Annotated in this window: 46 protein-coding genes, 8 pseudogenes and 1 riboswitch (1 of these 55 running past the window's edge); of the genes and pseudogenes, 19 read left to right on the top strand and 35 right to left on the bottom strand. The window is 59.6% G+C overall.

All coding sequences use genetic code 11. The features are described 5' to 3' along the window. Positions 1 to 81: 81 nt before the first annotated feature. Positions 82 to 198, bottom strand: a riboswitch (TPP riboswitch). A 281-nt stretch (positions 199 to 479) separates the two neighbouring features. The 5 genes from queE to JN280_RS40185 form a co-directional block, all read right to left on the bottom strand. Next, positions 480 to 1217, bottom strand: coding sequence for a 7-carboxy-7-deazaguanine synthase QueE (gene queE / locus JN280_RS35170; protein ID WP_202296411.1), 738 nt, complete (start codon positions 1215 to 1217; stop codon positions 480 to 482). Further along, positions 1214 to 1570 (bottom strand): 6-carboxytetrahydropterin synthase QueD, encoded by a 357-nt coding sequence (gene queD / locus JN280_RS35165; protein WP_044548957.1) that lies wholly within the window; start codon positions 1568 to 1570, stop codon positions 1214 to 1216. The genes queE and queD overlap by 4 nt, the downstream gene beginning before the upstream one ends. Then, complete coding sequence (gene queC, locus JN280_RS35160; protein ID WP_096453546.1) at positions 1570 to 2268, bottom strand: 7-cyano-7-deazaguanine synthase QueC; 699 nt, start codon at positions 2266 to 2268, stop codon at positions 1570 to 1572. The genes queD and queC overlap by 1 nt, the downstream gene beginning before the upstream one ends. A gap of 413 nt (positions 2269 to 2681) precedes the next feature. Beyond that, on the bottom strand, positions 2682 to 3014 hold the full coding sequence (locus tag JN280_RS40190; RefSeq protein WP_342216000.1) for a hypothetical protein: 333 nt from the start codon (positions 3012 to 3014) through the stop codon (positions 2682 to 2684). Then, complete coding sequence (locus JN280_RS40185; RefSeq protein WP_342216142.1) at positions 2936 to 3307, bottom strand: Fic family protein; 372 nt, start codon at positions 3305 to 3307, stop codon at positions 2936 to 2938. The genes JN280_RS40190 and JN280_RS40185 overlap by 79 nt, the downstream gene beginning before the upstream one ends. A 461-nt stretch (positions 3308 to 3768) precedes the next feature. Here JN280_RS40185 and JN280_RS35150 point away from each other — a divergent pair, with 461 nt between their 5' ends. Both JN280_RS35150 and JN280_RS35145 read left to right on the top strand, forming a co-directional pair. Beyond that, positions 3769 to 5202, top strand: a complete 1434-nt coding sequence (locus JN280_RS35150; RefSeq protein ID WP_202308808.1) for a phosphomannomutase — start codon at positions 3769 to 3771, stop codon at positions 5200 to 5202. Further along, the gene (locus JN280_RS35145; protein WP_202308807.1) at positions 5202 to 6617 is read left to right on the top strand and encodes a mannose-1-phosphate guanylyltransferase/mannose-6-phosphate isomerase; all 1416 of its coding nucleotides are present in this window, start codon (positions 5202 to 5204) and stop codon (positions 6615 to 6617) included. Before JN280_RS35150 ends, JN280_RS35145 begins: the two co-directional genes overlap by 1 nt. A gap of 1021 nt (positions 6618 to 7638) precedes the next feature. On the opposite strand, the gene JN280_RS35135 is transcribed toward JN280_RS35145, so the two are convergent. Continuing rightward, the gene (locus JN280_RS35135; RefSeq protein ID WP_006333988.1) at positions 7639 to 7899 is read right to left on the bottom strand and encodes a transcriptional regulator; all 261 of its coding nucleotides are present in this window, start codon (positions 7897 to 7899) and stop codon (positions 7639 to 7641) included. Positions 7900 to 8687: 788 nt separating this feature from the next. Between JN280_RS35135 and JN280_RS35130 the strand changes: the two genes are divergently transcribed. Beyond that, positions 8688 to 9773: a cytochrome-c peroxidase gene (locus JN280_RS35130; RefSeq protein ID WP_096453556.1), complete on the top strand. Its 1086-nt coding sequence runs from the start codon at positions 8688 to 8690 to the stop codon at positions 9771 to 9773. 625 nt (positions 9774 to 10398) lie between these two features. Beyond that, entirely contained in the window at positions 10399 to 11082 is a 684-nt protein-coding gene (locus tag JN280_RS35125; protein ID WP_244742543.1) for a transposase, read from the top strand. Between the two features lie 307 nt (positions 11083 to 11389). On the opposite strand, the gene JN280_RS35120 is transcribed toward JN280_RS35125, so the two are convergent. The 7 genes and pseudogenes from JN280_RS35120 to JN280_RS39825 all read right to left on the bottom strand — a co-directional run bounded on the left by JN280_RS35120 (position 11390) and on the right by JN280_RS39825 (position 19773). Then, positions 11390 to 12883 (bottom strand): NAD-dependent succinate-semialdehyde dehydrogenase, encoded by a 1494-nt coding sequence (locus tag JN280_RS35120; protein WP_010913527.1) that lies wholly within the window; start codon positions 12881 to 12883, stop codon positions 11390 to 11392. Positions 12884 to 13434: 551 nt separating this feature from the next. Continuing rightward, positions 13435 to 15093: a chaperonin GroEL gene (groL, locus tag JN280_RS35110; protein ID WP_202308805.1), complete on the bottom strand. Its 1659-nt coding sequence runs from the start codon at positions 15091 to 15093 to the stop codon at positions 13435 to 13437. Positions 15094 to 15158: 65 nt separating this feature from the next. Then, positions 15159 to 15455, bottom strand: coding sequence for a co-chaperone GroES (groES, locus tag JN280_RS35105; protein ID WP_010913529.1), 297 nt, complete (start codon positions 15453 to 15455; stop codon positions 15159 to 15161). 364 nt (positions 15456 to 15819) lie between these two features. Further along, a pseudogene (locus JN280_RS35100) lies at positions 15820 to 16311 on the bottom strand (Tn3 family transposase); the annotation flags it as partial. 268 nt (positions 16312 to 16579) lie between these two features. After that, complete coding sequence (locus tag JN280_RS35095; RefSeq protein WP_010913531.1) at positions 16580 to 17392, bottom strand: arylamine N-acetyltransferase family protein; 813 nt, start codon at positions 17390 to 17392, stop codon at positions 16580 to 16582. Between the two features lie 325 nt (positions 17393 to 17717). Next, complete coding sequence (hemN, locus tag JN280_RS35090; RefSeq protein WP_010913532.1) at positions 17718 to 19037, bottom strand: oxygen-independent coproporphyrinogen III oxidase; 1320 nt, start codon at positions 19035 to 19037, stop codon at positions 17718 to 17720. Positions 19038 to 19311: 274 nt separating this feature from the next. Next, the gene (locus tag JN280_RS39825) at positions 19312 to 19773 is read right to left on the bottom strand and encodes a hypothetical protein (RefSeq protein ID WP_244743673.1); all 462 of its coding nucleotides are present in this window, start codon (positions 19771 to 19773) and stop codon (positions 19312 to 19314) included. Between JN280_RS39825 and JN280_RS39820 the strand changes: the two genes are divergently transcribed. Beyond that, a complete protein-coding gene (locus tag JN280_RS39820) occupies positions 19742 to 19927 on the top strand; it encodes a hypothetical protein (protein WP_202362419.1) in 186 nt (61 codons plus the stop codon). The genes JN280_RS39825 and JN280_RS39820 overlap by 32 nt on opposite strands. 65 nt (positions 19928 to 19992) lie before the next feature. On the opposite strand, the pseudogene JN280_RS35080 reads toward JN280_RS39820, so the two are convergent. Further along, a pseudogene (locus JN280_RS35080) lies at positions 19993 to 20252 on the bottom strand (MFS transporter); the annotation flags it as partial. Between the two features lie 104 nt (positions 20253 to 20356). Between JN280_RS35080 and JN280_RS35075 the strand changes: the two are divergent. The 5 genes and pseudogenes from JN280_RS35075 to JN280_RS35055 form a co-directional block, all read left to right on the top strand. Beyond that, the gene (locus JN280_RS35075; protein ID WP_202308804.1) at positions 20357 to 20734 is read left to right on the top strand and encodes a hypothetical protein; all 378 of its coding nucleotides are present in this window, start codon (positions 20357 to 20359) and stop codon (positions 20732 to 20734) included. A gap of 41 nt (positions 20735 to 20775) precedes the next feature. Beyond that, positions 20776 to 22293 (top strand): radical SAM family RiPP maturation amino acid epimerase, encoded by a 1518-nt coding sequence (locus tag JN280_RS35070; RefSeq protein WP_244742538.1) that lies wholly within the window; start codon positions 20776 to 20778, stop codon positions 22291 to 22293. A 290-nt stretch (positions 22294 to 22583) separates the two neighbouring features. Next, positions 22584 to 22879, top strand: a pseudogene (locus JN280_RS35065) (acyl carrier protein). Then, positions 22880 to 24087 (top strand): annotated as a pseudogene (locus JN280_RS35060) (beta-ketoacyl-[acyl-carrier-protein] synthase family protein). Positions 24088 to 24379: 292 nt separating this feature from the next. Continuing rightward, positions 24380 to 24544 (top strand): annotated as a pseudogene (locus JN280_RS35055) (SDR family NAD(P)-dependent oxidoreductase); the annotation flags it as partial. Between the two features lie 941 nt (positions 24545 to 25485). Here the strand turns inward: JN280_RS35055 and panD are convergent. The 13 genes from panD to JN280_RS34990 all read right to left on the bottom strand — a co-directional run bounded on the left by panD (position 25486) and on the right by JN280_RS34990 (position 41658). Continuing rightward, the gene (gene panD / locus JN280_RS35050; protein WP_010913542.1) at positions 25486 to 25938 is read right to left on the bottom strand and encodes an aspartate 1-decarboxylase; all 453 of its coding nucleotides are present in this window, start codon (positions 25936 to 25938) and stop codon (positions 25486 to 25488) included. 58 nt (positions 25939 to 25996) lie between these two features. Continuing rightward, positions 25997 to 26980, bottom strand: a complete 984-nt coding sequence (locus JN280_RS35045) for a beta-ketoacyl-ACP synthase III (protein WP_202308803.1) — start codon at positions 26978 to 26980, stop codon at positions 25997 to 25999. Beyond that, positions 26977 to 28242: an adenosylmethionine--8-amino-7-oxononanoate transaminase gene (locus tag JN280_RS35040; RefSeq protein WP_202308802.1), complete on the bottom strand. Its 1266-nt coding sequence runs from the start codon at positions 28240 to 28242 to the stop codon at positions 26977 to 26979. Before JN280_RS35040 ends, JN280_RS35045 begins: the two co-directional genes overlap by 4 nt. Further along, a complete protein-coding gene (gene bioD / locus JN280_RS35035; protein ID WP_202308801.1) occupies positions 28242 to 28877 on the bottom strand; it encodes a dethiobiotin synthase in 636 nt (211 codons plus the stop codon). The genes JN280_RS35040 and bioD overlap by 1 nt, the downstream gene beginning before the upstream one ends. Further along, positions 28874 to 30013, bottom strand: coding sequence for an 8-amino-7-oxononanoate synthase (locus JN280_RS35030; protein ID WP_202308800.1), 1140 nt, complete (start codon positions 30011 to 30013; stop codon positions 28874 to 28876). The genes bioD and JN280_RS35030 overlap by 4 nt, the downstream gene beginning before the upstream one ends. Then, on the bottom strand, positions 30010 to 31005 hold the full coding sequence (gene bioB, locus JN280_RS35025; RefSeq protein ID WP_096453571.1) for a biotin synthase BioB: 996 nt from the start codon (positions 31003 to 31005) through the stop codon (positions 30010 to 30012). The genes JN280_RS35030 and bioB overlap by 4 nt, the downstream gene beginning before the upstream one ends. 503 nt (positions 31006 to 31508) lie before the next feature. Further along, positions 31509 to 32390, bottom strand: a complete 882-nt coding sequence (nadC, locus tag JN280_RS35020; RefSeq protein ID WP_202308799.1) for a carboxylating nicotinate-nucleotide diphosphorylase — start codon at positions 32388 to 32390, stop codon at positions 31509 to 31511. 1 nt (position 32391) lies between these two features. Further along, positions 32392 to 33933, bottom strand: a complete 1542-nt coding sequence (locus JN280_RS35015; protein ID WP_199201480.1) for an L-aspartate oxidase — start codon at positions 33931 to 33933, stop codon at positions 32392 to 32394. Then, positions 33930 to 34904, bottom strand: a complete 975-nt coding sequence (nadA, locus tag JN280_RS35010) for a quinolinate synthase NadA (protein ID WP_006333927.1) — start codon at positions 34902 to 34904, stop codon at positions 33930 to 33932. Before nadA ends, JN280_RS35015 begins: the two co-directional genes overlap by 4 nt. 64 nt (positions 34905 to 34968) lie before the next feature. Then, positions 34969 to 35928 carry an NUDIX hydrolase gene (locus JN280_RS35005; protein WP_010913550.1) on the bottom strand — a complete coding sequence of 320 codons (960 nt, stop codon included), beginning with the start codon at positions 35926 to 35928 and terminating at the stop codon, positions 34969 to 34971. A gap of 576 nt (positions 35929 to 36504) precedes the next feature. Further along, positions 36505 to 38220, bottom strand: a complete 1716-nt coding sequence (gene nifA, locus JN280_RS35000; RefSeq protein WP_199201481.1) for a nif-specific transcriptional activator NifA — start codon at positions 38218 to 38220, stop codon at positions 36505 to 36507. A 654-nt stretch (positions 38221 to 38874) separates the two neighbouring features. Beyond that, the gene (locus JN280_RS34995) at positions 38875 to 39906 is read right to left on the bottom strand and encodes a LacI family DNA-binding transcriptional regulator (RefSeq protein ID WP_010913552.1); all 1032 of its coding nucleotides are present in this window, start codon (positions 39904 to 39906) and stop codon (positions 38875 to 38877) included. 318 nt (positions 39907 to 40224) lie between these two features. Next, on the bottom strand, positions 40225 to 41658 hold the full coding sequence (locus JN280_RS34990) for a dicarboxylate/amino acid:cation symporter (RefSeq protein ID WP_202315236.1): 1434 nt from the start codon (positions 41656 to 41658) through the stop codon (positions 40225 to 40227). A gap of 274 nt (positions 41659 to 41932) precedes the next feature. Between JN280_RS34990 and JN280_RS34985 the strand changes: the two are divergent. From JN280_RS34985 to JN280_RS34975, 3 genes and pseudogenes are all read left to right on the top strand, one after another. Next, positions 41933 to 43785 (top strand): annotated as a pseudogene (locus JN280_RS34985) (sensor histidine kinase). After that, complete coding sequence (locus JN280_RS34980; protein ID WP_096453581.1) at positions 43782 to 45149, top strand: sigma-54-dependent transcriptional regulator; 1368 nt, start codon at positions 43782 to 43784, stop codon at positions 45147 to 45149. Before JN280_RS34985 ends, JN280_RS34980 begins: the two are co-directional and overlap by 4 nt. A gap of 77 nt (positions 45150 to 45226) precedes the next feature. After that, a pseudogene (locus JN280_RS34975) lies at positions 45227 to 45757 on the top strand (IS3 family transposase); the annotation flags it as partial. Positions 45758 to 46023: 266 nt separating this feature from the next. On the opposite strand, the gene JN280_RS34970 reads toward JN280_RS34975, so the two are convergent. Then, on the bottom strand, positions 46024 to 47064 hold the full coding sequence (locus JN280_RS34970) for an IS110 family transposase (RefSeq protein WP_202308798.1): 1041 nt from the start codon (positions 47062 to 47064) through the stop codon (positions 46024 to 46026). A gap of 353 nt (positions 47065 to 47417) precedes the next feature. Continuing rightward, positions 47418 to 47687 (bottom strand): hypothetical protein, encoded by a 270-nt coding sequence (locus JN280_RS39810; RefSeq protein ID WP_167316198.1) that lies wholly within the window; start codon positions 47685 to 47687, stop codon positions 47418 to 47420. Here JN280_RS39810 and JN280_RS40430 point away from each other — a divergent pair. Further along, positions 47578 to 47892, top strand: coding sequence for a methionine adenosyltransferase domain-containing protein (locus JN280_RS40430; RefSeq protein WP_446720859.1), 315 nt, complete (start codon positions 47578 to 47580; stop codon positions 47890 to 47892). The genes JN280_RS39810 and JN280_RS40430 overlap by 110 nt on opposite strands. Positions 47893 to 48019: 127 nt before the next feature. After that, a complete protein-coding gene (locus JN280_RS34960; RefSeq protein ID WP_096458522.1) occupies positions 48020 to 49186 on the top strand; it encodes an NAD(P)/FAD-dependent oxidoreductase in 1167 nt (388 codons plus the stop codon). 73 nt (positions 49187 to 49259) lie between these two features. Here JN280_RS34960 and JN280_RS39800 read toward each other — a convergent pair. Then, a pseudogene (locus JN280_RS39800) lies at positions 49260 to 49683 on the bottom strand (IS481 family transposase); the annotation flags it as partial. 431 nt (positions 49684 to 50114) lie between these two features. On the opposite strand from JN280_RS39800, the gene JN280_RS34955 reads away from it, so the two are divergent. The 4 genes from JN280_RS34955 to JN280_RS34940 all read left to right on the top strand — a co-directional run bounded on the left by JN280_RS34955 (position 50115) and on the right by JN280_RS34940 (position 54166). After that, positions 50115 to 51104 carry a nodulation protein NodZ gene (locus JN280_RS34955; protein ID WP_202308797.1) on the top strand — a complete coding sequence of 330 codons (990 nt, stop codon included), beginning with the start codon at positions 50115 to 50117 and terminating at the stop codon, positions 51102 to 51104. 141 nt (positions 51105 to 51245) lie between these two features. Then, positions 51246 to 52346 carry a GDP-mannose 4,6-dehydratase gene (gene gmd / locus JN280_RS34950; RefSeq protein WP_010913561.1) on the top strand — a complete coding sequence of 367 codons (1101 nt, stop codon included), beginning with the start codon at positions 51246 to 51248 and terminating at the stop codon, positions 52344 to 52346. A gap of 72 nt (positions 52347 to 52418) precedes the next feature. Next, a complete protein-coding gene (locus JN280_RS34945) occupies positions 52419 to 53387 on the top strand; it encodes a GDP-L-fucose synthase family protein (RefSeq protein ID WP_010913562.1) in 969 nt (322 codons plus the stop codon). 395 nt (positions 53388 to 53782) lie between these two features. Further along, positions 53783 to 54166, top strand: coding sequence for a hypothetical protein (locus tag JN280_RS34940; protein WP_069091040.1), 384 nt, complete (start codon positions 53783 to 53785; stop codon positions 54164 to 54166). A 302-nt stretch (positions 54167 to 54468) separates the two neighbouring features. Here JN280_RS34940 and JN280_RS34935 read toward each other — a convergent pair whose 3' ends face one another. From JN280_RS34935 to nifB, 5 genes are all read right to left on the bottom strand, one after another. After that, a complete protein-coding gene (locus JN280_RS34935; protein WP_044548978.1) occupies positions 54469 to 55380 on the bottom strand; it encodes an SIR2 family NAD-dependent protein deacylase in 912 nt (303 codons plus the stop codon). Between the two features lie 41 nt (positions 55381 to 55421). After that, positions 55422 to 55634 carry a putative nitrogen fixation protein NifT gene (nifT, locus tag JN280_RS34930; RefSeq protein WP_010913564.1) on the bottom strand — a complete coding sequence of 71 codons (213 nt, stop codon included), beginning with the start codon at positions 55632 to 55634 and terminating at the stop codon, positions 55422 to 55424. Continuing rightward, entirely contained in the window at positions 55631 to 55957 is a 327-nt protein-coding gene (locus JN280_RS34925) for a nitrogen fixation protein NifZ (RefSeq protein WP_096453587.1), read from the bottom strand. Before JN280_RS34925 ends, nifT begins: the two co-directional genes overlap by 4 nt. Positions 55958 to 56046: 89 nt before the next feature. After that, a complete protein-coding gene (locus JN280_RS34920) occupies positions 56047 to 56241 on the bottom strand; it encodes a 4Fe-4S binding protein (RefSeq protein WP_010913566.1) in 195 nt (64 codons plus the stop codon). Between the two features lie 32 nt (positions 56242 to 56273). After that, a protein-coding gene (gene nifB / locus JN280_RS34915; RefSeq protein WP_202308796.1) for a nitrogenase cofactor biosynthesis protein NifB crosses the window boundary here: on the bottom strand, positions 56274 to 57671 show its 3' portion. Its footprint extends 84 nt past the window's final position; the window shows 1398 of its 1482 coding nt (coding positions 85–1482); the start codon falls outside the window, past its right edge — the gene reads right to left on this strand; the stop codon is at positions 56274 to 56276.

The raw sequence follows: 57671 nt of genomic DNA, 5'->3' as shown, positions 1-57671 counted from the left end.
ATTGGAGACCCAGTTCTGTGCCGGAAGGATGAAAAGACGCTTCTGCCGACCTGCCGAAACAGGACCTCGGGCGTAAACTCCCGCAAAGCGCTTGCACCGTCCCTACGCCAGTATGAACTGGATCAGGTTCAACGGGTCACTGCGCCGCGAAAGCCAGCAGTATCTCAGCCCCTTGCCGGGACTCCCCTGGTGAATGCATCGAATTGAACGGCCCTTCGCTATTTTGTCAAGCGCATTCGTCCCGCAGCGGTGATCGGCGACCAAACAAACCCAGCGGAAAAGCATGGTAGTATCGACAGCAAGTCACGCTCCAGAGGAGCGGTGAAGCGCCCCCAATAAGGCGAGCCCTCATGCGGATTTCGGTGCCTTTTCCAGCACGGTGTTTTCGGGGCTTTCCGGAACGACGCTGCTGCCGCCCAGTTGGGTGAGATTGCTATAGAGGTCTGTCTTGCTCATCGTCGGCAATCCTTCCCCTTCGGCTAGACGCCCCGTTTGTTTCCCCAGAGCAGAACATGAAGCTGCGGCAGTACACGCGCCTCGAACCACATGTCACGGGTCACTTTTTCAACCAGCCATTCCATGCGCCTCATCACACCGGCCATGTCGATGAACGCGTCTTCGTTGCCGGGACGCGGCGGCGTGTGATTGCCGGGCTGCAGATAGACGGGTAATTGCGGGTAGCGCGCCGCGGCGTCTTTGGCATAGGCATAGTCATCTTCGTCGAAGACGACGAGCTTGAGCGCCGTCTGCGGCTTATCCTGCGCCGCCTCTAAGCAGGCGTCGAACGCGGCCCAATCTGTCGTCATTTCACTTGAGGGCGGCTTGGGGCTGAGTACCAGCACGTCGAGATCCGCGAACCATTGCTTAGACACCGAACCTTGGGTTTCCAATGCAAAACGGTACCCCTCACCATGCCCGCGGTCGATCAACTGGCCAAGCGGCTGGATGGCCGGATTGCCGCCCGACAGCGATACCATCACGGGCTGACCGCCGGAAAGTGCAATGACCTTTTGCCAAACCGCGTCGGAAGACATCATCTCCCAATCATGGCGGAAGCGACGGTCCACCGCATGCAGGCTGTCGCACCAGGAACAGCGATAATCGCACCCGCCGGTTCTTACGAACACCGTCGGCAAGCCGATCAGCACGCCTTCGCCCTGAATGGTCGGCCCAAAAATCTCGCTCACCCGGATTCCGGGATGCAACGCGCAAGTCATGGTCGGTATTCCGCCCAGGTTTTCGGCGTCTCGCTCACCCGCACGGCGGAGGTTTCGGGTAGCCGCACCTTGCACCAGTCGTAGAAGTGCCTGGCCAGACATTCCGCTGTGGCATGGTCATGCCCCAGCACGTCGTTAAGATGCCGATGGTCGAACGTCCCATCGATGTAGTGCTTGAACGCCGCCAGATCTTGGTAGTCGCGCACAAAGCCGTGTTCGTCCAGTTCGCCACCTGAAAGCTCCACTACGACGATGTAGTTGTGGCCGTGCAGACGTGCGCACTGATGATCTGGTGGCAAGGAGGTGAGCTGATGCGAGGCCGAGAAGTGGAACTCTTTGGTAATGCGGAACATCACGCGCTCCTTGTCTGGATAGCGTGGAGCCAGAAGTCTGCGTCCTCATAATCTGTCGGGTCGGTGATGCCGGCCAGATCGAATGCTTCGCGCCGTTCGACGCATGTCCCGCAGCGACCGCAATGACGTGCACCGCCCTTGTAGCAGGACCACGTCGCCTCGAACGGTGTGGCGTACTTTGCCCCCTCGCTGACGATGTCGGCCTTCGACATATTCACATACGGAGCGTACAGGCGGATATCGGCGTAGCCTGCGAGGGCATGGTTCTGCATCGTCTGAAAGGCGTCGATAAAAGCGGGCCGGCAATCGGGATAGATGAAATGATCTCCGCCGTGGACGGCAGTGGCCACCGCATCGGCCTTCTGCGCGGCGGCAACCCCGAAGGCGATGGCCAGCATGATGGCGTTCCTATTCGGCACCACCGTGATCCTCATGGAGTCTTCGGCATAGTGCCCGTCGGGCACGTCCACATTATCAGTCAGCGCCGAGCCGCTCAGGTTCCGGCCAACATCGCGGATATCGACGATCTGGTGCGGAACAGCCAGCCGCTTGGCGCAGATAGCGGCAAAGCCGAGTTCCTTTTTGTGCCTCTGGCCGTAATCGAACGAAAGCAGGCCAATGAGTTTCTGCTCGGTCGCCACCTTGTGAGCGAGCGAAACAGAGTCCAATCCGCCGGAGCAGATGACGAGGGCATTCATGGTTTGAATCCTTGTTTTGACCGGGTAAGGCTGCGACCGGAGATTTCTCTGCGTTCCCACTACTCCACGGAGCCGGTTTTGTGAATGGGGTGGACGCGATTGAGCGCACGTACCTTGTTGTCAGCGTCCCCAAGATGACTTGCACGCGACTTGTCGCGTATCTTCGACCGCTGGGGTGCTGACGCCGGCACTGCGTATATAGGCGTATAGATGATGCAGAAATCACTGCCGTGGCGCAGCAGCATTCCCGACACACCTTCGGCTTGTCCGGTTTGCCCCAGAACTTGACGTCCCGAGTTTCGGCGCTAACGCAAGGGTCGACCGGCAGTCCCAGGGAAAGGCTTCTGCCGCGTGCTTTGCCGTTTTCTGGTCTGCGCATAGATCGCCTCGAGCCGCCCGCGCTTCGTCATTGGTCAGAGCCGGGAATTCCTTTCCGAGGGCGCGGCTCGATAGGGGCCACCATTCTGGTTAAGGAAACGGAAGAGCAGATCGATCAGCCGCTTGGGCGTGTCGATAAAGGCATTCACCAGTTGCCGGAATTGATCGTAGCGCTGCAGAAAAGCTGTTTCGTAAGGAAGGTACCGTTCGATCGTCCGCCGAAGGCAGGCATAAAGAAATTCGGCGTGCGGGGTTGCATCGAAGTATCGGTAGAAATCCCCGGTGTCATTCAGCACCCGGACGTTGAATTGCGGCGTCGGTTCCCATTCGACCAATGGCAGAAGGCGCTTCGAATTGCTCTCCAGCACGCGCCTGTACTCGTCGATCTGGTCCAGGATCGCGGCCGAGACGGGAAACACCACTCCCGGCGATTGAAGCGGTGCATGGCAAGGACGTGGTGGATCAGGTAGCGGTGAATGCGGCCGTTTCCGTCCTCGAACGGATGGATGTAGACAAAGCCGAAGGCGAAGATTGCGGCGGCGACGACTGCATCAAGGTTTTGCGCTGGGCCTTGATCGAACGCAATCCAGAAACAACTTTCTGAAGGGCGTCGCAAGGCAAGATTGTCGGCGCTGATCGTCGCCCCAACTGATCCAAGCATCGGTTCCTGCTTGGGTCCAGCGCCCTAGGCGACGCCATGGTCGGCGAGCGCTCTGGCTGACCTTAATCCATTACCCAAGAATCACAGGGTTCCATTGCGCTGATCGAGACGGCTTTCTAGCCCTATCCATGCCATGGATGCGTTCCATCCAAACAACCAAGTTTACGGACCTGTCATGATGCTGCATAGCGAAATACCGGCAGGCACCGATCGATCACTCCACTTCCTTGATCATTAGATGAGCCCGCCAAAAGATTCCATTAGAAGGAGAACCGTGGATGCCCCTGTGCCAGTGGATGCCCTGCTGTTCGGCGGAACTCTGAGGGGTCCTTACGCCACACCGTGTTGTAGAGACCGCATACCTGAACAGCAGGTGCCTGAGAACGATGGCGCTTGCAGTAGAAAGTACTAGCCCATTGCAACATTACCCCACCCTGCCTGTCCACTAGCAAAGCGAAATCATGAAATTCGGGTCAAGCGGCGTTCGAGGTTTGGCTTCGGAATTGGTAGGCAAGGCCAGCGGACTTTATACCGAAGCTTTTGCTTGGCGTTTGATTTCCAGCCGGGTTCAGCCGAATAGTTCAGTCTTCATAGGCCGCGACCTACGTGACAGCAGTCAGGCGATAGCCAACAATTGCATGGCGGCGTTGGCCGCAAATGGTTTCCAGCCGATCGATTGCGGCACCATACCCACGCCTGCCCTGGCACTATATGCATGCAAACACGGCGCGGCGGCTCTTATGGTCACCGGGTCGCACATTCCAGCCGATCGCAATGGCATCAAATTCTATGGCCCGAATGGTGAAATCAGCAAGGCGGATGAGGCCGCGATTACGCGCTTTGTAGCCGAAAGATCAATTGCGTATTGCTTACCAACGGCTTGTCTGGGAACGACGTGGCCTATGCACTGTGAAGAAGCGATCGCCTCTTATCGAGAGCGCGCCCATGACATGCTGGAGCCGGGCTCACTTTCCGGCATGAGACTTGGTGTCTATCAGCACAGTTCGGTCGCGGCGGAACTGTTGGTACAGGTTCTTCGATCGCTCGGTGCCAGCGTGGTCGCCGTCGGGAAAACCGGGACCTTCGTACCTGTCGATACCGAAGCCGTGGACGCAGCAACAATCGCAAAATTGAAGAAGTGGGTCCGCGAATTCGGTCTCGATGCCATCGTGTCGACCGATGCGGACGCTGATCGGCCACTCATCGCTGATGAAAATGGCGATCTTCTTCGCGGCGACCTGGTTGGGCTTGCAACGGCTCTTTTCCTGAAGGCAGACACGATCGTGACGCCAGTGACCTCCAATTCGGGAATTTCGAAGGCCTTGGGTTTCGCGGTCCAGAGGACGAAAGTCGGGTCTCCATTTGTCATTGAAGCAATGGAAGCATTACACGGCGCCGGCGGCGTCATCGTCGGCTTTGAGGCCAATGGTGGTGTTCTGCTGGGCTCGGATTGTGTGGTGAATGGGAAGACATTGACTGCACTGCCGACGCGGGACTCATTCCTCCCGATTTTGGCCGTCCTCAGTACCATGGCGTCGACAAAAAAGAAGCTGTCGCGACTGCGCGGGCTTTGGAATCTTCCTGTGTGCGCCAGTGACCGGCTTCAGAACTTCCCCGCGGAAAGTTCGCGCAGATTGATGGATCATCTCGCAAGCCGGAACGCACTGCAGCACTTTCTTGCCTCGTTCGGGACCGTCGCCGAAATTGACGAAACCGATGGCCTCAGGGCGCGGATGCTTTCAGGTGAGATCATACATCTGCGGCCTTCCGGCAATGCCCCGGAACTGCGCTGCTACTCGGAAGCTTCGACCGAGAGCAGGGCCATGGCGATCGTCGCCTCGACGCTGCAAGGGGCACATGCGTTCGCGCTTACAGACGAGATAGAGGACCTTTGATGAAAGTGGTTCCGGTCATCATCAGCGGTGGAGCTGGTTCGCGGCTCTGGCCCGCCTCAAGGCAATCGCACCCCAAACCTTTTCTCAAGGTGGCGGATGGACTTTCGCTCATCCAGCACACCGTGTTGCGCGCCGCTTCGATGCAGCATGTCGTGGAGCTTGTTACCGTGACGTCCACGGGGCACTTCTTCCTTACGAAAGACGTTTTCGACGAGCTGGATTCCGTTGTTTTGCCACGCACCTTTCTGCTTGAGCCTGAGGGTCGGGATACCGCCGCCGCCGTCGCTGCGGCAACCGTCCATGCCAAGGCAACACAGGGTCCCGATGCTGTTCTGTGTGTTTTTCCCGCCGACCATATGATTGGTGATCTGCCCGCATTTCAAACCGCCATGAACCGGGCAATCGAACAGGCGCTGCAGGGGCGTATCGCAACCTTGGGGATAACCCCGGATAGGCCAGACACCGCATTCGGCTACATCGAGGCCGACGGTGAGAAAGTTGTCCGGTTCGTCGAGAAACCGAACGCCGAGACTGCCAAATCTTATGTCGCGTCCAAACGTTTCTTCTGGAACGCCGGCATCTTCTGCTTCAAGGCGCAGGTCATGCTCGACGAAATGGCTGCGCATTGCCCGCAGGTGATCGATGCCGTTCTCGATAGCTATGATAATGCTCGCGTCAGCCACGGCGAACATGTTGCCAGCGTCGAACTCTCATCTGAGCACTTCGCCATGGCGCCGCGTATTTCACTCGACCATGCGGTGATGGAAAAAACCCACAATCTCGCTGTCGTTCCCTGCGAAATGGGGTGGAACGACATTGGATCTTGGAACGCAATGGCCGAACTGGTCGCCGCTGACGGGAGCGGCAACAGGATTCGCGGCGATGTCCATGTGGTCGACACCGTGGGCAGTTACATAAGCTCGGACAAACGCGTCATCGGCACCGTCGGCATCAGCGACCTGGTGATCGTGGATTCCCCCGATGCATTGCTGGTTGCATCCCGCGATCGCGTCCAGGACGTCAAGAAACTCTTCGAGGGACTCAAGGCTGCGGGACATGAAGCGCATTTGCTTCACAGTACCGTGCACCGGCCCTGGGGCACCTACACGGTTCTGGAGGAAAGCGAGCGCTTCAAGATCAAGCGCATCGAGGTGAAGCCGGGCGGACGCTTGAGCCTGCAGATGCACCATCACCGCTCCGAGCACTGGGTCGTGGTCAGCGGCACTGCGAAAATAGTCAACGGCGACCAGGAGCTACTCCTGACCACTAATCAATCCACCTATATCCCTTGCGGCCACAAACACCGGCTCGAAAACCCCGGCAATATCGGACTGGTGATGATCGAGGTCCAAAGCGGCGAGTATCTCGGCGAAGATGACATCGTGCGGCTTGAGGACGTATACGGTCGAACGTGACAGTCCAACGTCACATGCCCTACGGTGGCTGGCAGACCGAACCTGCGTCGGCATGTGGGCTGTCAGGCGACCGGCGGCTAGGCAAGGCGAGGCAAACCAGAACAGGTTTCATGAGTATGGCTAGTGAGCGATGTCGCAATGACAGGCTGGCCGAATTGTTGAGACGGCAGTTTTCCGGCGAGATTGTCAGACGACACTTGCGCATCCGATGTAACGGCATGCGCTGCTACAGCCGCTCGAGTTGCGGAAGGTGATCGGCAATATCAGTCGATCAGATGCGCGATAAGGTTCGTTGCCATGTACGGCAGGCGCGACATGAGCGGCCTGGCACTCTGACGGGGTAGGCTAGCATGCGCCGGGCCTGACTGGCGGGGGCTCGCAAGAGAAACGCGGCACCGGCTGACGAAGATAATACGCTCCTGCGCGCCGGTGACGGACCGGGGCCATTAGGCGTAGGCGCATCGCTATCGCCATGCCACATGGACAATCCTATTCGGGCTGGGCAGATGGACGGTAATTCCAGCTTTCGACGGCGTTGACTTCGTCGATGCAGACCGGCCCCGATGCACCGCAGTCCTCGCATTTCATCACAACGCGCGCCTCGTCCGTCTCATATGGCCTAACCTCGCAGCTTGTGCAGAACGGGCAAGGGATCGCTTCCATCGTGACGAACCTTCCTGATGGCCTCGGGTGGTTTCGCCGAAATCTTTCGTCTAAGCGCTCGACTTCGCAAGCGCTGATCGTTGTGCCGTAGTTCGGCGCCACCATCGGGTAGGGATATTTTGTCCACATGCCCTCGTACCATCAACCGGCTAGCCGGTTCTCTCTATCCACAGATCTGGCCTCTCGTGCGGGCCAAAGTTACATCCGTGTCGCCCAGCATGAGGCCGATCTTCCGCAGAGCGAATGGATTCCGTAGAAATAAGAATTCTGCCACCGCCCCGCCGCCGTAAGGGTATTGATATACCCTTGGGATTTTGATCCGACCTGGCAGGCGGCGGGTAATCTTCAGAGGCCGACGTCAGGCAGCGTTCGGGATACCCGAGATTTCATCGAAGATACTCTCAGCCAAGCCAAGCGCCCGAGCGATCCGATCGCGATAGCCCTTGTCGAAACAATGGCCAGATTCGATCAGCCCGACCTCCTCGACTGTCAGACCGCTGGTCACGGCAATGTCCTCGGTCGAATAGCCAAGATGTTCCCGATATGCCTGAATTACGGGTTTTCCGTTTGAGATTGCGGTAAGCACTGCCTCGGGCAGCGCGAAAGGCGTTGCGGTCATTTTGCCTCCAAATGCAGAGAACGGCCATTCGATGACTCGAAACAAGCGGCGGCCGATGTTGAAATAGGATGCCGAAACGGCCCGAGCCGGCGGCATCAAAAATGCGATCACTCTCGAACGTGTGAGAGGCGCTACGCTAATATGGCGGCCGCCGCCGTTTAGATCAAGAACCTTGGCTCGCTTTACGAGGATTGCTCCAGTGGCCACAATTCCACGACACAGTGCGCAGCGCCGTCATCACGCTCACATCGATGATTGCGCGGCCGCTTTAACGCGCCGTCGGCTTGCGGCGCGATTGAGGAGCCGCGATCTGGCGGTCGGGCACTAGGCGCACCAGCTCGCGGACCAGCGTCAAAGTATCTGCGGGGACTGTCTAGCGATGCTTGCCGGCGGCGTTCATCTTGAGCTTTAATACCGTGTGGTCCCCTCCCACCCATGCAGGAGGCCGGGTGCCCATCGGACAAGACGCTGAGGGACCAACATCTCTCTGTTTCAGCCCGACTGTTGGCTGTCAGATCCGCGACACCGGAGTAGGGCTGCGCTTTGCTGCGGATTCCTTCAACCTATTGAATGATGACCAGAAAATCCCCGGAGGTTCCTTCTGCTCAGTTGGCACGACTTTTGATGCTTCTCGAGAGGCGACAGGAGATACCGACTGGGCGTTCATCGTGGGTGATATCGCGCAATGCAACGAAGGAAGACAATATGTCAGGTCCGCGTCAGAATCGATTTTATTCAAAGAGGATTGCCGCCTTTAGCGCAAGGCGTTCACGAACCGCATATCAACAATGGCTTCCGTGCAAAACGCAGGGAGATCACTTGTGAAAATCCTATTCACTACGGTGGCTGTCGCGTTGCCGGCCATCGCTTTTGCTGCGCAAACGATCCCCGTATACCTCAGAGAAACAGCACGGGCCACCTTCAAGCCTCTACCATCCATCACGCCGACAGTCGCCAACAACCCGATCACACCGGAGAAGATAGCCCTAGGCAAGGCAATGTTCTTCGATCCACGCGTCTCGGCGTCAGGCGTCTTGTCGTGCAATTCGTGCCACAACTTGGCCACCGGGGGCGACGACAATCAAGAAAGCTCGATCGGCCATGGTTGGCAGAAGGGACCGCGCAACGCGCCGACGGTACTGAACGCTGTCTTCAACATAGCGCAGTTCTGGGATGGTCGTGCTGAAGACCTGAAGGTTCAGGCCAAGGCACCGATCCAAGCCGCTGTCGAAATGGCCAACACACCAGGTCAACTCATCGCCACGCTCAAGTCGATGCCGCAATATGTCGAGTGGTTCAATTCAGCTTTCCCGGGCGAAGCCGATCGCGTCACCTTCGAAAACGTCGCCAAGGCAATCGAAGCCTTTGAGGCGACACTGGTCACACCGGCGCCCTTCGATGCCTTCCTCAACGGCGATGACGCCGCTATGACTTCCGAGCAGAAACAGGGCCTGACGCTTTTCATGGACAAAGGCTGCTCGTCCTGCCACGGCGGTATCAACGTGGGTGGGGAGGGCTATTCCCCATTCGGCCTCGTTGAAAAGCCCAACACCGATGTCCTGCCGGAAAACGACAAAGGCCGATTTGCCGTGACCCATGAAGCCGACGATTCCTATGTTTTCCGCGTGGCGCCGTTGCGCAACGTAGCACTCACCGCGCCATACTTTCATTCGGGCAAGGTTTGGGATCTGAAACAGGCCGTCGCCATTATGGGGACCACCCAGCTCGGCCAAGAATTGACGGAAAAAGAAGTCGACCTGCTCGTTGCCTTCCTTAATTCGCTGACCGGAAAAGTACCGGAGGTCGCCTATCCCGTCTTACCCGCCGAAACGCCGACAACGCCTCGACCTGTATTGCATATCCTCCCGCAATGATTGGCCGGAGCTGGCTAGTGAAGGTCGCAATCACGAATGATTGCGACCTCCACTGGGACGAGACGATCATGACTTCCGGCGAGGCCTATCCAACTGGAAAGCTAGGGGGACTTTCATTTCCGAATTCAATTGAAACGCTAAATGAAAACCTGACCCGTCGACGCCCACTTGCGTCACGACAGCATGACCCGCCTTGCCGGCCACGTCGATCAGACGCACCGACTAGCCGACTGTGTCGTGATGTGTCGTTCCATGTACCCCTACCCCCGCTTTAGATTCGCTGACAAGCTCGCAACCACCTGATCGAGCCATCGCGGACAATATTCCTCGAGCCGCTGGCGTGCGCCCAGCAGAAACCGGATGCCTTCAGATCCACCCCTTCAAAACGTGCTCAATGGCGTTGCGACGCGCGAGCCGCTGTTCCAGCTCTGCAAACGCATCGATATGAAAACAAAGCTGCGGCCAGCCAGCGACGTGGCCCGAGCATTTGTCAATGCACACCGCAAGTGCCGCTTGCTCTCGGGCTATCTCATCCATATAGCTCGGCGCAACAGAGGAAGCGCCAGTTGTTCAGTCATCGTCAGCCGCGACCTCCTGTGCAATTCGTTCTAACAAGGAAGAAACTATGAGGCGGCAGACCCGACCGTTCACTGTGGAGGTCAAACAAAAGCGCAATTATCAAAAACGGGGCCATTCCATCTGGAGCGATGTCGATCTCTCCGCGGCTATAGCCGACACAACAAGGGAGCTCAAAGATATGGATCTGCCAAATCGTCGGCTGATTGACTCTAATGTCATAGCCCTTGATGCTGAACACGCCCACAAACCGCGAGCGGAGTATCTCATGGCAAATCCCCTAGAAGCTGAATCAGTAGAAGCTGCAACCGAACACGCTCCCAAAGGAAGGACGCCGGAAACGAAGAAGAAAACCCAACCTTCGCGGAAGGCCAAGACTGATCCTGGTCGCAAGAATGGCGCCAATGCGGCGTCCCCGGCGGAAGCAACAGCAACAGCAGCGGCCGTGCGGAACGCCCGGAAGGTCTACTCCGGAAAAGAGCGCGCCCAAATGCTCGCTCAGGTCGAGACGTCGATCAGCGGCGGCACCACTCTCAAGAGCGCCGTAAAGCAGGCGGGTATATCGGAACAGACCTATTATCACTGGAAGAAGGCCGCGGCGCCTAGATCCGATGGCGACGATCTGAAGGACCTGGTCGCCCTCGAGAAAGAAAACAAGCGATTGAAGAGCCTGCTCGCGGAACGCCTACGCACAGAGAACGCGGAACTGAAGAGGAAGCTAGGGCTGCAATAAGGCTTCAGAAGATGCCGCCATTCGACCAGACGGTAGAACTGTGATCGAAGGCTCGCCGGCTGTCGGATGGACGGAGATTTTGCGCACCAGCACCCTGATCTGTCGCGGCCGAGACAGGAAAAACCACTCCCGGCGGATTGAAGCGGTACATGGCAAGCACGTGTCAATCAGGGATCGGTGAACGCGGCCGAAGGCAAAGGATGACAGCATCAAGGTTTTACGCTGGGCCTTGATCGAAGGCCACCATTCCATTGATGGCCGCGGCGGATTATCAGGGCGAAGTCAATGGGACGCGGATGCTGTGGGATTATAGCCCACCCATGCACAGGTACTTCATTTCGAGATAATCCTCGAGGCCGTGGCGCGACCCCTCACGACCGATCCCTGATTGCTTCATTCCGCCAAAGGGTGCGGCCTCGGATGACATGCGTCCCGTATTGATGCCGACCATTCCGTATTCGAGGGCTTCAGCCACGCGCCACACGCGCTTTAGATTGGAAGCGTAGAAGTAGGCTGCAAGACCGTAAATCGTGTCATTCGCCTCGCGCACCACCTGGTCGGGATCGTTGAAGCGGATTATGGGAGCCAGCGGTCCGAAGGTTTCTTCCTGAGCGACCCGCATTGTCCTTTCGACGTCGGTGATCACCGTGGGCTCGAAGAAGGTTCCCGATTCGCCGATACGGTTGCCACCGCAACGGATCTTCCCACCCTGCCGCACAGCATCGCGAATATGATCTTCAATCTTTGCAAGCGCGCACTTATCGATCAGGGGACCGATCGCAACTTCTGGCTCGAAACCGTCACCGACGCGCAATGCACTGACGCGCTTGGTGAATTTGTCGCAGAATTCATTATACACGCTGGACTGTACGTAAAGCCGATTGGCTGAAACGCAGGTCTGGCCTGCATTCCGAAACTTTGCCTGTAGCGCACCATCGACGGCAGCGTCGACGTCTGCATCATCAAAAACAATGAAAGGAGCGTTACCACCAAGTTCGAAGCTGGTTCTTTTGATCTGATCCGAACACTCCCTCATGAGTAGCCGCCCGACCTCGGTCGACCCAGTGAAGCTGATCTTGCGGACCTTCGGGTTCGAGCAAAGTTCACGCCCAACCGCATCGCCTTCCGATGCGTAGATCAAGTTTAGAACGCCATCGGGAAAACCTGCCATCCGGGCAAGCGTGAACATAGCACCCGCGACAAGCGGTGTTTGCTCCGCGGGTTTCAGAACAATCGCGCAGCCGGCGGCAAGCGCAGGCGAAATCTTGCGAGCCACCATCGAGGCGGGAAAATTCCAAGGAGTAATGGCGCCGACAACACCGATCGGCTGTTTGATTACCAGCATACGCCTGTCGTTAGAAGGCGGCGAAATCGTCTCGCCATAGATGCGATTGGCCTCCTCGGCATACCATTGGAGGTAGGCTGCGGCATGGGCGATTTCAGACTTCGCCTCTGCAAGCGGCTTACCCATTTCAGCCGTCAAAATGGCTGCAAGATCTTCGCTGTGGTCGAGGATCAGTTGGTGCCATTCCCATAAGATGTCGGAGCGCTCGCGCGCGGTGAGCGCCGCCCAATGTTCCTGCGCAGCTTCAGCCTTATCGATTGCCTTGGAAACGTCCCGGACATCCATATCTGGAAGCTCAGCCAACAGCTCGCCTGTTGAGGGATTGAACACCGAAAAACGCCTCGTGGATTGCTCCGCCTTCCGACCAGGCACACCGGCCAGATCGTCAAATAGCTCGGGATTTTTGAGACGTCTCGTCAGCGACTGTGTCACGGTCAAACCGTCGTCCCCCTTCATGGTTAAGTTACTAGCTTCGCAACGTACTAATAAGCACAACTTGTGCCAGATGATCGGACGAAATCGTTCCGGCCCTCCGTCATTGCAAGCGCAGCTTCCCGACTGATTAGCCCATAGCAATGACAGCCTCAATCACGAGTCGCGCTAAGGCTTTCGCTCCATAACAGGCAAGCGCGGATAGAGCTCGTGAAGAGCTGGCATAGGCGGAGTCGATCATCGAAATCGCCGACGTTGGCAACAGCACTGCGGTATCATTCTTTGAGCGGCTTCCACGGCCGCTCATATCAGGCATATCGAAAACCGACCGCCATGGTCGAACGTGCCATCGATGTAGTGGCTTAAGCGCTGCTAAGTCTTGATAGTCGCGCACAAAGCCATGTTTGTTCAGTTCGCCACCCGAAAGCTCCACTGCGACGATGTAGTGTGGCCGTGTAGGCGCGCGCACGACAATATCACGCGAGCCCAAACCTTTTCCGACCGGCTCCGTCCCAAAAAAAAGGGGGCGGCGTCGGTGCCGCCCTCTCGGTATCCGAAAGCTGATAGAGGCTAGATTAGAAATCCATGCCGCCCATGCCGCCCATGCCGCCGCCGCCCATGCCGCCAGGCATGCCGCCGCCGCCAGCCGACTCCTTCTTCGGAGCCTCCGCGATCATGGCTTCGGTGGTGACCAGCAGGCCGGCGACCGAGGCCGCGTCCTGGAGAGCCGTGCGCACGACCTTGACCGGATCGACGATGCCCATGGCGATCATGTCGCCATACTCGCCGGTCTGGGCGTTGAAACCGAAGGTCGCGCCCTTGTTCTCAAGGATCTTGCCGGCAACGATCGAGGCTTCCGCACCGGCGTTGGCCGCGATCTGGCGGGCCGGAGCCTGCAGCGCACGACGCACGATGCTGATGCCAGCGGTCTGGTCGGAGTTTGCGCCGACAGCGTTGATGCTCAGCGAAGCGCGCAGCAGGGCAACGCCGCCGCCGGCAACGATGCCTTCTTCGACGGCTGCGCGGGTCGCGTTGAGCGCGTCGTCAACGCGATCCTTCTTTTCCTTGACCTCGACTTCGGTCGCGCCGCCGACGCGGATCACCGCGACGCCGCCGGCCAGCTTGGCCAGACGCTCCTGCAGCTTCTCCTTGTCGTAGTCCGAGGTGGTCTCCTCGATCTGCTGCTTGATCTGGGCCACGCGGCCCTGGATCTCTTCCTTCTTGCCGGCACCGTCTACGATGGTGGTGTTCTCCTTGGAGATCGACACCTTCTTGGCGCGGCCGAGCATGTCAAGGCCGACGTTCTCGAGCTTGATGCCGAGGTCTTCCGAGATGACCTGGCCACCGGTGAGGATGGCGATGTCTTCCAGCATGGCCTTGCGGCGATCACCGAAGCCCGGCGCCTTGACGGCGGCGATCTTCAGACCGCCACGCAGCTTGTTGACGACCAGCGTGGCCAGGGCCTCGCCTTCGACGTCTTCCGAGATGATGAGCAGCGGCTTCGAGGTCTGCACGACGGCTTCGAGAACCGGCAGCATCGCCTGCAGGTTCGAGAGCTTCTTCTCGTGCAGCAGGATGTAGGCGTCCTCGAGATCGGCAACCATCTTGTCGGCGTTGGTGACGAAGTAGGGCGAGAGATAGCCGCGGTCGAACTGCATGCCTTCGACGACTTCGAGTTCCGTCTCGGCGGTCTTGGCTTCCTCAACCGTGATGACGCCTTCGTTGCCGACCTTCTGCATCGCTTCCGCGATCATCTTGCCGACCGACTCGTCGCCATTGCCGGCGATTGTGCCGACCTGGGCAACCTCTTCCGAGGTCTTGATCTTCGTGGCGTTCTTGATCAGCGTCGAGACGACGTCGCTAACCGCGAGGTCGATGCCGCGCTTCAGGTCCATCGGGTTCATGCCGGCGGCAACCGCCTTGTGGCCTTCCTGGACGATCGACTGCGCCAGAACGGTTGCGGTCGTGGTGCCGTCACCGGCGATGTCGTTGGTCTTCGAAGCAACTTCGCGGACCATCTGTGCGCCCATGTTTTCGAACTTGTCTTCAAGCTCGATTTCCTTGGCGACGGTGACGCCGTCCTTGGTGATGCGCGGGGCGCCGAACGACTTGTCGATAACGACGTTGCGGCCCTTGGGGCCGAGCGTGACCTTCACCGCGTCGGCGAGGATGTTGACGCCGCGCAGCATGCGCTCGCGGGCGTCACGGGAGAATTTTACGTCTTTGGCAGCCATTTTGTACTCCTGGGCATTTCGCCCGAAATTCAGATTGGATGGTACGGATGAAAGGCAGCGGCGTGTTAGCCGATGATGCCCATGATGTCGGCTTCCTTCATGATCAGAAGGTCTTCGCCATTGAGCTTGACTTCGGTGCCCGACCACTTGCCGAACAGGATGCGGTCGCCGGCCTTGACGTCCAGCGGAACGAGCTTGCCGGCTTCGTCGCGGGCGCCGGAACCGACGGCGATGATCTCGCCTTCCTGCGGCTTTTCCTTTGCCGTGTCGGGTATGATGATCCCGCCGGCGGTCTTGGATTCGGATTCGACTCGGCGAACGACCACGCGGTCATGAAGCGGCCGCAAATTCGACTGTGCCATTTTTACTATCCCTGGTGCGCAGGTTGAAAGGTTCTCCGTTGCCGGAGGGTGGTTAGCACTCGCTATTGGGGAGTGCTAAGATGATCGTGAGATAGGCTGTAGGTTCGTACTTAGTCAAGACGGGCGGGGGGACGGACCGGAGGGCAAAAGATGTGGAATCGGCGCGGAAGCCGGACCCCCATTTACGGCGCAATCCCACTGCCTACGCGCGTTTCGGCCGTAAGCTTTGGGCCGACTTTTGTGTCTTATTTGGAATGTGAAATTATGTGAAATTAACGGCCGAGCAGTCGGCCGGAATCGACGGCCAGCCGAACAGTCTTGAGCCTTTTGCAATTCATCCCTAACCTCGGGTTGCATCGCCAAAAGGAGCGCTCATCGCTTCGGAGAACGTGCGGAACTTCCGGTCCTTGAGGTTGCGTAGTCGCGGCGCGAAGCGTTTGCCGATCAGGGCAAACAGCCCGAAGACGTGATCGCTCGCGCCGCCCGTATCGGTGAAGTGTTCCTGGATGTCGAGGATCGTGTCCTGGTCGAACAGCCCATCGAGCACATAGGCTGCCTCGCTTTCGGTCGGGCTGATCGGCAGGATGCTGAAGTAGCCGTACTGATCTGACAGATGGCTATAGAACTTCGAGCCCGGCTCGCTGCCATAGTGCAGATTGACGTCGCCGCGCTTCGCCGCTCGGTCGCTCGCGCGAAAGAACTGCCCATCGGATGACGCGGTCGTTCCATTGCCCCAAAATCGAGAATGTGGATGCCGGGTGTGCGCATCGGTGATGCATGCTTGCGCCGCGCGATAGGTCTCCGACCGGGCATGGAAGGTTCTCATCCAGCCGATCTGGTGAGCGCTAGTAGCGCGCGGTGGACACGGCAGCGCAGCCTGATGCTGGGTCGACTGGTATGCTTGATCGCTTGTGGCGACACCGTAACCGACGCTCACCTTTCCAATTCGGAGATCATGGTTAGAGCTGCCGATTGGCTGCCACCGCTGACGGCTGGTGAGCGGTCTTAAGCGAGCAGGGTCATTTACGTATGGGGCTTCGAGTGATGCCACACACGGTGCCTGCAAAAAGGGCAAATCCGACTGCTGAAAACCGCCGCAGTGCAAGGCTTGACGGCCTTCTTTCCTATACCCGTCCACGCGACCCAAGCTTTTCCCACAACGAATCAATCGTGGACCGAGGAAGGTGCAGCCGAAAAACATCGGACAAGACTCGCTGCAGTTCGCTCTTCGTTTTGAGGGTTTCTGTTTCCTCAATTTGGTTCCGAATCAAGCTGAAATCCTTGTTGAACAAGTTCGCAGGCCCTTCGGCTGTCAGCACGCTCATCATGAGGCTGGATGGAAACGGCGAACGGTCCCAGCGAGCGCAGATGAAGTTGGCGCCCTCAAAATCTGAGGGCAAGGCGGTGGCTCGATCGAAACCATAAAGAGGGAACCATTCATTCCCGTTCTTGCGTTCAACGACGAGTTCTCCGCTGGCGGAGTCAGCTCGCAGGCGAAACACGTCACGGCCAGCTGTTTGCAGTTCCTCTGTATCGATCCGTAGCGGTGCAATCGGTGCTGGACCACCGAAGCCAGCGTCGGCGAGCCAGTCGACGCCCTCGATGGTTAAGATGAATGCCTGGTGTGTGCGTGGCCCACCCTCCGCAGCACCCATACGCACTCTGCAAAGGATGGGCTGGATCGTGAAACCGAGTGCTTCGAGCGCCAAGCCAAACAACTTGTTCAATTCGAAGCAATACCCCCCTCGCCGGGCATTGATCAGTTTGGCCCAGATCGAATTCTCAGTCAGATTGGGTATATCACCCAACAGCACATCGATGTTTTCAAAGGGAATCGCGCGCATTTGAGCCTGCTGAAGGGCAACAAGACCGTCGACCGTTGTCGGCACTCGAGCAAGGCCGATACGATTCAGATAGATCGCAATATTGAATGCCATGGGATGTCCTTAACACCTAGGATTCGTATTCGTTGAACGCCTGCCGAAAGCGCGATGACGTCCAAGGGTTCACGGAGCAGAGTAAGGTGGCCATCTCCCCCTATAGAAGTGAACATGCCGACCATTCCTCGTGTTCGCACTGAACCAAAGCGGCGTTTCGAGCGCTGCAAATACCCCTCGTGATCCGGAAACGCGGGCATTGCTCGTACAGGGCACTGAACATCACGGTGCTGCAAAAACGGGTACACAAAGGACTTCCGATCCACAGCGGATTGCAACAGTCGACCTTCTCAGGCCTCCGCTCATGGTGACTCCCTGTGGCTCACTACGATTGGTCGAGATAAGCGTCGAACGCGGCAGCAACAGAGCGAAGCAAAATGCGATGGCCATGCCGCACGCGGATGAAGCCATTCTCGACGTCCACTATCCCGTCGTCGGCCAGCATCGCCAAGCGCTCAGCTGAATCGAGAAAATGGGTCCAATCAAATCCGTGGGCGGCACAGATTGCCGGTACGTCGGCCTCGAGATCACACATCAGTCGCTCGATGATTGCGCCTCGGACGCGGTCTTCGCCGATGAGACGGTAGCCCTTCGACGTTGCCAAGCGACCAGCTGCGATATGCTGACTATAGGCCTCCAGCGCGCCTGCGTTCTCGACGTAACCCTCTCCAACACGCCCGATAGCCGACGCACCAAAGGCGATCAGGGTTTTGCAGGTGTCGGCAGAGTAACCTTGGGAGTTGCGCCGCAGGCGACCGGTTTTCTGAGCCAATGCGAGCTCGTCGTCCGGCAAGGCGAAGTGGTCGACCCCAATCTCTCGGTAGCCGGCAGCAACCAGCGTCTCGGCGACGGCCGCAGCTTGTTCGGCGCGGGCAGCGCTGTCCGGTAGTCCTGCCTTTTCGATGAGGCGCTGATGTTTATTAGAAGACGGCGTGTGAGCGTATCCGAACACGGCAATCCGCTGCGGGCGCATCGCCACCGCCACCGTGGCGGTCTGGACGCAGGACTGCATCGTCTGATTGGGAAGACCGTAGATGAGATCGATGTTAATGCGGTTTATTCCCTGCTGGCGCAGGTTTTCGACGGCAGTCGCCGTCTGCTCTACACTCTGGATACGATTGATCGCTTTTTGAACACTGGGGTCGAAACTTTGCACGCCGAGGCTCGCGCGGTTCACCCCGGCTGCACTTAAGGCTTCGGCCATCTCCGCGGTGAACGTGCGCGGATCGATCTCGACGGCGATGGCGGTCTTTTGCCTGAACGCGAAGCGGCGGCGTAGAAGCTCCGTCAAGGCGAGGAATTCCGTTGGCTCAAGGAGCGTGGGCGTTCCGCCGCCAAAGTGCACGTCGCTCACGGGCAGCGCCTGCGGCGTTAGCTCTGAGACCAAATGGATCTCGCCGCGCAGCGCCGCCACGTAATTTTGGTTCGGCGGGTCCCGCTGGGTGATGGTAGTAGGGCAGCCGCAATACCAGCACATCGACCGGCAGAACGGAATATGGATATAGAGCGATACGGGATCGTTAGCCGATAGGCCGCCGAGCCATTCCCCATAGGCCTCCGCGCCGATCGCTGCGGAGAACTGCGGTGCAGTTGGATAATTGAAATACCAAGGCAGGCACGCCTCGCTATGTTTTGTCTGTAGCATAGCCGTTTCTCATCTTGATGTTAGCTCCATACCTGCCGCGCTCTCCTATGTCTCTGATCTTCAACTGTCGCGGCGCAACTTGTATTTCCGTCGTGCCAATTAGCCTGTGTACAATAGTCTCCATGGAAGCGCGCACGGGTGCGCTTTATTGGGGCGCTGTTGGCGAAGGGCGGATTTGGTCGGCGCATCTGGTGCAGGTGTTCGATTCCACCCGTAGTGCGCGCCACGTCTCCGCCCTCGCCGCCGGCTTCATCTCGCTTCAATCCACACGGTCCTAAGGCTTGCGCACTATTGTCCATGAGTTTTTGAGACATGTGGGTGTATTCGAGGGCGTAACGGCGGGCGTATCCCTGCAGGTTGCCCTCGGCCTTGGACAGTGCATCGACATCGAGGATGGTGCGCCATTGCGGCTTGCCTGACCTGTAGGATTCCCAGTTCGCACGCCGCCACAAGGCTTGCACGTGCGTCCCGTCCTGCCAGAGTTGTCGATCATGTCGCCTTGCGCAAGGCCGGGCGAAGCAATACGATCGGTGGCCTGTAGGATCTTCAGAATGTCGGCTTGGTATTCTCTGTAGCGCGGATCTTTCGACAGCTTATTGACGGTCGATAGGTTATGCGCCCTGACCCAGGTCATCGCCTCGACGTCGTCGACCTCGTTCAGATAGGCGCGGGGGTCGGTGGCATCGTTAGGAGCCTCGTTGGGGTTGGAACCGATCGCCTTGGCGATGGTGGTCATCTGGGGCTGGGCGGAAGCCGTCATGGCGGTCGCCGTAGCTAAGGCCGTCGCCGTCATTAAGCTGTTCATAGATGTACTGCTGATGGTTAGCTCTTTCGAAAGCCTCGAAAAACGTAGCCGAAGCGATGGAAATGAACCGCTTCGCCTCTTCTAGGCAAGAGCTGTGCCAGTAAGACACGCTTGAATTCGATGGATTATTCTGGGGCGGTGGGCGGCCGTCTAGGATAAGTCGCACCGTAATTGTCGCAAGCGCGACACGCTTGTCGCTTGGGAGCATGCTGCCCAAGCGACAGAGGCGAACGCCACCAGCTTGTTTTGAGACGTGATTCGCCTCAGGTAGCCGTTGCTCATGCCCGCGATGAAAGCACCGGTGCCGAAGCCGCCAATAAAATGCCGTAGACGATCCGTCCGCTCTTCAATTGATTCCGGACGACGAGAGGGAGCAGCGCCAGTATGGAAATGCTGGCCAAGCCGAAAATCAGAGATGTGAGGTTGGTACGGAGCTTGCTGGTACATCAGCCGATCGCTTGTGAGAGCGAGATGGCTGGATAGCTCGGACACTGAGCAGAGGCGGGAATTAGCTATGGCGCGAGCTGACGTAGAGCGATTCATCAACGAGTTGGGAAAAAAAGGCAGTCCGCTTGAAAACCTCAAACGGCGTGCTGGAGGGCTTGCATCGATTGTAGAATTTGCAAAGGACCTCGACTACAACATCACACTCGACGAGGTTAAAGGTTTTATCCGATCGAACAGCCGAGAAAAACCAAATAGCAAGAAGCTTCGCGCGACTGCGGGCCGCAAGGGTGGTTCGAGTGTTTCGACCTTGACCAGCCTTGTACACACCAATGCGTTGGCTAATTGCGCTCCGTGTACGTCCATGAGCCCTGTTAAAGTCGATGCAAAAACTGCAGCGGTCGCGGTCGTTGTCGTTGTTGTGATAGTTGTAGCTGTCGCGAGCTAGCTCTGATCGCATTGGCTCGAAGGAGCCGGTCTGAAGAGAACATGATCGCAAAGCTTGTCAACGAGATAATGCCATCAGGCGGACAAGGGACCGCTGCAAGGGCTCATCTCTACCCTCGGAGCGAACGCTGGCGGCAGATTTTTGATCGGCGCACGCCTAAGGAACGGCGCAGTTTGTCACATATCAAGCGCTTCATGGAGCGGCTGGCCGGTGATGGGAAATTCCGTACGGCGCTTTCCGAGAACCTCGACAACCCTCGGATAGTGACCGCGCGATACGGCATCGAAGTTGACCCAATGGAGATGCTGCCGCTCTGGTGCGGTGACTACCTGAAGTATCGCTTCAAGCCGGAGTCTGCCCCGTGGCCGCTGGCTATGATGTGGGATGAGTATACGCGGGAGATGTTGCGCCATCGCGACCTCCTGCGCGGCCAAGGCGAAATGTCGACTATCAATCCTCGCTTTCATGCCTGGCGCGAGCGCCAAATCCGGCGCTGTAACGACGAAATGGGCGAATTGGCGCCGTCAATCGCGCACTCTGTCATCGCTTTCGAGCTGAGCGAAGGCTGCACCGTCGGTTGCTGGTTCTGTGGCCTCTCGGCGGGTACCTTCAAAGGTTACTATGAATACACTGAGGAGCATGCAGAGGTTTGGCGCGGCGTGCTCCGTGCGGCGAGCGAAATGTTTGGTTCGGCAGTCCGCACTGGCTTCTGTTACTGGGCCACAGACCCGATCGACAACCCGGAGTACGACCGTTTTCTGTTCGACTACCATCAGATCACGGGCGAATTGCCACAAACGACGACGGCGGCCCCGCTCAAGGATCAGGCACTCACCAACCGCGTGCTCGAACTGTTCGAACGCTACGGTCGCGTGACCAATCGTTTCTCAGTGCTAAGCACGGACCATCTTAATCAGATACACGCGGCGTTTTCGCCCGAGGACCTGATGGGGGTCGAACTCATCCTGCAGGGCAAGGACGGGCCGACCGCAAAGGCTTTCACCGGGCGCGCACGAGCGCGGAAGGAGAAACTCAGGGCAGCCGGCAAAGACGCCGCAATCGCCGTGCCGGAGGGCTGTCCCACGACAATCGCCTGTGTTTCTGGCTTTCTCGTGAACATGCGGCAGGGACGTTTACAACTGGTGACGCCGGTACCGGGTAGCGAACGCTGGCCTCTCGGGTACCGAATCGTGGCTCAACGTTTCTTCAGCACGCCCGACGAGTTCCGGGAAGGTCTCGATAGCATCATCGACGAGAATATGCTCGAAAGCCCCGCTCCCAACCGGCCAATTCGCTTCCGCGGAGACCTGCAATACGAGGCAGGGGACCACTGCTTCCATCTCCGCTCACGCAACAGTGAGCATCGAGTGCTCGACGGGGTGGTTCCGATTCCCATTGGCCATCTAATCGCGAGCGGGAACTGTACAGCCTCGGAGCTGATTATGCGGGCCACGGACGGAGCGAGCGTCCTTGCAGTCGCCGACTTGCTCGATCAGCTATACGCGGCTGGGGTGATCGAAGAGGACCTCGACGACATTTCGCTTGGCAAAACGGGATGACGGGCGCGGGCCGCGGGCTTTTTTGTCCGCAACGCCACTGCCCTGCGTCCCGCTCGGGTGAAGCGGGCTATCGCGGCCGGCCTCGACGAAATCGAGGTGCTCGCCGAAGGCTTCGCCAATGACAATGGCGCCAAGCTTACCGGACCGCTCTATGCCGACGGTTGGCATTGAAGTCATTGGCGAGCCAGGCCGGCGTGGCGTTCCCCTCACGGATCATCTGGTCCCACCTCCAGGTCATCGAACGCGATGTTGCCCGCTCGGCTCTCGCGGATGAAGGCGTGAAGCGGCTGATGACCATTCCCGGCGGGGCTGCGAAGCCCCTGAGCCACGCGACCGAAAGCGGCGCAACAGGGAACCGCGTCGAATCGGAGAGCGGCGAGAGTGTGTCCACCATCGGCGAAATAACGACTGCCACGGAACTGACCTCGCTCGGAGTCGATTCGCTGGGTCTGGCGGATCTCCTCTGGGATGTGGAGCAGGCCTACGACATCAAGATCGACATGACGCGGCTGACGCCTGGTCGAATCTCAAGAATGTCGGCGACATGGTGGAAGCCGTCCGCGGTTTGCTCGCGAAGGAGGTCTGATTGGACAGGCGAGTCGTCATTACTGGGATAGGGGGGCTTTGCGGCTAGGCAACAACGCCGCCTCTATCTGGAAAGAGATGCGCGAAGGTCGCTCCGCCATCCGCCCGATGGTCACTTCCGCGCTTCATGAGATGAAGGGGACTGTCGGTACCGAGATCAAGGAGCTGCCCGAGCACGACATCGGCCGCAACCAGCTCGTCTCCATGGACCGCCACAGCTTGCTCGCTGTGCTTGCAGCGCGTGAAGCCATGCAGCACGCCGGACTTTCCTGCGATAAGGGAAATCCGTATCGCTTCGGCGCGACAGTGGGCGTCTGCGGCTGGGGCTGGGGAACGGTCGAAGAAACCTACCGTGACCTCCTTTTGGGCGGCGCGAAGCGTGCTGGCATTTACACTGCACCAAGGGGGTTGCCGAGCGCCGCTGCCAGCCAGGTCAGCATGAGTCTCGGCCTGCGCGGCCCGGTCTTTGCCATCGCCTCCGCATGCGCATCAGCCAACCATGCGATCGCTTCGGCCGCGGATCAGATCAAGCTCGGCCGGGCCGACGTGATGCTTGCCGGAGGCGCCGAAGCGCCGCTCGTATGCCTTCAGATGAAGGCATGGGAAGCAATGCGCGCGCTCGCTCCAGATACGTGCCGGCCCTTCTCCGCCGACAGGAAGGGAGTGGTGATAGGCGAGGGTGCGGGCATGGCCGTGCTGGAAAGCTATGAGCATGCCGCCGTGCGCGGTGCCACAATCCTTGCCGAGATCGCAGGCATCGGCCTTTCCGGCGACGCCTTCCACATCGTCGCGCCGTCTGTCGAGCGGCCGGAGGCCGCGATCCGCGCTTGCCTTGCCGACGCCGGGCTGAATGCGGAGGACGTGGACTACCTAAACGCCCACGGCACCGGCACCAAGGCCAACGATCAGACTGAGACGGCGGCGATCAAGCGCGTCTTCGGAGACTATGCCTATTCGATGTCTGTCTCGTCCACCAAGTCCATGTACGCGCATTGCCTGGGCGCAGCGAGCGCACTTGAAATGATCGCCTCCGTGATGGCGATCCAGGAGGGCATTGTGCCGCCGACCGCGAACTATCGCGAGCCAGACCCCGATTGCGATCTCGACGTCACGCCCAATGTGGCGCGCGAGCGCAAGGTGCGCGTGGCACTGAGCAACGCTTTCGCCATGGGCGGCATGAACGCAGTTCTGGCGTTCAAGCAAGTGTAGAAGGCATGCGAGATGCCTCCAGTAACTCTATCTCTCGTTTCCAAATGCTTGCCGGATCACGATTGTGAAGGACGTGCCCTTGGACCGCCTCGGTGAATGCGCCAATTGGCAGCGGAAGCTGGACAAGCCGGGGCCCCATCCTTTGCAAAATTCTCAACTGTTGAAGCGACGTCGACGTACCGCTACCCGGAAGGTTAAGCGAGCCCTTCGAGTTCGGCTCGATGGCCTGTCCAAAGCTGTATCCGATAATATCTGAAAGGCGCATGGCCGCCAGTGACCGCTTCCGTGGAAGACCGGCCGCAACGCGCTCGTCACCGGAGCAAATGGTGGAATCGGCGAGGCCGTGGCGCGGACGCTGCACGCGCAGGGCGCAACCGTCGGCCTGCACGGCACGCGTGTCGAAAAGCTCGAGATGTTGGCTGCCGAGCTTGGCGGGCGGACAAGACTGTTTCCGGCGATTGCCGGGTGATCGCGCTGAGGCACCAGAGCGGCAGATTTTTTGCAGAGGTACTCGGACTGAATACGCGTTCCCATTCACGTTAGCTGTGGATAACAAGGCTGAATTAACATGCAAAATCTGCGCATCTAAATCGATTTGAGCACTCACGGACGTTGCGGACCAGAATCGCCGTCACCCTGAAATCGACAAGGCATCGGCTATCCCAAAATCGGGGCTTGACGTTACGTAAGGTCCTATGTTTTCCGATGTGCAGGAACGACTTCCAGTCTCAGCCCAAGGGCGACGAAAATGAGGGGCAGCAATGGTGGCTGGCGAACCTAATGACGTGCGCGTCAAGCGTTGTGGTGGGGGATGGGTTGTTCATATTGTCGAGGACGGCAAACTGACAGTTCTTCGGTTCAAGACACAGTTTCCCGCCGAAAATTACGCCGATGGCCAACGAGCCAGGCTCGGTCTTGCTGCCAAGCCACCGATCGACGAACCTGATATGTAACCGGATCAGGCGTCGGATGGCTGGTGAGCCTTGGCGCCGGCGGGAAACACTTGCCGAAGGCCCACCTCAATGCTGCTTGCGGCCGTTCGGCTAGCCATATTCGCGATGATGGTTGGCACCGCTGCCGATGCGGAAGACGGTAGCCTGCTTGATCGACACGGCGGCAAAGATCATGAAAAGCCAGGTCGTCAAGGACCCGGCCGCGGCGCTTGAGAAAGCAGCAAGAATTTGCAAGCCGCCACCGCAAGTAACCTGAGACAAGGGTCAGACATGCAAACCGCTGTTCGCGGATCAGCAGCTGCGAGACATTGCGCCATCCCACGAAGGCCCACGGTGCCCAAGGCGTGGTGGGCATCAGCCTTTCGAAGCTGAGCATCAGCAACTTCGTCGAGTCTTAGACCAGACGCTCTTCAGTGCCGAGGCTCGCACATCTGTGGAGCGCGGCTCACGCCCCGGAGACCAGGGCAGGAATGACCAAAGGCTCATCCGCCTCGTCAAGAATGGCGAAACTGTAACGGCCGTCTGTGTCAATATCGACGGAGTAGCTCAGGCGGTCGAGTATGTGGTTATCCTGGTCGAACGTGACGATGCGCGGCTTCAGCGAAGTGATATGCGCTTCGTCCAGGTAGATGGAGTTGCAGACGATAATCGGGTCGTCGGGCTGACAGGTGCGAGCCGCCGCTCCGTTGAGGATGCAGCACCGTGAGCCGCGCTCGCCGAGGATGACATAGGTCGAAATCCGCGCACCGGAATTCTTGTTCCATATCTCCACGAATTCCATCGGCAGGATCCCGGCTGCCTCGCAGTGGTCGGGGTCGAGCGTTATCGAACCATGGTAGTTGAGGTTCGCTTCTGTGACGTGGATGCCGTGCAGCTTGCCGGCGACTAGTTTTCGCATTGGTCGTTGTCCCTGTATTCATCGTTCAAGGTCAGTCTTGGCAGTTCGGTTCGCGCGGCTAAATTCCAACGACGAGCGCACCGCCGCTAAGACCCGCACCCGCGGCCGCCAGAAGAACCTTCTCCCCCGGCCGGAACGGCGCCGCCCGATGGGCGAGCGACAGCGAGAGCGGGATCGTCGCGGCGGAAGAGTTGCCATACTCGGCGATCGTCTTGACGATCGCTTCATCGGCGATGCCGAGGTTTCGCCCGACCGCATCGAAAATGCGGGCATTGGCCTGGTGCGGTACGAACCGATCGATGTCCTGCGGCCGCATCCGGGCCGCCGCGAGTGCGTCCTGCGAGCAGGCAGTCATCATCTCAACCGCCTTGGCGAACACTTCGCGGCCGTCGGTGATCGTCATGCGGGTCTGCTCGAGATCGAGCTCGCCATGGAACGGGGTGTTGCTTCCGCCTGCCGGGATCTGGATCAGCCCGTAGCGCGAGCCGTCGGAATCCACCGAAGCGCCGAGAATACCCTGATAGGGATCCTCGCAAGGACCGATCACCAGGGCGCCGGCGGCATCGGCGAAAAGGACTGAGCTCGCGCGCTCGGCTGGATTGATGCGGCGGCTGAGGATGTTGGCGGCGATGACCAGCGCTGGTTTGCCGTGCAGGCGGGTGAACCCGTCCGCGAACATCAGCGCATAGACGAAGCCGGCGCAGGCGCCGGTCAGATCGACCGCGCCTGCGCGGCCAAGGCCGAGCTTGTGCGCGACCAAGGGTGCACTGGGCGGCAGAAGGTGATCGGGCGTCGAGGTGGCGAGCAACAAAAGACCGATGTCGCCACGGTCGATACCGGCGCTCGCCAGCGCCATGTCGCCGGCTTGCGCGGCAAGGCCCGACAGCGTGTCTTCGTCCGTGGCCCAGAAGCGCGACTGTATCCCGGTGCGCCGCTCGATCCAGCCGGGTTCTAGCCCGAGACTGTTTTCGATTTCCGGGTTCTCGACCTTGCGTGCCGGCGCATGATGGCCGAACCCGAGAAGGCGCGCCGATTTGCTCACGGCTTGGCGCCGAAGCGTTCGCCGGCCTCCTCGATGGCGTTGTAGAGTCCGTCGAGCGCGTCGCCGGTGATGCAATAGGGCGGCATGAGATAGAGGACATTGCCGAGCGGGCGCACCAGCAGCCCGCGCTCGAGGAAGAATGCGCGCAGCTTCGGTCCGATCTCGGCCAGATAGCCGGCGGAGCCGGTGCGCAGATCGAGGGCTGCGATCGTGCCCGTGGCGCGGCAGTCGGTAAAATACGGATTGTCCCGAAAGCGTTGCAGCCCAGCGGTCTGCATTCCGCTCAGCGCCGCGATACGCTCGGCCACCGGCTCGTCACGCCAGATCTCGACATTGGCGAGCGCCGCCGCACAGGCCATCGGATTGGCGGTGTAGGAGCTCGAGTGGAAAAACGTCTTCTTCCGGTCCGTCGAATAATGGGCCTGGAAGATGGCATCGGTCGCAAGCGTGGCCGCCAGCGGGATCACGCCGCCGGTCAGGCCCTTTGAGGTGCACAGGATATCCGGAGAGATTGCTGCCTGCTCGCAGGCGAACATGGCTCCGGTACGGCCCCAGCCGGTCATAACCTCGTCGGCGATCAGCAGCGTGCCAGAGGCCTCGGCGATCTTCTTCAACTCGGTGAGAACCCAGGCCGGATACATCAGCATGCCGCCGGCGCCAAGCACCAGCGGCTCGACGATCAGCGCGGCGGCGTGCCGGTCGCGGGAGACGGCCTCGAACCGGTCCAGCGTGTCCTGCTCGCGCCCGGCGGCAGGGAAGGGGATGGTGTCGACTTCGAACAGCAGCGGCTCGTAGGCAGCGTTGAACACGCCGCGGGCGCCGACGCTCATCGTGCCGATCGTGTCGCCATGATAGCTGTGCTCCATGACGACGATGCGCGAGCGCGGCGCACCGATGTTGCGGAAATAGCCAAGCGCCATCTTCAGCGCGACCTCGACCGAGGTCGAGCCGCTGTCGGAGTAGAACACCCAGTCGAGGCCGGGCGGAGCGAGACCGACAAGCGCCTTGGCCAGGCGCTCGGCCGGCTCGTGGGTGAAGCCGGCGAAGATGATCTGGTCGAGGCTCGCTGCGGTCGTCTCGATGGCCTTGATGATGCGGGGATGGCGGTGGCCGTGGGTGACGACCCACCAGGAGGAAATGGCATCCAGGATGCGCGTGCCGTCGGCCTTGTGGAGGTAGGCGCCTTCCGTCCGGACGATTTCAGGGATCGCCTGCTCGAGCGCGTGCTGGGTGAACGGATGCCAGACTTGAGACTGCGACATCATTCGCCTCCTGCGATCGCTGTGAGGTCGAAGCCGGCAACCATCGCTTCCCGCAGCGTCCCGCTCGTCAGCGGATCGAGCAGCGGCAGCCTGCCAAGCTGGCGCACGCCGCTGAATTCCACGATTGTTCTCTGCGTATCGGCCACCTCATCGCCGATGAAGGCAATGCCGATGAGCGGGATGGAACGAGCCCTGAGCGCCTCGATCGACAACAAGGTGTGATTGATGGTGCCGAGCTTGGTACGGGCGCACAGGATGACCGGCACCCGCCACTGAGCGAATATGTCGATGAACTTGGTGCGCCGGTTGAGCGGCACCATCAGTCCCCCGGCACCTTCGATGACGATCGGACCCGGCAAGTCCGGAAGCGAGAGCTCTGCGACGTCGATCGCGACGCCGTCGAGTTCAGCTGAACGATGCGGCGACAGCGGCTCCTTCAGGCGATACACTTCGGGCAGGATCCGCCCCATCGGCAGGCCGGCGAGCCGTTCCACGACCTGGCTGTCAGTCTCCTCGTCGAGCCCCGATTGCACCGGCTTCCAGTAGAAGCCGTCGAGCAGGCCGGTGAGCCCGGCCGAAAACACCGTCTTGCCGATGCCGGTATCCGTTCCGGTGATAACGATGCGCTTGGTCATGCCGTGGCCAACACCTCGACGAGCGCCTCGACCATGGCGCAAATGTCGGCTTCGTCGACATTGAGCGTCAGCGAGATGCGCAACCGCGACGTGCCCTCGGGCACCGTCGGCGGACGAATGCCGCGTATGTCGAAACCGCGTGCCTGCAGCGCCGCCGCCACGGCCATGGTGCGCCTGTTGTCGCCGATGACAAAGGGCTGGATCTGCGAGCCGCTGGGTGCCACGCCGCAGCGCTCGGCCAATTGGCGGCCCGCGAAGGCAACGCGCTCCTGCAGCTGGACACGGCGTTGGGGCTCGTCGGACAGCATGGCCAGCGCTTCGCGCACTGCCACCGCCATCAGCGGCGATGGCGCGGTGGAGTAGATGAATGGCCGGCAGCGGTTGACGAGATAATCGCACAGCAGTCCCGGCCCGGTAACCAGCGCGCCGGACGCGCCGAGCGCCTTGCCGCATGTGTGAAGTGCGACAGTGTTGTCGCGGCCCTCGAAAGCGGCGGCCAGCCCGCGGCCGTTCGGTCCCCAGATGCCGGTGGCATGCGCCTCGTCGACGACGAGGAATGCCTCGTGCCGATCGGCAAGCGCGATAAGGCGCGCCATCGGGGCGCGGTCGCCATCCATGCTGTAGAGGCTTTCGACCGCGATCCAGATGCGGCCCATGCCGCCTTCGGCGCGCCAGCGGGTGATCGCATCCTCGACAGCATCGATGTCGTTATGCGCGGCGAGCTTGAACTCGGCGCGGCCAGCGCGGGCCCCCTCATGCATACTGGCATGAGCAAGGTCGTCGAGGATCAAGAGGTCGCCCTTTTGCGGCAGCGTCGTCAGCAGAGCGAAGTTGGCGATATAGCCGCTGCCGAAGAACAGCGCGCGTTCGGCGCCGAAGAACGCCGCGGCGTCTGCCTCCAGAGCCTCGTGCTCCGGTGAGTTGCCCCTTAACAACCGCGATCCGGTCGCGCCGACCGGCGTCCCCCGCGCAATCGCCGCCGCCACCGCTTCGCCAAGTCTTTTGGAGGCGGCAAGCCCGAGATAGTCGTTCGACGAGAAGTCGAGCCCGGCGCGCGGTGCAAGTGTGCGCAGCCGGTCCTTGCGCGCCAGTCCGCGCAAGGACGCGTCATACCGGACAAGAAGTGCCTCGTTCATTGCGTGCCGATTTCCATCGGCTCGATGCCGAGACGCTGGAACAGCAGAGTATCCTTGTCTTCGCCGGGATTGTCCGCCGTCAGCAGTGTGTCGCCGACGAAGATCGAGTTGGCGCCGGCAAAAAAGCACAGCGCCTGCATTTCATCGGTCATGGCGGTGCGGCCGGCGGAAAGACGCACGTGCGACTTCGGCATCATGATGCGGGCCAGCGCGATCACGCGCACGAATTCGATCGGCTCGATGGGTTTGGCCTCGGCCAGCGGGGTGCCCTCGATCGGGATCAGCATGTTGATCGGAACGCTTTCGGGATGCTCCGGCAGGTTGGCCAGCGTCACCAGCATGTCGATCCGGTCCACCGGCTCTTCGCCCATGCCGACAATGCCGCCGCAACAGACCTTAATGCCGCTGTCGCGGACATTGGCGAGCGTATCCAGCCGGTCGGCAAACGTGCGGGTCGAGATGATCTCTGAGTAATAGCGCTCGGAGGTGTCGATGTTGTGGTTGTAGTAGTCGAGACCGGCCTGTTTCAGACGAGCGGCCTGCTCAAGATCGAGCATGCCGAGCGTCATGCAGGTCTCCATGCCGAGTGCCTTGACACCCTCGACCATCGCCACCACCGCGTCCATGTCGCGCGCCTTCGGGTTTCGCCAGGCCGCGCCCATGCAATAGCGGGTGGCGCCGGCATCGCGTGCCTTGGTCGCCTCCATGATGACGCGCCGGACCTCCATCAGCTTTGACGCCTTCAACCCGCTTTCGTGATGTGCCGATTGGCTGCAATAGCCGCAATCCTCCGGGCATCCGCCGGTCTTGATGCTGAGAAGCCGGCTCAGCTGGACCTTGTTGGGATCGAAGTTCTGCCGGTGAACGGTCTGCGCCTGAAACAAAAGGTCGTTGAATGGAGCGTCGTGGAGCGCTTGGGCTTCCGCTCGCGTCCAAGGGGGAAGCGCCCAACCGATTGGATCCGAGGTCAGGTCTGGGCTGAGTTCGTTCATAAAATCTTGTTCTCCATAATCTTCCGTCCTTGACCTGGAGCGTTGCAGTGGATGCTGAAGACCAGGCGCATGCCAGCGGGAAGTCTTCTATCGAAACGCGACTGGTGGCGCTCTTGAGCGGACTCTCCAACTGCTGCCCGCAGGCTCAACTCACGTCATCCGTGGGGATTACGGTTTCCGTTATATTACTCTGAGCACAGGAATGCTCCTTTCTGATCGCGTCGCAGGATTCGGTGAAGGCGACGTCCAGCAGATAACCCAGAAGTTCCAGCCCGTGAGAGGCCGCCAACTGGCGCATCTCGTCGAGTCGGCAGATGATGACGCCAAGGGCTGCGACGCGGCTTTCTGTGCCTTGCTGGTCCGTCCCTCCCGCCTCCGTTGTTGAAGCGTGTCGCCTGGCGCCGAGAAGGCTTGCGTCGGCTGTTGGTGGAACCTGGGACGTGCTGACGCAGGTTAGCCTGCGACCAAAGGAGTTCCTGCGATCCCGGTTCATGTCCTCTCCATCAGTTCAGATGCCTGTTGCAATTTCGGTCGGCCGGCATGTCGAGACCAATGTCGAGGATGGGCGCGCTGTGGGTAAGCCAGCCGACCGATATGAGGTCGACGCCTGTCGCCGCAATTGCCCCGGCGCTCGCCCGCGTCACCCGGCCCGAAGCCTCGGTGATCGCGCGGCCACCGACCATAGCCACAGCCTGCGTAAGGTCCTCGACCGACATGTTGTCGAGGAGCACGGCGTCGACACCCGCTGTAAGCGCGATCTCCAACTGGTCCAGCCTGTCGACCTCGACCTCGATCTTGACCATGTGACCGATGGCGCTGCGCGCCCGCTCGATTGCGGTGCGGATATCGCCGGCAATGGCGATGTGGTTGTCCTTGATCAGCACGGCGTCGTCGAGCGCGAAGCGGTGATTGGCACCGCCGCCCACTCGTACCGCATACTTTTCCAGGACACGCAGGCCGGGCGTCGTTTTGCGTGTGCACACGATTTTTGCGTTATTGCCCCTCACCGCGTTTACGAGCGTAGCCGTTGCCGTCGCGATGCCGCTGAGTTTGCATAAGAAATTGAGCGCCGTCCGCTCCGCCGTCAGCAGGCTGCGCGCCGGCCCGTTTACGATCGCGATGGTCTGGCCGGCCGAAACCTTGCCGCCCTCAGGACACCGCAGCTGGATGCTGATCCCGGGATCGACCAGCAGGAAGGCAAACATGACCAAGTCGAGCCCGGCAACAACGCCTGCCTGCCGGGCATTCAACGCCAGCGTCGCTTTGAAATCGGCGGGGATGATCGCATCGCTCGTGATGTCGCCGGCTCTGCCCAGGTCTTCAAGCAGGGCAGAACGCACGATGGGCTCCATGATGATCTGGGGAAGTGGTGCAAGTGAAGTCATGTCAACGGCTCCGTTCGGATGCTTGCCATCTGAGCGTGACGGCATTCTCAAAAGCTGTGCAGAGCGTCAATCGTGAGGGGAGGGCGGCGGGATCGCGCCCGGGGAAATCGGATCGAAAGTGGGAGCCGCGGCTCTCCTCGCGCCGAAGGGCGGCGATCGCCATCAACAATGCCACCAGGGCCGGATCGGCCGCGGCCGTCTCGCAAACAGAGATCGGCAGCAGTGTCGCGACCGTGTCGCACAATGATTTCCCATTCCGAACAATGCCAAGCGCATTGGACACAATCGGGCGAATAGGTGAAGGGTCGGGCCGGATGGGAACAGTTGCCGGAAGCCTAGGCCACTGCCCACCCGCAGAGGTAGCTGCGACGCTTTCAGCCACCCAGGCGGCGGTTGCAACCGCTTCGGTCAGCGAGTTGCTAGCAAGCCGGTTGGCGCCATGCAGTCCTGTGCATGCGACTTCGCCACAGGCCCACAGGCCGCTAACGGAAGTTCGCCCCTCGGCGTCAACGGCCACGCCGCCCATGTGATAGTGAGCAGCGGGCCGCACGGGAATGGGTTCCACCGCCGGATCGATGCCGGCATGCTTGCAAATAGCGTCGATTGCCGGAAAGCGTCTTGCGAATTTCTGCCCGAGACAATGTCGGGCATCGAGATAGACGCCATGCCCGGCGGCGAGCTGATCGGAGATCGCCCGCGCGACCACATCGCGCGATGCGAGTTCTGCCCCGGGCGTGTCTGCCAGGAAGCGATGGCCGTGCTCATCGATCAGCACCGCGCCTTCGCCACGCACTGCTTCGCTGACAAGCGGCATTGGCCGGCGCGCAATGTCGAGGGCCGTCGGGTGGAATTGCACGAATTCGAGATCGGCTAGTTCCGCTCCAGCACAGGCTGCCAGCGCCAGGCCGTGCCCGAATGAGGAGAGCGGATTGGTTGTATCGCAAAACAGGCCGCCTATCCCACCGGTCGCCAGCACCACGCGGCGTGTGGGCAATGCGAACACGGCGCCATGCAGGACAGTCAGCAAGCCAACAATGCTGCCCTCCGCGACAACCAAGCGAAGCGCTGTCATGCCTTCCATGATCGTGATCGAACGGGTTCGCCGCGCCACGCCGAGTAGCGCCCGAAACAACTCGCGGCCAGTTGCGTCGCCGGCGGCGTGCACGATGCGGCGACGCGAATGCGCCGCTTCCAGGCCCAGCCGTAGCCTCCCGTCTAGCGACCGGTCGAAAGGAGCACCAAGACGAATAAGGTTCTCGACGGCTTGAGGTACGGCCTCTACCACCCTCCTGGCCATTTGTTCGTCGCAAAGCCCATCGCCGGCAGCAAGCGTATCGGCGAGGTGCAAGTCGGGGCTGTCGTCCTCCCCCAGACTCGCTGCGAGCCCGCCCTGGGCTAGAATGCTCGAGGCTTCGGTTCCGAGCGAGGTCCTTGACAGAAGGACGACTGGTTGCGGCGCCAAGTGTAGCGCCGTCATGAGCCCGGCGATACCAGCGCCGATGATGACCGGCGCTCCGCCAATGTGATGGATGTCCGCCGTCATACAAAGAGCATGCGTTCCACAGCCCAGCGGGCCCGTTCAGCGACATGAGGATCGATCGTGACGACGTGGCGGTTCTCCTCGAGCGCGGTCCGGATGTTGGCGAGCGTGATGCGCTTCATATGCGGGCACAGATTGCATGGGCGCACGAAATCTACTTCCGGATGCTCGACCGCGACGTTGTCGCTCATGGAACATTCCGTCATCAGCACCACACGCGCCGGCCTATGCCGCGCGACATAGTCGGACATCGCCGCCGTCGAGCCGGCGAAGTCGGCTTCCGCGACCACTTCAGGCGGACATTCGGGATGGGCAAGTACACTGATGCCGGGATGGGCCTCACGCAGCTCGCGGATGTCGGCCGCGGTGAAGCGTTCGTGCACCTCGCAGCGCCCCTTCCAGGCAATGATCTCGACCTTGGTCTGCGCCGCGATGTTCTTCGCCAGATATTCATCGGGCAGCATGATCACACGCGGCGCGCCGAGCGATTTCACCACCGCGAGCGCATTGCCCGAGGTGCAGCAGATGTCGGATTCAGCCTTCACCGCGGCGGAGGTGTTGACGTAGGTCACCACTGGAACGCTCGGATAACGCTGCCGCATCAGGCGCACGTCTTCGGCGGTGATCGACTCGGCCAGCGAACAGCCGGCGCCGAGATCCGGGATGAGCACGGTCTTGTCCGGATTGAGGAGCTTGGCGGTCTCGGCCATAAAATGCACGCCCGCGAGCACGATGATTTCGGCATCGACTGTCATCGCCTTGCGGGCCAGCGCCAGGCTGTCGCCGACGATGTCAGCCACGCAGTGAAAAATCTCCGGCGTCTGGTAGTTATGCGCCAGGATGACCGCATTGCGCTGTCGCTTCAGATTCAGGATTGCGTCGATATCCTCGACGAAGACCGACCACTCGATCGGTGGGATAACGCGCCGAACGCGGTCGTACAGTGAGGCGCTCGAAGGCAGGACGGCACTCATCGAGCCTCCAGTTATAGTCCATCTGATTATAAGATATATATAATCGTTGTGACTATAAGGGGTGTCAAGCCCGTGCGAGCGGTAATTTTGTGCCGGCCACAGGCCTCTCGTCGAGAATAGTATGGTGGAAGCGGTAGAGCTGCGCAGGCCGGCCGCCGGTCTCGGCGGTCGTCGCCCCGGTCTTCTCAACCAGTTCCTGCTGCTCTATGAGCCGGCGAAAGTTCGGCTTGTTGATGAGCCTGCCGGAGAGCGCCTCCACAGTTCGCTGTAGCTGCAAAAGCGTGAAGAGCGGCGGCATCAGTTCGAACACAACAGGCCGGTATTTAATTTTGGAGCGCAGTCGTGCAATAGCCGTTGCCAGAATGCGGCGGTGATCGGCGATCATCGATCTGCCCGGCACCGAAGGGAGGATGGCCGAAACTCCGCCGCGCTTTGCTTCCTCCACCAGGGCGGCTTCGTAGAGCAGCTCGTAGCGCTGCAGCGCGAGTTCTTCGTTCCATGCCCGGCCGTCCAAGGCAAAGGCAACCGCCGCTCGCCGTCGGCGATCGAAGCGCGTCGCGCCGTCGTCCGCGCCGTCCGCCCATTCGATAAGGCGCGGCCGCAATTCTTCCAGCACTATCGGGGGCCTGCCGGACCGATGATCCTCCCACGGGAAATAGTCGTACCAGCTGGCCCAACTGCGCCTGCCCGAGGCGCCCGCATCTTCTTCGCGGGTGAGTGCGAGATAGCTGATCGAGATCACGCGCTGGTTGGCGCCGACCCGATCGCGATCGGCAAAGGTGTAGAGCTGCTCGATATAACCGAGAGGCTGACCGGTCTGCAGTTCCACCCATGCCCTAAGCCCCGACTGGAGCGAACGATGAGCGAGCTCAAACGGGCCCGAGGGAAGAGCGGCCCCCTGTTCGATGGTCAGAACACATGGTCCAGCGTCGTTCACGGCGACCACGACTGCGATCAGGTCGGCGTTGACATTGTTGGTCTTGCCTATGGTTCTGCCTTTCCTTGGTCCTTTGGCCTGATCCATGGTTCCTGAGCCACTTGGGTTAGACCTCCGTGCGAACTGTCTAAACCGATTTAGTTCTGTTCTTTATCATACCAATCGTCGCGTCAACACCACGCGCTGTGGCGACTTTACCTCTTCGAACCTGCACAAAAATATGCCAAACGCGACACTCGCCGTGGGTGACGCTGGGTGAGGAGAGACGTCGATTGAGCGTCGGAGGTATCGTAAAAGGCGATCACGCCGCCGGATATGCGTGCGCGAAAGGCAGCACGGCGCTTATCTGCCTGACGACCTACACCACTCCGGTAAGGTTGGTTGACGGCGCACTGTTCTCCGTTTCAATGGCGAGACATCCGGCACGGGGCCGGCGGAGCGACATGGCCATCGGACCGACCATGACGGCGCTGCGTTTGCGCCAACTTGACTGGGATACCAAGCGCCATGCGGTCGAGCGGGCCGTGGATTGCGGCCGGCGCCAACAGGAGGGCTGCAACGCCTCACCGACGGAGGTCCGAGCCGTACCAATCAACGCTAATTTGTCCCAGCTATTCGCCTCGCGCGCTATCTCGTGGCCCCGCTTGAAATCCGACAGCAGGTTCAGAGATTCTTGATCTCGATACCGTATTTCCTCAGCGCGTAACCAATCTGGCGCGGCGTCAGTCCAAGCAGGCGCGCTGCCTTTGCCTGTACCCAGCCGGATCTTTCCATGGCCGCGATGAGACGCTCGCGATCGGTCATCTTCGCGTCGCTTACGAGGCCTAGCCGAACAGGCGCTGGCAGTGCCTGCTCGCTGTCGTCATGCGGGACCCCAATGGCGGCCGAAGCAAAAGCACCAGACGATTGCATGGCCGGGTTCAGTGGCAATGGTGCGATCGGCTCCGATTTCGGCGCAGTCTCCTTCGATGCGTGCTTCCATAGCATCGCGGAAAGGCATCGGCCATGGCAGCAGTCAAAGTCGTTTCTGCCGATTGACGCTCCCGCTGCCAGGGTCGCCGTCCGCTGCACGCAATTTTCAAGCTCGCGGACATTTCCGGGAAAAGCACAGTTCATCAGCACTTCAGTCGCACTCGCATCGAAGACCATCGTACGGCCGTTCTCGCTGTTGAAATTCTTGAGAAACTCAGCAGCAAGGAGCGGAATATCACCGCGCCTTTCGCGCAATGGCGGCACCAGCAAGGGAACAACGCTGATGCGATAATAAAGGTCGGCGCGAAACTCGTTCCTTGCAACCGCGTCTTCCAGGTTCCTGTTCGTGGCGGCAATCACGCGAACGTCGACCTTAATCGTCTGGTTGCTGCCGACGCGCTCGAACTCCTGCTCCTGCAGCACGCGCAGCAGCTTTGCCTGGAACGAGGCCGAAATCTCACCGATCTCGTCCAGAAACAACGTTCCCTTGTCGGCGAGCTCAAAGCGCCCCTTGCGCGAGTTGAATGCACTGGTAAAGGCACCCTTTTCGTGACCGAACAGTTCGGATTCCAGGACTGTCTCAGGGAGCGCTGCGCAATTGAGCTTGATGAACGGCCGCTTGGCGCGTCCCGACATCTCGTGAACGGCCTTGGCGACCAGCTCCTTGCCGGTCCCCGATTCCCCGCGCAGCAAAACGGTGCTGTTGGACCTGGCTACTAACGCGACCTTCTCAAGCAGCCCGCGCAGCGCCGGGCTGTCGCCAATGATCCCCTTGACATGAGCCCTTTTGCCCTCATGCCCAGGCTGCTTGAGTTCGCCGAATTGCTTTTGCATCCGGATTTTTTCGGCCATCAGTCGCTCGCGGTCGGACGCGAACAGGCGATGCAGCTTCACTGTCTGTCCAACCAGATTAGCGATTGTGGTAAGGAGGCGCAGGTCGTAATCGAGGAGGGAGCCTGATTTGTTGTCCAGGATGCGGTCGATGGTCAGCGTGCCCACGACGTTCGCATCGACGCGAATGGGTACGCCGATGAACGACACTTTCATGTTGTCGGACGCCCCGAGCACCTCCTTGTCGGCGGCGTTGAAAGCCGGATCCAACGCTATGTTCTCGGCGACGAGCGCCATGCCCGTCGTTATGATCTGGTCGATCGCCGCCCGTGGCAGATGCTTGCGGTAGCGCTCATCGCTGCCTTCGCTCCAGCCGGCGCCGACGGTCATGTCCGGTATGCCGGCACCGTCGCAGAGCGAGATGATGCCGTGCCGCACCTGCACCAACGATGGCAGGAGGTCGACGACGTTGGCCAACGTGGCTTCCAGCCCAGAGGGAGCGGTGAGCGCTATCGACGTTTCAAAGATGTCCGGCGCCCTCTCGTGCAACGGCACAATAGGGACCACGTTATTCATCTCGGACTTTGAATTAGGGCTTTTCATTTTTGGAAGCGATATGCAGCGTGACGAGATCTGCCTGGCACTTTGCTCGGAGTTGCGAGTATCGTGCATGTGATCATCCATCTCGCGCCATGAAATCGATGCCCGAGGCAAGTGCGCCTATTGTCCAGCGCGTGGATGTCCTTGGCGAATCGCATTCGTCGGCGTCTTCGCTCCGCAGGCCGCTGCACAATCGACGAGTTTGCTCGCCTCGCCCTTGCACGCGGGGATTCATTGAAACACGAAAAGGCGTTGATGAAGATAGTCGTGACGATTGATCCGTCAGCAAGACGGACGTCTGCAGCCGGCTTTTCGCGCGCAATGAAATTGCCATTGAGATGATAGCTAATGTCGATGCCAGTCAGGCCCCGGCCGCGAGCAAGTGCGGCCCTGGCAAGATGGGGCGGCGTCATGCGGTCGATAGCAAAGCGGAGCGATGCTTGACGCATGGCTTTCCTCTCTCTTCATGAAGTGCGGGTCGTCGTTCTCGGCTGACTGGCTTCCGCCGCGCAGCAATCATTCGTTGTTAAACGAGACCGGAATGAGGCAGGTGAGTCAATCAAACTCCCGCTGCTTTTCTTTCATGAATGAAAGGAAATTAGGCTCTCATGATAGTATTTTATCAGTTTTTCAGATGTTTTCCGGCAGATAGATCTCAAACGGCAGAAAAGTCTGCCCAAGCGTCTCCGAAGTGCCGACCTTGATGGCCTGGGCCATCAGCGTCATCAGTTCCTGGCAAAGCAGGCGCTGGGGCGTGGCGACCGACATCGTGATCATGCCATCTGCGAGTGCAGCCCGTGACTCCGGTGTGATCTCGTTAACGATCGCGACGAGACCCCGGCTTTCGCCTTCTTCACGGAGCGCGGAGATCGCTCCCTCCATACCTCCGCCGGCCACATAGAAGCCGGTGAGTTCGGGTTCCCGTTGCATGAGATCCAGCGTGGCCTCGTAGGTGATCTGCCGTGCCTCAAGGTTCACGAGCGGATCGAGCAGCTCGAATGCCGGTGCATTCTCACGGAAATAGGAGCGAAAGCCGACCTCCCGCAGCTCCTGCCCCTGAAAACGGTGGCTGCCGACAAAAACCGCCACCTTGCCCGGCCGTCTTGCGACCTTTGAAAGCATCCACGCTGTCGTCCGCCCGACCTTGCGGTTGTCGAGGCCGATATAACCCTCACGAACACCTTCGGCGAAATCGGAAAGCAGCGAGAAAACGGGGATTCCTTTTGCCTTGAGTTCTTGGACGGCTGCCGTGATCGCCGGATGGTCCGGCGCCACCATGGCGATCGCGTGGCAGCGCGCGCCGAATTCCTTGAGCAGTGGAATAAGGTCGCACGGCATGTGCGACGGCGCGAATTCGATGAGCGAAGTGCCATGGAAGCACTTCGCCGCGTTGACCGCCGCTTCGACCTCACGCGCGAAGCCCTGGTAGAAGTGGTGAGTCGGTTTTCTCAAGATGAAGCCAAGCCGATATTGCGGCAGGTCCGGCTGCAGGCGCTGCTTGATAAGACCTGCGGCGTGATATCCGATGGCCTGTGCCGCCGCTAAGACCCGCTGCGCAGTCTCCTTCCGCACCGGATGACGGGCATTCAGAACTCGGTCAACGGTGGCAACACTAACCCCGGCTTCCCGGGCGATATCAGCAATTATGGGTCGCTTCGCCATTGTTCGAGTCTGATTAAACGACATCAAGAAGAAATCCGGCAAAGGTCGATTCAGTAAAATCTGTCATTCCTGCATTGATCCTGTTCGCTACCGAATTCTTGTCGTGGCATGGTGCGAGGTAGAAGCCGAAACGTAGAGCCTGGGCGAATTGTTCAGCCGTGCCGACGGCTCCGACCCAGCTCCGCGCCCGGTTCCACGAACCGTCGCAAACTTCGGAGGCATTAAGCGCATCATCGATGGCTTGTGTGTCGTGACCGGTGCAAGACCTTCGCAAGGCGCAGATGATTTTGCACCCACTGCATTTCGGGATTCTTGATTTCATCGGCCCGCGAAAGTTTGTTTGGAACCCGCGGCCCGATCGTCCGGCGTTTGGGACCAGCCAGGCGATTCAACCGGCAGCGATGCTGCCGAGTTGCTCGGCGCGGGCGTTATCAGTGGCTGGCCGGTTGATGTCTCGGCAGGCTGGTGGCCGCAGAATGCAGCTTTCAATTGCGCCTGATCCAGTTCGCCTTCCCAGCGGGCGACGACGAGCGATGCCACCGCGTTACCGACCAAATTCGTCAGTGCCCTGCATTCCGACATGAAGCGATCGACGCCAAGGATCAGCGCCATTCCAGCAACGGGAACTGCCGGCACTACGGAGAGCGTAGCGGCCAACGTGACGAAGCCGGCACCTGTGACACCTGCTGCACCCTTGGAGGAAAGCATCGCGACGAGCAGCAGCAGGACCTGATCGCCAACTGACAAATCCGTATTCGTCGCCTGCGCGATGAAAAGGGCCGCGAGGGTCATGTAGATATTGGTGCCATCCAGATTGAAGGAATATCCGGTCGGGATAACCAGGCCCACGACCGAGCGCTTGGCGCCGGCCTTTTCCATTTTCGCCATGAGAGAGGGCAGCGCAGCCTCGGAGGAGGACGTTCCGAGGACCAGCAGCAGCTCTTCCTTTATGTAGTGGATAAGAGAAAAGATCGAGAAGCCGTTGTAGCGACAGACTGCACCGAGAACCCCGAATACGAAGAGGAAGGCCGTGAGATAGAAGGTCCCGACCAGCATCGCAAGGTTGGCTACCGAACCGATGCCATATTTGCCAATCGTGAAGGCCATTGCTCCGAAAGCACCGATCGGCGCGGCTTTCATCAGGATGCCGACCAATTTGAAAACGGGTGCAGTGAGGTCCTGAAGGAAGGAAAGAACCGATTTGCCCGATTCTCCGACCATCGCCAGCGCGATGCCGAAGAGGACGGAGAAGAACAACACCTGTAGAATGTCGCCTTCCACAAAGGCGCCGACAATCGTGGTCGGGATCATGTTCATGAGGAAGCCGGTCACGGACTGCTCATGGGCCTTTGAGGCATAGCCATTGACGGCTTGGACGTCGAGCGAGGTCAGATCGATGTTGAGGCCGGCGCCAGGCTGAATGACATTGCCGACGATGAGGCCGACGATAAGCGCGAGCGTCGAGAAGGTGAAGAAATAGACCATCGCCTTGCCGGCAACACGGCCGACCTTCTGAAGATCGCTCATGCCGGCAATTCCAGTCGACACGGTCAGAAAGATAACGGGCGCGATGATCATCTTGACGAGCTTGATGAAGGCATCGCCGAGCGGCTTCAGGTTTTCTCCGATTTGCGGATAAAAATGGCCAACCGCGACTCCGAGCAGGATTGCGACAAGCACCTGCACGTAAGGCTTGGCAAAAAGGGTCTTGCGGGGTGCGCGCTTTACGCTTGGAGCCAGTGGGGTCAACATGTAAGTTTTCTCTCCCTGACCGGTTTGGGGCGGGCTGTTCCTCCCCGCGGCTTCTCCCATCGCGGCGCCCCGGTCGAACGCTGCTGCGTTGTTGACCGCAATAGCCGTGCCAAGCCAAGAGAGCGCGGAAATCGCCGGAGCCTCAGGTATCTTCAACAAATCGCGCAGCAAGATTGTGCGGTTTTCCGCACGGATCGCCTTCCCTTCTGGCGGAACCCCGCACTATGGTTCGTCAATGATCGGTTTTAAGAATACGATGGCAGAAGAAGAAGACATGGGTAATGGCGCCTTCCAGCGCGCCCCATTGGTCTTCCCTGGTAGATCCGGCGGTCGATCTCTCTGGCTTGTGGTTTTGCTTGCAATTCTTGGTGCGGCGCTCTGTTTCGTCGTCTTTGCAATGGGACGCATCGCCGGCACCAGAGCAGAGTATGCCCTACGCGACCGTGCTCTTGCCGCGTTCCCGCTTGCAGCCGACAGTTTGAAAGGAGAGATCGAGAAGCAGCGAATGATTCCGCTGGTTCTGGCACGCGACGGTGCCGTTCAGGAGATGCTTCGCAGTCCGAGCACTGCCAACGAAGCCGCGCTTGATGAGAAGCTTCGCGCCATCGCGCGCGACGCCGGCTCTTCTATACTCTACATCATTAATCCTGAGGGCGTAGCGGTCGCTGCGAGCAACGCTGGCGAGCCGACCAGTTTCGTCGGCAGCGATTACCGCTTTCGCCACTACTTCACCGAGGCGATGGCGGATGGCGCGGCTATGCAATATGCGCTCGGCACGGTTAGCGCGCGCCCTGGTCTCTATCTGTCGAGCCGGGTCGATGGGCCGGAGGGGCCGCTCGGTGTGGTTGTGGTGAAGGTGGAGCTCGACCGCGTCGAGTTGCGTTGGCTGGAGAGCGGCTTCGTGGTCTTCACGACCGATGAGCGAGGCGTGGTTCTTGCCACGAGCGTGCCCCAATGGCGTTTTGGCGCTCTCTCACCGCTTTCCGCAAAGGAGAAGCAAACCGCTCGCGATCGTCTGCAGCTACCGGGCGTGACTTTCGAGCCGGTGCCGCTTCCCGCCGCGGCGACAACCTGGTCACCGCAACTCCTGAGAGTCGATCAGCCGGTTTCGTTGCGGTTTCGCAGGATCTCGGCAAAGCAGTTCCGGGCTGGCGCATGTCGTTGCTCATCCCCGCCGACACCGAGATCTCCTCGGCGGTCATGACAGCCCGCGTGACAACGCTGCTTGCCCTCGTTCTCGTTGGATTCGTCATTTTCATCATTGTTCGACGGCGGCGGGCGGCCCGGCAGCGGCAAGAAGTGCTTGTGTTGCTGAATGCGGAACTGGAGCATCGCGTCGAACTGCGCACGGCGGAGCTCCAGAGCTCGAACGCAGCGCTCGCCGGTGAGATCGCCGAGCGAGAGAACGCTGAAGCAAGAGTGCGTCGCCTGCGCGACGAACTCGCCCAGGCGAACCGCTTGTCAATCCTGGGACAGATAACGGCCGGGGTCGCCCACGAGATCAACCAGCCGGTCGCCGCAATCCGCACCTATGCTGAAAATGCCGCGCGTCTTCTAGGGATCGGCCGGTCGCAAGAAACCGCCGAGAATCTGACCTCGATCGTCGCCATGACCGGCAGGATCGGCACGATCACTGAAACGCTAAGGTCCTTTTCCCGCCGCGCCAGCGGATCGATGGGACCGATACTGGCGGACGACGCGATCGACGGCGCTCTGTCGCTTCTTTCAGGCCGAATTCGCGATTCCGGGGTGACGATTGAACGGAAGCGGATCGATCCGTCTCCAATTGTCATGGCAAGCCGCATGCGACTGGAGCAGATACTCGTCAACCTTCTCCAGAACGCGCTTGACGCTCTGAAGGATCAACCGGAGCCCCGCGTCGAGATAGCGCTCGCCGAAAACGGGGAAATGGTCGCTATTTCCCTTCGGGACAACGGCCCCGGCCTTGCCCCCGACATTCGCAGGAGCCTCTTCATGCCGTTCGTTACCAACAAGGAAAAGGGTCTCGGTCTTGGCCTGGTCATTTCGCAAGAGATCGCACGTGAGCTCGGCGGCTCGTTGCGGCATGATGATGCCGGCCACGGGAGAGGGACTTCCTTCACGGTCGAGCTGAGGCGAGCGGCATGAGTGCTGAATCAGGACCGGTCATTTTTATCGACGATGACGAGGATGTGCTTCGCGCAGCCACGCAGATGCTGAAGCTTGCCTCGTTCTCACCGAGCGTGTTCGGTTCGGCTGAGGCCGCACTCGCCAGAATCGACGGGAACTTCGATGGCCCTGTCGTGAGTGACATCCGTATGCCCGGGCTGAACGGACTTCAGCTCTTCGAGCGAGTGAAGGCGATCGACCCGGAAATTCCGGTTGTCCTGATCACCGGGCATGCCGACGTCGAGCTGGCCGTTGCCGCCATCAAGGATGGCGCCTACGATTTCATCTCGAAGCCATATGCGAACGACCGGCTTCTCGTGACGCTGCATCGCGCTTCGGAAAAACGGCGCCTGGTCCTGGAAAACAGACGTCTTAGGGATGCGGTTGTCCGATCTGCGGGCGATATCCCGCTGATCGGGGAGGCACCGACCATGATTCGATTGCGCGAAACTCTCCGCCAGATCGCCGATACCGATGTGGATGTCCTTGTGGAAGGCGAGACGGGCACGGGCAAGGAGGTGGTCGCGGATCTGCTTCACCGCTGGAGCAGACGACGCACGAAGCCCTTCGTTGCCCTGAATTGTGGAGCGCTGCCCGAAAGCGTCATCGATAGCGAACTTTTCGGGCACGAGGCAGGCGCCTTTACTGGCGCGCAGAGGCGCAGGACCGGTCGCATCGAGCATTCGAACGGAGGGACGCTCTTCCTCGACGAAATCGAGTCGATGCCGCCAGCACTCCAGGTGAAGCTTCTGAGGGTACTTGAGACCCGGCAGATCACGCCGCTTGGCACGAACGAAACCCGCAGCATCGACCTTCGTGTCGTGTCGGCTACCAAGGCCGATCTCGGCGATCCGGCCGCCCGCGGAGATTTCCGGGAAGACCTTTATTTCCGGCTGAATGTGGTGACGCTCCGCATCCCGCCGCTTCGCGAAAGGCGCGAAGACATCCCGATGCTCTTTGGGCATTTCCTGGAACGCGCCTCCAAACGCTTCAGCAGGCCAGTTCCGGACATCAGCGCTGGCGTGCGCGATCGCCTCGTGAGCCACAATTGGCCCGGCAATGTCCGTGAACTCGTGCATTTCGCCGATCGCGTTGCATTGGGACTTGAAAGGCTGGGCACGCCCATTGCATCAGGTCGAAAGGAACAAGCGGTATCAAGCCTCCACTTGTCCGAGAAGGTCAGCCTTTATGAGGCGACTATCATCCGCGATGCCTTGCAGGAATGCGGCGGCGACGTGAGGCGCACGATCGAAGTCCTGGGAGTTCCCCGCAAGACCTTCTACGACAAGCTGAAACGACATGGGATAGACACGGCCGATTATCGAAAAACCGCCATTGGCTGAAGCCTTCTTGCTTGCATGTCGCGGAAAAGAAATTTCGCCATTCTCGTCCGACTCAAAGGATGCACTATGGGCTAGGTGAAGCGAGCCTGAGGTCGCTTTCGGAGCGCTATGGCATCAACCCCAAGACGGTCGCGAAGTGGAGAAGCGGAATTCGACCGCGATCTGTCCACCGGCTCCAGGGAGTCGACAGTTCTGTCTGTCGAGGAAAACCGTTGTTGTGGCCTTCCGCCGCAACAAGGCTGCTGCCGCTCGACGATTGCCTCTACGCGTTGCAGCCGACGTCGCGCATCTGACGCGCTCCCACCGCTGCCTGCAGGCAAGCATCGGCCGATTGCCAGATGTCGACGGCGACAGGCCGGCGAGAAGAGTCGAGAGAATGAACCGGACCATCAAGACGCAACCGTCAAGCGCTTCCACTACGACGATCGCGACCAACTGCGTCGGCATCTTGCCGACTTCGTCGCGGCCTACAATTTCGGCCGCAAGCTGAAGACCCTCAAGGGCCTCACGCCCTGCGAGTTCATCTGGAAGGCATGGGCTTCCCAGCCCGAGCGTTCACTTTCAATCCGCTCCAGCAAATGCCGGGACTTCTCTATTCGGCGTGTTGAAGTCAATGGCTTTCGAGCTTCCTCGGCCAATGGTGTTTTTGATGTCTTTCGCGAGGCCTTGCTTCTCTTCGGGATCGGCGCGTTGGCCCTCCCAGCATGGGATCAGTTGGAATGAGGGGGGACAATCTAAACAGCGTTCTCACCGTGTTGCCACGATGGACACGAGTCCCGGCACGTCCTCTCTTCATCCTCCGTCCCGCGAAGGACATTCATCCACCCCTGGCGGATCTCGTTATCGGGTCTTTCCCTTTCCTTTGGTGGACCGTCTATAATTTCACCGCTGCTGTATTCTCTCGCGCCCAGCGGAACTCGCTGCCGTCGGACCATATTCTATGCATGATAACCGCCAATCTGCGAGCAAGGGCAACGGTCGCTCTTTGCCGGCCCCGGCGTTTGGCGACGTTCATCGCCCAAGCCTTCAACCATGACCACTTTTTCACCACCGTCAGCAAAACTTGCGCCGCTTCATAAAGCAGCGTCCGCATCATGGCGTCACCGCACAGAGAAACACGCCCGACGCGATTATCCTCGCCTGATTGATGTAACCGCGGCGTCAAACCGAGAGACGGCCCCACGGCCTTCGAATTCCTGAAGCGGGCAGGAATATCGACCGTGGCGTTGAAAGCCAGTGCAACGATAGGGCCGACGCCCGGCACGGTCATCAACCGCCTGCAAACCGTGTCACCCTTCACGATCGACAACAGTCTTTCGTGCAGCACCGTGAACTGCTCGCGAAGTCTCTGACGGGCGGCGAGCAACGCCTCCATGATGTCTCGCAGTTCCGGAATGTCACCGGAAAGGTCCCGGATGCGATCCGCGAATTTGCCGACGCCGACAATGCCAACCTTGAGACCGAAGTTACGCAACAGCCCTCGAATGTCGTTCTCAATTGCGATGGCCTTTTCCTGCAGCAACTTGCGGGCTGTCAACAGCGCCCGGCGTTTCTGGCTCATCAGCGTCTTGACGTGCACCGGCCGGAACAAATTAACCCGCATCATCTGCGCGATGCCGCGCGCATCATTGCGGTCGGTCTTGTTGACCTGCGCCTTGAGAAACGCCTTCGCATGACGGGTTTCGATGCAGATTGCAGGTAATCCGGCTCCCGCCAGACCACTGAATAGCCATTGCGATAAGGGGCCGGCTTCAAGCCCGATCCGGGCCAGATTCCATGCGGGGTTCTTCAATGCTTCAGCAAGATCGTCCGGATGACTCGCAACCTTCATCTCTCGGCAAATTCGGCCCCCTTCATCCACGATGCAAACGGTGGTCTCTTTCACGGAGACATCCAGTCCGGCATAATGCTTCATGCTGCGCTTCCTTTCCTGATGCTTGTGGCTGTTCATGCAGACCACGTTTTATCATCAGCTCGAAGCGCAGCACCTCAAACAACCGGTTCAAAACGTGGGGCAAAGCCGAATACCCCATCTAAACATTTAGCAAATGGCGGATGAGGTGCACGATGCAAGTTAGCACGTCGCCTGGGGAAAGGTGCGCCGATCGCCTCCCTCTTGGCCAACCAGTTCCAGCTTGCCGTCTTACCAGGCCCCCGCCAATCTCGTTGCGTTGTTGTTTAGCGTTGCAACAGATCCTTCAAAGAAATTCATGGAATCGTTGCGAGCGCAAATCGCTGTCAATGGTACGCTCATCACAACTTTCGAGATCAGTGGCGGCAGAAATCTGGTGTCGTTTTATGTTCCGCCGCCAAACAGCATTTGCGAAGAGCGCGAAATGACAAAGCCAGCAGGACGAGGGTACCAGCCATGCGCACATCGATTACACCCAAGTCGCCCGCGATACGATACTCGATATTGGCTACGACGATGCCATCGGCTTTGATGGTCGAAATTGCGCCGTCGTTCTGGCTCTCACCGGGCAGTCGCCCGGCATCAGCCAGGGCGTTGATGAAGGACGATGGCAGGATCTCGAGCAAGGGCGGGATCAGGGCCTCATGTTTGGATTCGCATGTTTTCGATCTCCGACCGAAAGGCATCATCAAGATGCTTGATCTCGTACGCCCGATATACCGCAACACGGCGACATACGGACACTTCGGCCGTGAAGAGCCTGAGTTCACCTGGGAGAAGACGGACAGAGCCGACGACTTGCTGCGTGAGGCAGGACCGGCAGCTGCGTGAACGCCGCTGGATCAAGCGCATGCGGCCTTTCAACTCGCTAGGCCCGCGCCCGCCGCGGCACGCGCTTCGACATCATGCTGACGGCTGTGTGATCGACACGGGCGGTTACCGGAAAGGCGACAAAAAAGTGCGTTACGACATCGTTATCATCGGAGGAGCCATCGTCGGCTCCTCGATCGCCTACTATCTGCGCGAGGAAGGGTTTTCCGGCTCGATCGCGCTGATCGAGCGCGATCCGCAGTTCGCGCACGCGGCAACGACGTTGTCCTGCGCCTCCATTCGCCAGCAGTTTTCGATTCCTGAAAACATCCGCCTGTCGCAATTCGCGCTGAAGCTGTTCCGGCGGCTGAAGGAAGAATTCGGCACGGATGCCGATATCGGGTTCCGCGAGAGCGGCTATCTGATCCTCGCCGGAGAAGCCGGGCTACCGATCCTCAAGGCCAATCACGAGGCGCAGATCGCCGAGGGCGCCGACATCGTGCTCGAGGATGCCGAGCAGTTGACGCAGCGCTTCGCCTGGCTGTCGACCGAAGGCATTTCTGCCGGCGCCTATGGTCGGACCGGCGAAGGCTGGTTCGACGCGCATGCGATGCTGACGCTGTTCCGCAAGGCGCTGCGCGGCAAGAACGTGGACTTTATGACCGCCTCGGTCATCGGCATCGAGCGGCAGGGCCACCGTGTCACCGGCGTCAGGCTCGACAATGGCGAGACGATCGAAGCCGGCACCGTCCTCAATGCCGCCGGGCCGAATGCCGGCAAGGTCGCCGCTCTCGCCGGGCTGGCGCTGCCGGTCGAGCCGCGCAAGCGCAATGTCTTCGTCTTCGAGGCGCGCGAAAAATATGCCGACATGCCGCTGCTGGTCGATCCCTCCGGCATCTATATCAGGCCGGAAGGCCCGGTCTATCTCACCGGCGGCGCCGAGCCGGAAGAGGGCGACGGCCCGGCCGATCCCCAGGATTTCGAGGTCGACTGGCCGCTGTTCGAAGAGGTGATTTGGCCGGTGCTGGCGACCCGCATTCCAGCCTTCGAGGCCATCAAGCCTACCCGCGCCTGGGCCGGGCACTACGATTACAACACGCTCGACCAGAACGCGGTGATCGGGCCGCACCCCAAGGTGAAAAATTTCCTCTTCGCCAACGGATTTTCAGGCCACGGTCTGCAGCAGGCCCCGGCGGTCGGCAAGGCGCTGGCCGAGCTTCTCGTGCATGGCGGCTACCGCACGGTCGATTGCTCCGCGTTTGGGTACATCCGTGTCGCCGAAGGGCGGGCGTTTAGGGAATTGAATGTGATCTAGCAACAACGGCGCCGCGACGGTCTCCTTTGGTGCCGGCGGGACAGAGGGGCGCGAAGGTTCGCGACAGGCGGTGCCGCGGTACAAAGGCCTTGATGTTTAGCTTGCCCTGTTCGGTTGGGATCTCCGCAATATCAATGTGGAAGAAGCCGATGCTTGCGCTGCAGACATCGGTGCAATGAAGAGCGCGTCAGATGCGGGATCGTCGGCTGCAAGGCCGTAGACCAATCGTCCAGCGCAGCAGTGTGTTGCGGCGGAAGGCCACAACAACGGTCCTCTCCTACGGCAGACAGAACCTTCGATCTCGGCTCCCTGGGGCCGGTGGGCAGATCGGCGGTCGAACTCCGCTCCTCCACTTCGCGACCGTCTTGGGGTTGATGGCATAGCGCTTCGAAAGCGAGCTCAGGCTCGCTTACAGCTCGACGCATCGCCTCTTTCTTTGTGGCGCTCCCATGCAGACCTGGCCCAGTCGAAGCTTCGTGGCCGCGGCCCGCGCTCATGGCCGGCTCACTTAGGTCGATGCTGCGTGCTGTCACCGTGAGGTTCCGCTGGGGTTAGCGGTGCGTCGAGCACAGCGAGCGGGTTCACAGCCAACGCTCTGGAACCCATGTCGCTAGCCATCCATGGCGTGGATGCGTTTCATCGAAACAGACGATTTTACCGATGTTACGGCACGATGCATAGAAAGAATTCAAGAATGTAGCAGCCTTAAGGAAAGTGGTTGATGTTTGCGTTGGCTCCGAAGAGCATTTTCTGGTCTGCGCGGAAGACCAGCCCAGGCGCGCGTCCATCGCGGCCAGGCACTTCCGCGACAGACGCAAGCTACATCGCATTGGCACAGCACGACAATCTTCCCCGAATTGCGCAAGCGCTTGCCTCAAAGGCAGCAGCAAAGCTGAGGCTTGTGGTGTTCTGGAGAGAGGCAATTTAGATGCTTGTTGATCGCTCAAGGAACGATCGGTTCGTTGTTTCTCGACGGCGCACGGGTCTCGGTGATTGCCTGTGGTCTCTCGCGTCGGCTTGGGACTACGCACATCGGACGGGACGAGCTTTAGCAATAGATTGGCGCGGCTCTTGTTACCTTGACAACCCGTTTGCGAATGCCTTTCCAGCTTTCTTCAAGCCAATTGAGGATATCGGTGGTGTACGGGTCATATGCGATGACCAGATCAACCACGTCTCATTCCCTGGTCCCTTCTTCCCGTCGTGGTGGAACAAGCCATCCATCGACTGCGTGTACCGTCCGGATGAACAGATTTTCCAAGAACGTGACGAGCTTAACGATCTTTTCCAGGCCCAAGATGATTGTGAAGCCAACACGGTAGTGTGTGATGCTTGCTTGATGTGGCGCTGCGATGAAAAGGCCGAGCGAACCATATTTAGGAGCATCACACCGAGGGTCGAAATTGAGGATCGCATTGAAGCGCTCTACCAGGAACATTTTGACGGGCACAGCATAATTGGAGTCCATGTCCGCCACGGCAACGGCGAAGATATTATGGATCACGCACCTTACTGGGCTGATCCGACGGTTGCCTTAGAGCAGGTATGCACTGCCATTCGTATGGCCAAGGCGCAACCGCATTCAAGACCTGTAAGGGTGTTCTTGTGTACAGACAGCGCCAAGGTTGTTGATCACCTGTCGGGCGTATTTCCCGAACTTTTCACCGTCCCAAAACGCTTCCAGGCGGATCAGGCCGGCCCCTTACACAGTGCAGCACTGGGCACCGACGGGGGGTTTTCCGCGCTCGTTGAGATGTATCTCCTCGGTCGATGCGACACTGTTATTCGCTTTCCTCCGACTAGCGCCTTCACCCGCTACGCCCGCCTCTTCGTGCCACGAATTGTCGAATTCGATTTGAATGACCCGCGTCGTTTGATCTTGATCGACAACACTTTCGAACGTTCCCCGGCTCCATGAAAGGCTGGCATCCCGATCGAACTCTCCCTTGCCTTCGCGCAGAGGCCCCCGTTCGCCTGCCCAATACGCCCCTTTCTCGCCACGCAATCCCGCCGCAGGCGAGCGTTTTCATGGGCGCGTCAAAATCAAAAGGATTCAAGCTTGTCAAAGAGAAAAGTAGCTTTAATCACCGGGGTTACGGGGCAAGACGGTTCCTACCTCGCAGAATTGCTTTTAGAAAAGGGCTATTCTGTGCATGGGATAAAGAGACGATCGTCTCTTTTTAATACGGGCCGTATAGACCATCTCTATCATGACCCTCATGAAAGTGGCGTTGATCTTACACTTCACCACGGGGACTTGACAGACTCGTCGAGCCTTACGCGCGTCATCCAACTGGTTCAGCCGGACGAAATTTACAATTTGGCAGCTCAGAGCCACGTTGCAGTCTCCTTTGAAGAACCAGAATACACCGCGAACTCCGATGCCTTGGGTGCGCTGCGTATCCTCGAGGCAATTCGGATCCTGGGGCTCGTCAAGCATACGCGCTACTACCAAGCCTCGACGTCTGAGCTCTACGGGCTGGTGCGGGAAACGCCACAGACCGAGACGACACCGTTCTACCCCCGGTCCCCCTACGCTGTTGCCAAATTGTATGCTCACTGGATCACCGTAAATTATCGAGAATCTTACAATTTGTATGCATGTAACGGCATTTTATTTAATCATGAGTCACCTGCGCGCGGAGAAACATTTGTAACTCGCAAAATCACGCGCGCCTTGACTCGGATTAAGCTTGGAATGCAACGCACTCTATTCCTCGGCAACCTTAATGCGCGTCGCGATTGGGGGCACGCTCGAGACTACGTCCAGATGCAGTGGTTGATGCTGCAGCAGCAGCAACCTGAAGACTTTGTGATCGCTAGCGGTGAGCAACATTCGGTGCGCGAATTCGTCACCGTCGCGGCCGCTGAACTCGGCATCGATGTTCGTTGGGTGGGGGAAGGGGTCGACGAAGAGGGGTACGATGCAAAGACGGGAGCTCTGATCGTAAAAGTAGATCCCCGCTATTTTCGTCCTGCAGAAGTCGAGACACTTCTCGGCGATGCCCGCAAGGCGAAAGAAAAACTTGGGTGGGAGCCCAAAATCTCCTTCATCGAATTGGTTAGGGAGATGGTTCGGGAAGATTTGCGCATGGCGGAGCGTGAAGCAGTGCTGATGAATCAGGGTTATTATTCACACAGTCCACGAGAGTTATGCTGACAACGGCGGCGCCATGCGGGGTTGTTGTCAGTGCTATGGTGGCCTTCTTAAGGAGCGCCCAGAGCGTTAACAATGGAAAACAAAAAGATGAAGAAAGTCTATGTGGCAGGCCATCGCGGCCTTGTTGGATCGGCCACGATGAGAGCCCTCGAGGCGTTAGGATCCTATGAGATAATAACACGTACTCACGACGAACTGGATCTATTTGACCGGAGCGAGACGCGCAGGTTCTTCATGTCGCAGCGGCCAGATTACGTCGTTATGTGCGCCGCGAAGGTTGGTGGTATACTGGCGAACGCCAGCTCCCCTGTCGATTTCCTTCATAACAACCTCGCGATTCAAGTCAGTGTTTTTGATGCCGCTTACGCTTCCGGCGTCGAACGGATGATTTTTCTTGGCTCCTCGTGTATCTATCCACGCGACTGTCCGCAGCCGATACGGGAGGAATACCTTCTCACCGGTCCGCTTGAAGCGACGAATCGTCCCTACGCTTTGGCAAAAATCGCAGGTGTCGAATCGTGCTGGTCTTTCAACCGGCAGTACAAGGCGCGCTATCTCGCGTTGATGCCGACCAATTTATATGGTCCCGGCGATAATTATCACCCCGAAAATTGTCACGTTCTGCCTGCTCTGATACGCCGCTTTCATCAAGCTAAAATGAACGGCGACTCCTCTGTGGGGGTCTGGGGATCCGGAAATCCTCGGCGAGAGTTTATGTATTCGTCGGATGTAGGCGATGCCATTGCGTTCCTGCTTGGCCTGCCAGATTCGGATTTTGACGCCTTGACAGCCCCCGACACTGCGCCCCTGATTAATGTTGGCGTTGGTGAGGACGTCACAATTCGCGAGGTGGCGGAACTCGTCAAGGCGGCGGTCGGCTGGGAGGGCAATTTGGTGTTCGACACGACGAAGCCAGACGGTACTCCGCGCAAGCTACTGGACGTAACGCGCTTGCGTAACCTTGGCTGGAAAGCCAAAACGTCTCTTGGTGCCGGGTTGCAAGCGACGTATGAGGATTTTCTTCGCCTTCATGCGGCTTGATGTGGAAGCGCGCATCCAGGTTGGACTGCATGTCCGACCGGGTGCAAGCTCGCCCAGTCCGGCCAAACAGATGAGAGGGACGCATACATCTCGAGGCGGCCGCAATAGTGGCCTGTGCTGACTTTGCAGACCGGACCTCTCTGCGACCGGCGATGCAGAGGATCACCCAGAAGCTTGCCCAAGCCAAATGGGAAGGGGAAGGCCGCATAACTGGCCGCACCTGGAACGGCTGTGCGTGAGCGCCGTCAACTCAAGCCGCCAGTTAGAACTGCTCGACCTCGCGGGAGCCGCTGCTTACGAAGCTGGCATCGACAGGAAAGCCAACCAGGCCCGCATCATGCCAAGAGGCAGGCCTTATCCAAGGCGGTGCATGCGGAAATGGCGGGCGTCGACGTATGCTTTTCAACTCGCGCTTAGCCGCAGGCGGGATCGTGTCCCCCTGCGTGGTGGAGCTGGCGGCATTGGTCGCCGTGCTCTCCGGCATGGGCCGGGCTGATCGGATTGGTTCAGTCTGCGTTGTTAGCGCCGAACTCACTCGCCTCAAGGTCATGGCGCCACAAGCGCGGATTCGCGGCGCCGTGGTGCGGGCGTTACAACTCATGCAGCAGCGGGTCTCGTTGATGGCGAAGCGGGCTGCCCTGAACCAATCGCTCGCGTCTGCGGCGCGCCAAGCTGTCGCGCAACGCGATCATCCTGACGCTCTGGGATGGCAGTGGCAGGTGACCGCCTATATGGCAGTGGCAGGTGACCGCCTATGCGGTGAGCACGCTTGGCCTTAGCTCGATTGGCATCGACCCCAACCGGCCCTGGTCATCGCGCCGTGCCACAGCTTTTACCGCCAAGTGAAGCCGATCAGCTGCGACCGCTCGCCGCGACAACCCTGGCGCCAGACTATGCTCTGCTCGGCTGGTTCGAGCCCGTCGCCGCTGTGTTCATCCGCAGCATCGAATGCCATATCCGCTGCAGCCTCGAATGCAATAACCGTCGTAGCTTTTCAGAGTGCCTCTCGGAGTTGTTGAAAAACCCGGAAGTCAATTGCCCGTTTTACCTTTTCGGCAATGTTGAGGTGTCTGAGAATGGCTCAAACGATACCCCGTTTGGCTTCATGCAATGTCTCGCCCAGTCCGACGAGACGGGCTGCGGCCTGACCCGTCGGCATGTCAATGACCGTGATTGCGCTTGCCGCAAGGAAACGACGCTCGTTCTTGGTCAGCGTCGCTGTATCGATTGCCGCAAAATGTGGGCCATTGGAGCGCTTCATGATCTGCCGGGCATAGGTGCGCAGCATCTGATCGTTGAAGCGGCAGCCGATGAAGAAAAGACCACGACTAGCTCGCCGTTCCTTCACCAGGTCAGGGATCGGCGTCTGGATGTCGATTTCGCTCAGCACTTCAACGTAGTCGGAATCTGCGACGAGGAAGTTTGCGGCCGGCCTGGCACCGCCGTGAGGGGCGTAGAGAACCGTCTTCGCCGCTGGTGCGGATTCGAGTAATATCCCGGACAAATCGTAGGCTTTCGTCCAAATGTCACCGATCTCGTGCGCCCGTGTTACGCCCTGTATTTCGACGACGTCCGTTCGGCGGGTCTGTATTAGAGCCGCGCGCATGGCACCGTCGTACCAGCTGTCGACGATCACGGAGAGCGGCAGCGTTGCAAGCCAGGCATGCAAGATGGTCGGCACCACCGGGGCCGCGAATATTTCGGCCATCCAAACTTGAAGCGTCCGGCGGTGCCGGCGCTGTTCGATATACTGCGCTACCGACCACATGTTGGTGCGAATCTTCGAAGGGGCTGGCGCGCGCTTGTTGAGCGCTGCGGCAACGGCTTCGGGGGTATGCGGTACGGGCGGTCCCGCGGAGCGGATCTCAAGCAGACCCGGGCCGAGATAGGGAATGACCTGATCGGCCGCGAGCCCTTTCTTCAAAAGGTCAAGCTGCCTTTCGGCAAAACTGTCCCGAATGACGACGAGATGGCCCGAGGTCATTGTGTTCATGCTCGTATCCCTTTGCCGCTCTCTTTGTGTCAACCCGAAGGTCAGTCCTCGTCGGAAATCTTCCTTGCTTCCACGGTAATCGGCAAAGGCGTATCGCGCGGAAGGTCGGGCAGGACTAGCCGCCAGCCGTTCTTCAGCGTCACGGCGCCACCCCATAAGTGTTCGTTGTCGACCTTGATGATCGGCTCTTCGAGATCCTTTTTGGGAATATATGCCGACAAGCCAGCACGGGTCCTGCGGATCATTACCCTCATCGGGCCGTTCCTTCGTCAAACCCAGCACCGATTTCGGCACTGGAAGGAGTCCGGGCCGTCTCAAGGCTCATGAGTTCACGCGCACGCATGCCGACGACGGTGCCGCGATCGACCCATTCGACCGCATAGATGTAGAACTGCTGGAGAAAGGTGCCGATGTCGCGCACATAGCCCTCGTCGCCTTTGCGCACCAGATTTTCACCGATCTCCTTGCCCGGATAGGTGCCGTCATTTTTTATGTGGCGTGTGGCGCGGACCCGCTCACCCGGCATGAATCGCGGGGGTGTACGGATTTCGATGTCCTGTTCGCGTCCGAGGCTCATGGCCGTTCCTTTCTCTCGGCTGCAGCTTTCCAACAGAGGTCGATGGTCCTGCGGAGGCGCCTCGACCGTGTCAGTAGCCGAAATGGAGGTCAGGCAGGGACGCAAGTCTTCGACACCGGACATACCGAGGCGCATTGCTGCGTTTCGAAGGTCCCCTCGCATTCGGTGCACTTTTTCGGATCGATCACGTAGGTCTCGCCCTTGAACTTAATCGCGCCCGAAGGGCATTCAAACTCACAGGCACCGCACTGGGTGCATTGGGAAGCGATGATCTTAAAGGCCATTTTCAACTCCGGTTCGGTTAGAATGAGGCGGCTCAGGCCGTCGCAGCCAGTGGCTCACTCCCAAACTCGGCGGCGTAAAGCGCGCCGATCGCGGTCTCGATGTAGTCATACCCGTAAGCCTCCGTTGCTCGGATCCCACCTTCCTTGAGACGATCCTCGGGGCAATTTCCAATTCTCGCGCACAGCACGATGTCTACGCCTTCGAGCGTAGAGATGACGCCGTCGAGGCTCTTGTCCTCGGCCCGGCCGCCGAGGCAATACTGTTCGACCTTGCGATGACCGACGAAACTGATCCCTTTCGGAGAGGCCTCATAAACCTGGAATTCCTTCGCATGGCCGAAATGCTCGTTGATGCGGCCGCCACCCTTGGTCGCCACCGCTACCAGAAGCGATTTGCCGGAGCCTGCGGTCTTGACCATCCCGAGCGCCTCGCTCTTGGCCGCCAGGCGATCGCCCCGCTCGCGCGCGACCACTGCCCGATATGTCTCGCGCTTGCTGGCGTCGTACGTGACCTTGTCGGGAAGCCGGTCGAGCGTGAATTCCTGGCCACGATCCTCGCCGAGCAGGCCGACAGCATCGGCCCGGCACTGCCGGCAGTGGCGCATCAACTTGGCGCCGCCTTCGAGACGATCCTGAAGGGCCTTCAGCTCCATTGCCTTGGGGCCGCGCTGCCCACTCAGGCCGTAATGCGTACCGTGCGCCGGGTCGGAAATCAGCGGAATGACATTGTGCAGGAACGCGCCGCGCTCCTTGACCCATTTATTCACCTCGATCAGGTGCTCATCGTTTACGCCGGGGATCATTACCGAATTGATCTTGGTGAGGATGCCGCGCGCCGTCAGCATCTCCAGCCCCGACATCTGTCGTTCGTGCAGGATCGTGGCGGCCTCAACGCCGGTATAACGGCGGTTGCCATAGAAGATCCACGGATAGATCTTGGCACCGATCCGCGGGTCGACCATGTTGATGGTGATCGTCACGTGATCGACATTCATTTCGGCAAGCTCGGCGACGCGGTCTGGCAGCGCGAGCCCGTTGGTTGAGATGCACAGCTTGATGTCGCCGATTTCCTTGGCGACCCGTTGGAATGTCGCCTTTGTGTTCTTCCAGTCGTAACAGGCATCGCCCGGTCCGGCGATGCCAAGCACGGAAAGCTGCGGCACTTCGTTGGCAACCCCGATCACCTTGCGCAGCGCCTGGTCGGGCGTCAGCCTTTCCGAAACGACCCCAGGCCGGCTTTCGTTGGCGCAGTCATATTTGCGATTGCAGTAGTTGCATTGAATATTGCAGGCTGGGGCGACCGCCACATGCATGCGCGCGAAATAGTGGTGCGCTTCCTCTGAAAAGCAGGGATGATCCTTGATCTTCTCCCAGACGGCCGAGTCCATCTCGTGCGGCTTCGCGGAGGAGCCGCAGGATGAAGATGCGCA

Source organism: Mesorhizobium sp. L-8-10 (assembly GCF_016756635.1).
GTDB lineage: Bacteria > Pseudomonadota > Alphaproteobacteria > Rhizobiales > Rhizobiaceae.
This window is presented reverse-complemented; position numbering and strand designations above follow the sequence as displayed.

What these genes read in the sequence shown, in the direction of transcription:
- JN280_RS35015 (WP_199201480.1), bottom strand. Translation starts at nt 33,933, where the DNA reads ATGACGGCGGACATCCATCACATTGGCGGAGCGCCGGTCATCATCGGC.
- JN280_RS34935 (WP_044548978.1), bottom strand. Translation starts at nt 55,380, where the DNA reads ATGAACACAATGACCTCGGGCCATCTCGTCGTCATTCGGGACAGTTTT.
- JN280_RS40185 (WP_342216142.1), bottom strand. Translation starts at nt 3,307, where the DNA reads ATGCTTGGATCAGTTGGGGCGACGATCAGCGCCGACAATCTTGCCTTG.
- JN280_RS35095 (WP_010913531.1), bottom strand. Translation starts at nt 17,392, where the DNA reads ATGGCATTCAATATTGCGATCTATCTGAATCGTATCGGCCTTGCTCGA.
- JN280_RS35145 (WP_202308807.1), top strand. Translation starts at nt 5,202, where the DNA reads ATGAAAGTGGTTCCGGTCATCATCAGCGGTGGAGCTGGTTCGCGGCTC.
- hemN (WP_010913532.1), bottom strand. Translation starts at nt 19,037, where the DNA reads ATGCTACAGACAAAACATAGCGAGGCGTGCCTGCCTTGGTATTTCAAT.
- nadA (WP_006333927.1), bottom strand. Translation starts at nt 34,904, where the DNA reads ATGAGTGCCGTCCTGCCTTCGAGCGCCTCACTGTACGACCGCGTTCGG.
- JN280_RS40430 (WP_446720859.1), top strand. Translation starts at nt 47,578, where the DNA reads ATGCCATCGGCTTTGATGGTCGAAATTGCGCCGTCGTTCTGGCTCTCA.
- JN280_RS34925 (WP_096453587.1), bottom strand. Translation starts at nt 55,957, where the DNA reads ATGAGCCTCGGACGCGAACAGGACATCGAAATCCGTACACCCCCGCGA.
- JN280_RS34940 (WP_069091040.1), top strand. Translation starts at nt 53,783, where the DNA reads ATGCTTTTCAACTCGCGCTTAGCCGCAGGCGGGATCGTGTCCCCCTGC.
- JN280_RS35040 (WP_202308802.1), bottom strand. Translation starts at nt 28,242, where the DNA reads ATGTCGCAGTCTCAAGTCTGGCATCCGTTCACCCAGCACGCGCTCGAG.
- queD (WP_044548957.1), bottom strand. Translation starts at nt 1,570, where the DNA reads ATGTTCCGCATTACCAAAGAGTTCCACTTCTCGGCCTCGCATCAGCTC.
- nadC (WP_202308799.1), bottom strand. Translation starts at nt 32,390, where the DNA reads ATGACTTCACTTGCACCACTTCCCCAGATCATCATGGAGCCCATCGTG.
- bioD (WP_202308801.1), bottom strand. Translation starts at nt 28,877, where the DNA reads ATGACCAAGCGCATCGTTATCACCGGAACGGATACCGGCATCGGCAAG.
- nifA (WP_199201481.1), bottom strand. Translation starts at nt 38,220, where the DNA reads ATGAATAACGTGGTCCCTATTGTGCCGTTGCACGAGAGGGCGCCGGAC.
- JN280_RS34955 (WP_202308797.1), top strand. Translation starts at nt 50,115, where the DNA reads ATGCTTGTTGATCGCTCAAGGAACGATCGGTTCGTTGTTTCTCGACGG.
- JN280_RS34945 (WP_010913562.1), top strand. Translation starts at nt 52,419, where the DNA reads ATGGAAAACAAAAAGATGAAGAAAGTCTATGTGGCAGGCCATCGCGGC.
- JN280_RS35135 (WP_006333988.1), bottom strand. Translation starts at nt 7,899, where the DNA reads ATGACCGCAACGCCTTTCGCGCTGCCCGAGGCAGTGCTTACCGCAATC.
- JN280_RS35120 (WP_010913527.1), bottom strand. Translation starts at nt 12,883, where the DNA reads ATGAAGGGGGACGACGGTTTGACCGTGACACAGTCGCTGACGAGACGT.
- JN280_RS35150 (WP_202308808.1), top strand. Translation starts at nt 3,769, where the DNA reads ATGAAATTCGGGTCAAGCGGCGTTCGAGGTTTGGCTTCGGAATTGGTA.
- groES (WP_010913529.1), bottom strand. Translation starts at nt 15,455, where the DNA reads ATGGCACAGTCGAATTTGCGGCCGCTTCATGACCGCGTGGTCGTTCGC.
- queE (WP_202296411.1), bottom strand. Translation starts at nt 1,217, where the DNA reads ATGACTTGCGCGTTGCATCCCGGAATCCGGGTGAGCGAGATTTTTGGG.
- groL (WP_202308805.1), bottom strand. Translation starts at nt 15,093, where the DNA reads ATGGCTGCCAAAGACGTAAAATTCTCCCGTGACGCCCGCGAGCGCATG.
- JN280_RS34980 (WP_096453581.1), top strand. Translation starts at nt 43,782, where the DNA reads ATGAGTGCTGAATCAGGACCGGTCATTTTTATCGACGATGACGAGGAT.
- JN280_RS34970 (WP_202308798.1), bottom strand. Translation starts at nt 47,064, where the DNA reads ATGAAGCATTATGCCGGACTGGATGTCTCCGTGAAAGAGACCACCGTT.
- panD (WP_010913542.1), bottom strand. Translation starts at nt 25,938, where the DNA reads ATGCGAAAACTAGTCGCCGGCAAGCTGCACGGCATCCACGTCACAGAA.
- JN280_RS35130 (WP_096453556.1), top strand. Translation starts at nt 8,688, where the DNA reads ATGGCTTCCGTGCAAAACGCAGGGAGATCACTTGTGAAAATCCTATTC.
- JN280_RS39825 (WP_244743673.1), bottom strand. Translation starts at nt 19,773, where the DNA reads ATGACCACCATCGCCAAGGCGATCGGTTCCAACCCCAACGAGGCTCCT.
- bioB (WP_096453571.1), bottom strand. Translation starts at nt 31,005, where the DNA reads ATGAACGAACTCAGCCCAGACCTGACCTCGGATCCAATCGGTTGGGCG.
- JN280_RS35005 (WP_010913550.1), bottom strand. Translation starts at nt 35,928, where the DNA reads ATGGATCAGGCCAAAGGACCAAGGAAAGGCAGAACCATAGGCAAGACC.
- queC (WP_096453546.1), bottom strand. Translation starts at nt 2,268, where the DNA reads ATGAATGCCCTCGTCATCTGCTCCGGCGGATTGGACTCTGTTTCGCTC.
- JN280_RS34995 (WP_010913552.1), bottom strand. Translation starts at nt 39,906, where the DNA reads ATGGCGAAGCGACCCATAATTGCTGATATCGCCCGGGAAGCCGGGGTT.
- JN280_RS35125 (WP_244742543.1), top strand. Translation starts at nt 10,399, where the DNA reads ATGAGGCGGCAGACCCGACCGTTCACTGTGGAGGTCAAACAAAAGCGC.
- JN280_RS34990 (WP_202315236.1), bottom strand. Translation starts at nt 41,658, where the DNA reads ATGTTGACCCCACTGGCTCCAAGCGTAAAGCGCGCACCCCGCAAGACC.
- JN280_RS35075 (WP_202308804.1), top strand. Translation starts at nt 20,357, where the DNA reads ATGGCGCGAGCTGACGTAGAGCGATTCATCAACGAGTTGGGAAAAAAA.
- nifT (WP_010913564.1), bottom strand. Translation starts at nt 55,634, where the DNA reads ATGAGGGTAATGATCCGCAGGACCCGTGCTGGCTTGTCGGCATATATT.
- JN280_RS35030 (WP_202308800.1), bottom strand. Translation starts at nt 30,013, where the DNA reads ATGAACGAGGCACTTCTTGTCCGGTATGACGCGTCCTTGCGCGGACTG.
- JN280_RS34920 (WP_010913566.1), bottom strand. Translation starts at nt 56,241, where the DNA reads ATGGCCTTTAAGATCATCGCTTCCCAATGCACCCAGTGCGGTGCCTGT.
- JN280_RS35070 (WP_244742538.1), top strand. Translation starts at nt 20,776, where the DNA reads ATGATCGCAAAGCTTGTCAACGAGATAATGCCATCAGGCGGACAAGGG.